The sequence below is a fragment of the Spirosoma utsteinense genome (assembly GCF_014282275.1).
GTDB classification, from domain to species: domain Bacteria; phylum Bacteroidota; class Bacteroidia; order Cytophagales; family Spirosomataceae; genus Spirosoma; species Spirosoma utsteinense.
In genome coordinates this window covers 57,672-115,342 of sequence record NZ_VFIA01000002.1, presented here as the reverse complement: position 1 = coordinate 115,342, position 57,671 = coordinate 57,672, and the positions used below count along the sequence as shown (strand labels likewise).

Below are 57,671 nucleotides of genomic sequence, written 5' to 3'. Positions count from 1 at the left end.
AGATGCCCTGAAGATCGACTGGACAAAGACCGATGCAACGGAAAGCACAGACGATCACAACCGGCTGTTTAAAGAACTGCTGGATAAGCCCGACGCAACGGTTCGCCGGAAAGATGGCGACGTAGATGCGGCTTTCAAGAGCGCGGCCAAGGTTGTCACCGCCGAATACCAGTGCCCGTTCCTGCCCCACACCCCGATGGAGCCGATGAACTTCTTCGCCCACGTCCGGCCGGATGGTGTGGAACTGGTAGGACCAACCCAAACGCCTGAACTGGCCCGCAACGAAACGGCCAAACTTCTCGGAATCCCACCCGAAAAAGTATCGGTGCAGCTGACACGCATGGGCGGAGGCTTCGGCCGTCGGCTCAAAGCTGATTACGTTATTGAAGCCGTGCAGGTATCGAAACGGGTCAACGCGCCGGTCAAACTGATCTGGACCCGCGAAGACGATATGACGGGAGGGAGCTACCGCCCGGCTGTACGCTACCGGTTTCAGGCTGCGCTGGATGCGCAGGGCAATATGATCGGTTATAAACTGCGCGGAGCCAGCATTAATGCGGGTAACTCGACCCGGGAAGATAACTTTCCCGCCGGAGCCGTGGATAATCTGCTCATCGACAGTGTCGATCACAAGTCGGCAATTACGACCGGCCCCTGGCGCGCACCGATTACGAACTTCCTGGCATTTGCCGAGCAGTCATTTCTGGACGAGGTGGCGCAGGCAGCGGGTAAAGACGCCGTGCAGTTCCGGCTTGACCTGTTGGAGAAAGCCAAAGCCAAGCCCGCCGGCGCTGTCAAATACGATGTCGACCGGATGGTTGGCGTTATTAAACTGGCGGTTGAAAAGTCGGGCTGGGGTACAAAGAAAGGAGTTGATGGCAATGCTGTTTCGCAGGGCTTCAGCGTCTATTTCTCACACCGGTCTTATGTGGCCCAGGTGGGTGAAGTCGTCGTGAAGAAAGGCAAACCCGTTGTGCAGAAGATGTACGCGGTTGCCGACTGCGGGGTCGTTATCAACCAGAGCGGGGCCAGGCAGCAGGTTACGGGCTGTATCGTCGATGGGATCGGTCATGCTATGTATGGCAATATCACGTTCAAGGATGGCGTACCTGAACAGACGAACTTCAACACGTACCGCCTGATCCGGCTAAACGAAATTCCGGACGTGGAAGTCCACTTTGTCGATAATGGTATGGACCCCACCGGCCTTGGCGAACCGGCACTGCCGCCCGCCGGAGCCGCTGTTGCCAACGCTATTTTCAAAGCGACCGGCAAACGGGTACGTAACCAGCCCTTCGCCGAGGACGAGGCATTCAAGAGCGTCTCTTAATAACAAAGCAGTAACTGGCCGGGGGCAGGTATAGAATTGACTATACCTGCCCCCGGCTTTTGTTATTTACTGGATACGGTTACCACATAGGATTTTCGAACCCGTCCGTCGCCGTCCGTCCCCACCTGTTTTTCCGAAATAATCACGTTGGCCGTACCAACCGTAACCCCTTTAACCAGAAACGTAGCTGAACCTGAGTCGGCTGTTTTGGCTTGGCTGCCGGTTGTTGGTGTTTGCGGTTTGCGCGACACATCGACAACTTCCTGATTGTCGGAGGTGGCGGTCAACTGCCAGGTGGTATCCTGCCGTGTGGCGATAGATACTTCTTTGATATCGCCGACCATCAGCCGCAGCCGTTGTTTTATGCCTACGTCTGTATTGGACCGGCCGACGCTGCAGGCATTCAGCAGTGCAAGCAGGCATACCGGGAGTAGAAGGGCATAGGGCTGGCGTATGGTCCGCGCAGGCCCGGGGTTGGCGCGATATTCAGGTTGTTCGTTCATGCAGCTAATAACTGCATAGGGTCGTCAACGGTTTTGGCGGATTACGTTGGCAATTAGATTTGTGCCTCTCCAGACTCGCATCAGTAAACTACCCATTGGTTTATTTGATGATAACCTGACTCTCAGCAAAGGAGCTACTACCAGAGAGTCTGGTTTTTCCTGTCCCCAATCGGCTAACAGATGTCCCCAATCGGTAGAAAAACGTACGTAAATTTACTTAGTTTTGCGCTAATCGATAGATTTAGTTCAAATCTGACCGGGTTCCTCCACGTACTGACCTGCGTGGAGGATCTTCTCTCACCCATGCCTATTTTATCGCCACTATCCACCCAATCTCGTATGCACACTACTAATGATCAAGTTTCTCTGATAGGGGTAACCGGCCGCGTTTTCGGACGCGTCAACGAGTTGATTGAAAAACTCCTGACCGGCCCCTACTGGCAGCTGAAAGTACTGGTTTATTGTTTAGTACTAATCGTCCTGACAACAACTCCATTCTTCAACCTCCAGTATTTTTCAGCCGCAAACTCTTCCTGGAATACCCTGCTTATTCAGGCTTCCGATTTGCTGGTGCCTTACAAAGGGGTGCCGGGTTCCCACGATGCCAACAAGGTGTTTCGATTGGCGGTGCCGGTTCTGATCAGGCTTTTCAACCTGACCGCTATGCAGGTTTTTATCAGTCAGGTTGTATGCGGCCTACTCATCCTGCGTATAATGGTGAAGGTGAGCTATAGCGCTTTGGCGGATAAAGCGAGTACTGTGTTTTTCATGACGGCTTTTGTCACTTGCTATAGTGGGTATTCCGCGTTTTACGATGTCTTCGGACGCATCGATGCGTTTGGGTATTTATTCATCCTCTTATCGGTGTACTGGCGCAGTCCGGTTCTTGTCTTTTTGTTCTGCTTCTTAACCGCCTGGTCTGATGAGCGGGGTCTGATCAACACCTTATTTACAGCGGTATACTGGCTATACGTAGGTGCCACCAATCCCAGGGTATCAATAAGCCGATTCATTATAGCTGTACCACCCATAAACAGGCAGGTAGTGGCTGTTTTGCTTAGTTGGGCAGGCTACTTTTGTATACGCTGGCTCTTGAGTCACTATTATGGGTTTCAGACCCAGACTGCAGGTGTTGGCGCAAGTCAGTTTTCGATTTCCCGCCAGTTTATTCCGCTGGCTATATTCTCAACCTACGGTCTGGTGTGGTGGCTTATCCTGGTGACGCTGGCCCTGATCATTCTTCGGCGAGACTGGTTGATGATAGCACTGATCGGGGCTGGCATCATCGCGAATCTGGGGGTGGTGATGATGATTGCCGACATCAATCGAAGCCTGGCTTATTCACTGCCTTTGCTGGTTATCAGCCTGTATCAAGTGGGAAGAGGCTTACCAAAGGCCTATGTGCGCAAATGTCTGTTTATACTCAGCCTGCTTTCAATGATCGTACCTATCTACGATTTTGACAGTAAGCTACATTACCACCCCACCTTTATTATCCGATTGGCTACCCTCGTAGCAGGTGTTTCCTGAAATTTCCCCGCCCGTAAACGCGTCTCATTCCCGTCCGTAGAAACGCAAAGCCGTCTCTACATAACATAAGGCATCCACGGCCCGTTACGTATGGGAAGCTCAGAACCCTGAACTTCCCATACGAACTGTCTAATGGATGAAAACCAAAACCTGGACCTGTCTGACGACGAAAAGAAACTGTTCGAAGACTTCATGCCGGAGGATCTGGACGAAATTCTCGATACGGGCGTAAACCGGCGTCATTTTCTAAAACTGGTAACCCTGGCCGGTGGTGGTCTTCTGGCTGCTCAGTCAGCTGCTGCCGAGCAACTGTTTACCAGGTCGTTCCCGGCACCATCGACCGCCGGGGTATCGGCAGCAACGATTGAAAACGGCGTCAACGTATCGCTTAAGGTCAACGGTACGGCCCGCAAGCTGATGGTCGACTCCCGAATGACCCTGCTGGACACGCTGCGGGAACGCCTGGAACTGACCGGTTCCAAAAAAGGATGCGATCACGGCCAGTGTGGTGCCTGTACGGTCATCGTAAATGGACATCGGGTCTTATCCTGCCTTACGTTAGCCGCCAGCTGCGAAGGGAAAACGGTACAAACGATCGAAGGGCTGGCGAAGGGAAGTACGTTGCATCCAATGCAGGAAGCGTTTCTCAAACATGATGGGTTTCAGTGCGGATTCTGTACGCCCGGCCAGATCTGTTCGGCGGTGGCGCTGCTGGACGAAGCCAGGAAAGGTGATGCCAGCTACGTAACCGAAGACGTCCGTAAGAAGACAGGGCCAGTCCAACTATCGACCGAGGAGATTCGGGAGCGGATGTCGGGAAACCTGTGCCGGTGCGGAGCCTATCCCAATATTGTGGCCGCCATTCAGGAGGTCCATAGCGGAAAACCTGTTGAGCAAACGTTCCGGTTTTCGGCCTAACCCTTTATCCCGTACTCCATGAGACCCTTCACCTATACCCGGGCCAGTGATCCGTCGTTGGCCGTTAGGGAACTGGCTGCCAACCCAACGGCAAAATTCCTCGCTGGCGGTACCAACCTCATCGACCTGATGAAGGAAGATGTTGAGCGCCCCAGTGCTGTCATCGATATTTCGGCGTTGACTCTGACGGAGATCAAACCTATTGCCGCCGGAACCAGCAAAGGCGGCATTTCGATAGGAGGGCTGGGTAAAAACACCGATGCCGCCAACCACCCGTCGATCCGCCAGCACTACCCACTGCTGACCCAGGCCATTCTGGCAGGAGCATCCGGTCAGATACGCAACATGGCCACAAACGGCGGGAACTTGCTGCAACGCACGCGCTGCCCCTATTTTTACGAGGTAGCAATGCCCTGCAACAAGCGCGAACCCGGCAGCGGCTGCGGGGCCCTGGAAGGCATTAACCGGCTGCATGCCATCTTTGGCTGGTCTGAGAAATGTGTGGCGGTTTACCCGTCCGATATGGCCATTGCCCTGGCTGCTTTAGACGCCTTTGTCAGGGTCAAACGTCCGAACGGTGAGGAGCGAAGCATTCCTTTTACCGACTTCCACCGGTTACCCGGCGACACCCCCGAACAGGATACGAACCTGGCGCATGGCGAACTGATCACGGCTATCGACCTGCCCCAAAACAAGTTCGCCGACAGGTCCTACTACCTTAAAGTGCGCGACCGGGCGTCGTATGCTTTTGCGCTGATTTCGGTGGCGGCCGCCCTGGAGGTTACCGGCAACACGATCGTGCAGGCCAGAATTGCTATGGGTGGTGTTTCCCACAAACCGTGGCGCGCGCTGACCGCCGAAAAGATGCTGGTAGGCAAAGAAGCCACGGCAGAAAATTTCAAACGGGCCGCCGATGCCGAAATGGCCGCAGCCAAACCGCTGGAGCACAACAAGTTTAAAGTAGAGCTGGGTAACCGAAGCATTGTGCTGGCGTTGCAAATGGCTATGAACGGAGGTAAAGCCTGACGGTAACGTCACTAACTGCCATGCAAGACAAAAACAAACTAATCGGTACTCCCGTCAGTCGTATCGACGGGATTGCCAAGGTGACGGGGAAAGCTGCCTACTCGACAGATTATCCCGTCAAAAACCTCGCCTACGCTGTTCTGTTCAAAAGTACCATTGCCGCCGGAAATATTCGGAGTATCGACACCGCCACGGCCGAAAAGGCCCCCGGTGTACTGGCGGTGATCACCCATGCAAATGCGCCAAAACTGAATGTGGACGGGGGTATTCGCGGAGGGGCCTTGCTGCAAAGCCCCGAAATCGAATTCTACGGCCAGCATATTGGTATGGTTGTCGCCGAAACGTTCGAACAGGCCCGCCACGCCACCCACCTGATCAGCGTAACCTACGACAAGAAGGAGCCGAAAGCCGATTTCGAAAAGCTGGCGAAAGAGGCTGTTCCGTCCAGGGATAAAGAAAAGGCCGATGCCAGCCGGGGCGATGCGAAAGCAGCCCTGCGCGAGGCTACCTATAAAGTTGAAGAGGTTTACGGAACACCCATTGAGCACCACCATCCACTGGAACCCCACGCTACCATAGCCGAATGGAACGGCGATCATGTAACGCTGTATAACAGCTCGCAGATCGTGAACGGGGCACAAAGTGCAGCGGCAAAGACCCTGAACATAAAGCCGGAACAGGTGCGTATCGTTACGCCCTACATTGGGGGTGGTTTCGGCTCCAAGGGCGGCCAGTGGGCCAACCTGGTGCTGACGGCCGTAGCGGCCAAGCAGGTGAACCGACCGGTAAAGCTGGCCCTGACGCGCCAGCAGATGGTCAATTCGGTGGGGCTGCGCCAGCGGAACTACCAGAAAGTGAGCCTTGCCGCTACCAAAGACGGTAAACTGACGGCCCTGGCCCATGAGATTACGACGCACGGGGCTATCAAGAACGAATTCATAGAGCCCTGCGGTGATTGCTCGAAGATCATGTACGACGTGCCCAACTCGCTCATTACGTACCGGACGGTGCCGATGAACGTGATCCTGCCGACCTACACGCGCGGCCCCGGCAAATCGACCGGGAGCTTCGCCCTCGAATCGGCAATGGATGAGCTGGCCCACACGCTGAAAATAGACCCGATCGAACTGCGGATCAGAAACGAGCCCGAACGCGATCCGTCGAACGGTAAACCCTGGTCGTCGCGAACAACAGTTCAGTGCTTGCGGGCGGGGGCTGCTGCTTTTGGCTGGGAAAAACGCAAAGCAGAACCACGCCAGAATCAGCAGGGAAATTACCTGGTTGGGTATGGGGTAGCCTGCGGGACGTACCCAGCCCACCAACGCCCGACGTCGGCCATCGTGAAGCTGAAACGAACGGGTAACGACATCATGGCCACCGTCGAACTGGCCGCTGCCGATCTTGGAACCGGCACGTATACCATTCTGACGCAAACGGCGGCCGATGCACTGGACCTCCCTCTGCGTAACGTTAAGGTCGTGATCGGCGACTCTGATCTTCCTCCTGCCGCTGGTGCGGTGGGTTCGGTAGGGGCATCCAGCTACGCCAATGCTGTAAATGATGCCTGCCAGAAGATTACGGACGAGTTACTGGCCAAATCCGGCAAGCAGTTCTATGCCCGCCCTACAGCCGCGCAGCTGATGCGGTCCGAAAAGATCACCGATTACCAAACCCGCATCGACGCCAAACCGTTGGAAAGCGCCGAGGAGTATTCGGCCCATAGCTTCAACGCCAACTTTGCTGAGGTTACCGTGAATCGATTTACGGGCATGGTTCGGGTCAATCGTTTTCTGGCAGTGACGGGAGCGGGTACGATCCTGAACCCTAAAACGGCCCGTTCGCAAATCATCGGCGGCAACATATGGGGTATTGGCATGGCGCTCACCGAAGAATCCGTTGTCGACCCGCGCTACGGTAATTTCGTGACCCGTTCCTTTGCTGATTACCACGTGCCAGCCAACCTCGACATCGGGGATATGGACGCTATTTTTATTCGGGAAGACGATCAGAAGGCTAACACCCTCGGCGTGAAGGGGATTGGTGAAGTGGGCATTGTGGGCGTAGCTGCTGCCGTTGCCAACGCCATTTTCAACGCAACCGGTAAACGAGTTCGTGAATTGCCGATTACGCCGGATAAGCTGCTGTAAGGAGCGATCGAAGCGCCGGGACCCGCGAGGCAAGCTTCCTGTAATTTCGCCAGACAGCTTTATACAGGGATGCCGATAAACAAGTAGCTTTACCTATAGGAGATAAGTCGTCAACATGCTGTAGTCTGATAAGCACAAAAGCAGGTTTGTGGTAGACTCAAGCCATTTTACTTCATTTAACAAGCTACCGATGCGTTTTCTGATTTCTCTGTTTCTAAGTTTTCTGACGACCGCAGCCATCGCTCAGGCACCTTTCGCCGATCAGCTCGCCAAACACCGGGAAACCTACAGGAAGGATTTACTGGCCGCATCGGGTGGGCCCCTGACCGACGAAGCCGATTTGTCGTATGTGCAGTTCTATGCGCCCGACTCGACCTACCGGGTAGTGGCTACCGCAGCGCGCATACCCAATGCCGAGCCATTCGAGATGCCCACCTACAACGGGAAAACAAGAGCACACGTCGCTTATGCGTCGCTGACATTTACGCTCAAGGGCAAAACGCAGGTGTTGACGCTGTATCGTAATCTAAACGCTATCAAGATGCCCGAATACCGCGATTATCTGTTTCTGCCGTTCAAAGATGCAACCTCCGGAACCGAGACGTACGGGGGAGGTCGTTACATGGACTTACGGGTGGGTGACATCAGAAATGGGCAGGTAACCCTTGATTTCAACAAAGCTTACAATCCCTATTGCGCTTTTAAAGAAGGGTATCCCTGCCCGATTCCACCTAAAACGAATACCCTGTCGGTCCCGGTTGAAGCCGGTGAGAAGGCCTACGGTAAAGAACACTGATCGACGGATCATTTCCTGGCCCGGATCAATCCGTAATCCAGCTGGGTTGGAATCGCATCGGTAGTAGGCTGAAGGCCTGCTTCGACGAACCAGCTTCGGTATTCGGCCCGGCTGTAGCACCGGCCTTTGGTACCCCAGAACAGCTGAGCCGAGTAGTCGGTAACTGCCAGCGGCCCATCCAGCCCATCGTTCAGGAACGCGTCATGGACCCATAATTCGCCCCCCGGTCGCAGGGCTGACGCAAAACGATGAGCCAGCAACTGGCAGGTGGGAGAGGGCCAGTCGTGGAAGAGACTGGCGGCCAGCAGTAGATCCGTTTGCGGCAGTGCGTCGGTGAGCATGTCGCCCGGCAGGAAGGTTACCTGATCGCGCAGACGGCTGGCTCCCGGTCGGCCACTCCGGATCAATTCGTCCAGCACTTCGGTGGCTACCGCCAGCACCGCCGGACGGTCCAGCAGGGTGGCGGTCGAAGCCGGGTTCTTCAGCAGCCATTCATAGGTGTAATAGCCTGTTCCCCCGGCCACATCGAGCAGGTGGCCTTCCCGTTCGGTCAGGTTTGCGGCTACGATAGGCGACAGGTGTTTAGCCCGCCCGGCCAGTCCCAGCGTAAATTTGCGGGATAGTTCCGGATCATCCATCGGTGAGGGCCCTTCGCCTTCTTTCACAAATGAAATACCGTCGGACGTGTCGAGGGGGCCATCGTTTTTCAGGCGAAGGGCCATCTCTGTAGCGCCTGGATCGTCTTTTTCCAGACCCGTGTAACCCGTTAGATTGGGCGTTTGGTCCTGGGTCAGATAACGTCCCAGCTCGGTAATATGCAGTTGTCCGGCCTCATCGGAACCCAGCAAGTCCATGGCGCACAGGGCCGGAATCAGCACGTGGGCCGGACGCTCAGCGAGATTCAGTCGGCTGCTCAGCTCGGTCAGCGAGAGCGGCCCGGCGCTCAGGGTTTCAAAAACGGGCAGGTGATGGACGGCCGCGATCAGCAGACGCGATCCGAACATGGCCCGTAAATAGCGGGTAATAGGGGCTGGGTCGGGTTGAAGGGGGTTGAGCATGGTTCTGGTAGATTGGCTGGCCGGTTTGGCTGGGCCACCCGAACGCCAAAGATACTCGCCGTTTCGACCCGATGTCAATGACGCGGCCCCTTATAACTGGATTCTCTGCCGGATTGGGGCGTTAATTAGCGATAGGAACAGTCTCCTTGGCAGAGGCTGCTTTGGTATCATGCTGCACCAGCCAGTTGTAATGGTTTATAAGAACGAGCCGCCCCGGAAGCGTCCGGTCGTTGATGTTATGGGTAAGCACATACTGGTGTAATTCCCGGTCATAGCCTGTCATCAGCGGATCGTAAATATCCAGGTAATAGCGATCCAGGGCCAGCAGGCGTCCCGCGTCATAGACGAAGTAGTCGAAGTGTTCTGCGTTCTGGGTCAGTGTTGGCTGGTCATTCGAATAAACCGGATGGCTGAAGGCCCGCTTCAGGAAACCGTGCCGCGTTCTTAACCGGCGAACGACAGGCAGCGACCCATCGATACAAATCTCGAAAAACGCCTGGCTGACGCGGCTTTTATCCAGGTGTTTGACCAGCGAAACAAAATCACGCTGTTTATGCAGCGAGAAATCGAACCAACCGAACTCCGAAACCTGATTGGCCGAGAATGCACGGATGCGGCCGTCTGGCTCACGAAGAGAAATCATCTCAGCAGCCCAGTTGTAGGATAGGTCGCCTTCCAGAACGGTCCTATCCCAAAACAAAAGATGGCCAGCCTGCCAGTTGATTTTTGGCGAGGATGCTATCGTGGGTAGAACGAGAAAAAGTACAATCAATAACGTTCCTGTAAATTTTAGTGGTGTATTCATACCCTTTATGATTAGGTTGTATTGATGAGATTTTTCTGCGTTTGGCCCGCTTACCGGGCTTCCTGCATCGATTCTCACTATCAATATAATCATTAGGTATACGGCTTGTTTCTGGCTATAAAATTGTTCTATTTTCTTGTTTTGACTATATAAAGATCAAATTGTATTGGGAGTAGGGATATAGCTGTTAGTTGTATTTTTCTTTTTTCTGGTTTAATCCGCGCATGATTTACTATTTATCGAATGGCCGAAAATAAAAGCCGTTGCCTCAGGCTTTCTTGATATAATGCAAAAAAAAAGACGCCCTGCTTTCAGGACGTCTTCGAGGAGTAGATATTTTGGCGTAGCTCAGTTTACCGTTGGCTGAATGCTATGGTCAGCGGCTCAGCTCCCGTACAGGTTGGTGTCTAAAAAAGCGTTGCGAAACTTGCCTTTCGGGTCGTACTCATGAACCAGCTGTTTAAAGGCGGCTAGTTTTTCATAGCGGGATTGGAGTTGCGCGGGAGCCATCGTAAACAGTTTGCCCCAGTGCGGTCGGGCTTTGAAGGGAGCCAATTCTCTCTCGATCAGCGGCAGCACCTTTTTGACCGATGCCCAGTCCTGCTTCCAGGTGAAGTGAATGGCCAGACTGGGTTGTTTATAGCACGGACTCAGCCACAGGTTGTCGGCATCGATGGTACGTAATTCCGAAATCATCAGGTGTGGACTGATGGAATCCCGCAGCCGCTCAACTGCCAGAATGGCGTCAATGGCGTTCCGGCGCGGAACGAAGTATTCCGATTGCAGTTCTGTACCACTGCTGGGCGTAAAACCCATCCGGAAGTGGGGCATGCGTTCATACCAGGGTCCCGGCACGCCCATTTGTTCGGTGCAGTTGACAGCCGAAAGTTCGGCGATGGGGTGCAGGTTCTTTTTGGCCAGGGTAGCGCCAAAATAGGTGGCGGCCCCGCGTTCAGGCCCGGCGTTTTTGTCGATGCGTTGTTTTATCCACACTTCGTTGACGCGGCTTTTCTGCCAGTCGGTGAACAGGCTGACACTGTAGCCGCCCGATACAATGGCTTCGAAATGCTCTTTGAGCTGAGCGATGGGCAGGTTCTCATACACATACTGCCGCATCTGAAACGTTGGTTCCATATCGAGGGTCACTTTGGTAACCACACCCAGCGCGCCCAGGTGGACAACGGCTGCCCGGAAGAGGTCGCCATCGTTCGCGCGAGATACTGTTCGGACGTCGCCCGCTGCCGTAACAATTTCCATGGCCGACACCGCCGTGGAGAGGTTGCCGTTTTTTACGCCCGAGCCGTGTGTGGCCGTAGCGCAGGCCCCGGCAATGGAGATATGCGGCAGGGAAGCCAGGTTATGGAGCGCAAATCCTTTCTTATCGAGATAGGGGGCCAGCTGGCCGTATTTCATCGTGGCATCGACGGTTACGGTTCGGGCTTTTTCATTCAGGGAAACCACCTTGTCCATCGCATTCAGAGACAGTAGATTATCGGTACTGTCGGCGATGGTATTGAAGCAGTGGCGCGTGCCCAGTACTTTCAGTTTGGGGTATTTTTTGACGGCTTCCCGGACCTGTTCAACGGAACTGGCGGGATGTAATCGGTCGGTACTGTAAGAGAGATTGCCCGCCCAGTTTTTTAATTTCTTATCAGGTACCCAACTCGCCAGGGGGGCTATAGCGGGCATAGCGAGCAGGGTAGTCGATAATTTGATGAACGTTCTCTTTTCCATGGTTACCGGGTTTTGTGCGAAGCTAAGCGGAATAGTTGACAACTTTATGGCGGCTCCGGCAAAAGTGGAAGCAGCGTTGAAAAAGGCCGTAACCAACCTGTCGGGTGAGTAGCCAACGGCCCGGAAATGGTTTTATGGACACCTGTATATGGCGGACCTTACCGAATGACAACTTCCGAAATCAGTACGCTTTTTGAGCAATTGACCACCACGCGGGTGGGCGTTATCGGCGACTTCGCCCTCGATCTCTATTTTACCCTGCAAACCACCACGGGTGAACGCTCACTGGAAACGAATCTGGACGTATTCTGGGGGAGTCGTCCGGCGGCATCGCTCGGCGGGGCGGGTAATGTCGTTCAAAATCTGATGGCGCTGGGCATAGCCAACTGCCGGGTAATAGGGTGCGTAGGAAACGACCTGTTCGGGCGGGAGATGCAGTTTTTGCTCAATAATCTGGGTGTTGATACAGCGCAGCTGCATACGGTCGCCAATGGCTGGGATACCTGTGTGTATACCAAGCCTCTCCGGGCCGGACAGGAAGTGAACCGGATAGATTTTGGTGTTGCCAACCAGTTGCCGGATGCTCTCTTTACAACCCTCATCGCTGGGTTGCAGGAAGCCCTTGCCGACCTTGATGTGTTGATCATCAACCAGCAGTTTGCAAATCCGTTGCTTACCCCCGAACGGGTAGCGGTGCTGAACGCGTTGCTGGTTCGCTTCCCCCACGTTCGGTGCGTAGCCGACATGCGGGATGTGGGCACGTTGATTCGGGGGGCTACGCTGAAAGTGAACACCGCCGAACTGGCTAAATTTCTGGCTATCGATCTACCCCATTCCCCCGACTTGGACTGGTGTATTCGAAATGGTACGACATTGCGGGAGCAAACGGGTGGCCCTCTGCTGATCACGCGGGGCCAGGCGGGTATGCTGTATCTGGATGAGCACGAAACGCAGTCGGTAGCGGGGCTGCCCCTGTGGGGTGAACTCGACACGGTGGGGGCTGGCGATACTGTCGTAGCGGCCTGGGCTGCTTGTCGGGGAGCCGGCGCTACGCCCGCTCAGGCTGTGCAGATCGCCAATATGGCCGCTGCCGTCACCGTTCAGAAAGTAAATCAGACGGGTACGGCCAGCCTGGCTGAACTTCTCCTGTTGTATGAGACCTTAAACCCAATGGAACACCGATGACGCTGATTGTTATGATTCAAAACGATCCTTGTAACTCATACTAATCAGCGTCAACGGTGCTCTATTCCTCTTAATCATGACTGACCAAGTAGTAAAACAGTGCCGTGACGAACTGCACACCCACCTGACCACCGAACTGCTGCCGTTCTGGATAACGCGCACGGCCGACCACGAAAACGGTGGATTTGTGACGCATTTCGATGAATACGGAAACGATTCGGGCGAGGACGAGAAATCGCTCATTGCCCAGACGCGCTCCATTTATACTTATTCATCAGCCCACCGTGCGGGCTATGGCGATGGTAAACTGGCTGACCTCGCCCGGCATGGTGTCGATTACCTGCTGACCCGGATGTGGGATGCCGAATTTGGTGGTTTCTACTGGATGACCAATCGGAAAGGCGACGTGCTGAACGATCAGAAAATCGTTTATGGCCAAAGCTTCGCTATCTATTGCCTGAGTGAGTACACCCTGGCAACAGGCGATCCGCGTGGCGTGGAATATGCTGAGAAGGTATTCGATCTGTTGCAGAAGTACGCGTCGGATACGGCTTATGGAGGTTATTTCGAGGTATTTAAACACGACTGGACGCTGACCGGGCCGGGTGCTGCGGGCGGAAACCGGAAAACGCTCGACGCCCATATGCATTTGATGGAAGCCTTCACGAGTTTGTATGAATGCACCCGGCAGGCCATCCACCGCCGGAAGCTGCTGGAAGTGATCAGCTTGCTGGTCGCGAAAGTTATGCACCCGGCCTATGGCACAGGCATCCCCCAGTTCTGGGCCGACTGGCGGGTGGCACCCCAGATCAAATTTGACGTCATCTGGGGCTGGGATCGCTTTACGGAAGATGGCGTGAAGCGAAAGGCCGACGATAACACCAGCTATGGCCATAACGCTGAATTTGCCTGGCTGCTGCTCCATGCCCTCGCTGTACTGGAAATACCCCATGAGACCTATATTAACCAACTACAGAAGTCATTTTCTCACACAGCCAACTATGGCGTAGACTGGGAATATGGGGGCGTTTTTGTAGAAGGGTCGCACAGTGGCGACGTGTATGACCGGGAAAAGGAATTCTGGCAGCAGGCCGAGGTGCTTATCGGTTTTCTGGATGCCTACCGGATTTTTGGCGATGCTAAGTACTGGAAGGCCTACGAAAATGTACACCGTTTTGTAATGGATAAAATGGTCAACCACGAGGTTGGCGAGTGGTGGCCGCTCATGACCCGCCAGGGTATTCCGATCTGGACGCACATGAGCCATTCCTGGAAGATCAATTACCATACCGTCCGCTCGATGGTGCAGTCGATCCGGCGATTGGATGCACTATTGACGCCTTCTTCGCCGGCCGATTGATCGTTCGCTGATGAAGAAGGCGTAATCGGCTACTTTTGTGTAAAAATGCCTATGAATCCCTGGAGTCTGGTGCCTTACGCCGATTACGAACGCCACATGAGCCACGAGAGCGTTGGGCAGCTGGCGTCGTTGAGCGAAATAACGAAAGAGAAAGTCGAGCAGCGTTATCCCCAGACGGTGGCGGTCTATGGCGCCTGTACGGGTAACGGGTTCGCTCATTTCGTTGAGGCCCGGACGGTCTATGCGGTAGACCTCAACCCAACTTATCTGGCGGTCCTGTATGAGCGTTACGAACCCATTCTGAATGAACTGATCCTGTTACAGGCCGATGTTACTACAGACGCCGTCGCCATCCCGCCCGACTCCGTCGATCTGGTCATTTGCCATCTGTTTCTGGAATATGTCGACCTGGAGCGGACCTTTGCCAGTATCCGGCAAACCCTCCGGCCGGGTGGCTTGTTAAACATCGTACTCCAGCGCAGCAATGACACCGGCTGGGTCAGCAATACGGGTGTGACCACCCTCCAGCCCGTAGCCGCTATTGCGAACGAAGTGTCGGAAGAAACACTGCTCCGTCATGCTGCGCCGGACCTGCGCTTCGAAGGACGGCAAACGTATCGGATGCCCAACGGTAAAAGCCTGATTTCGTACGATTTTGTGAAAATGGGCATCAATCAACCGGATGAAGAAAGTCTTGATTTTGAGTGGCCTGAGTGGTAGTGGTAAGTCCACCTTTGCGCGGCAGTTCTGCATCGACAACGCCAATTGGCTCCGCGTGAACCGCGATGATTTGCGCCGGAGTTTGCTGCCGGTTTCGCTGTCGGAGTATTGGCAAACCTGGTCCGAGCGGGAGAAGAACCGCATCGAAACCCTGGTCAGTGAGTTGCAGAAGACCGCCATTCTGGAAGGTCTGGCCCGTAACTGGAACGTACTCATCGACAACACTAACCTGAAACAAAGCTACTTCACCGAGTTTCGCCAGATGCTGTCCGACAAATTCGACGAGGTTGAAATCAGTTACCAGCTGCTGGATGTTCCCGTAGCCGAATGCATTCAGCGCGACAAATACCGCAATGATTTGGTAGGGGAGGAGGTCATCCGGCAACAGGCCGAACAACTCGCCGTCCTCAAAAAGAACGTTACTTTTCGCCCGGAAGTCCTGACCCGGCCTGACGTGTTCCAACGCCATCAGGATGCGTCGCTGCCCCGCTGTATTCTGGTCGATATCGACGGTACTGTCGCCGACAAGGGAGACCGTTCCCCGTTTGCCTGGCATCGGGTAAGCGAAGACACGCCCAGGTGGCCCATTATCCGGCTGGTGCAGGCGATGCGGACGTCGGGGTATGCTATCGTGTTTTTCTCCGGTCGGGATGCCGTGTGCCGGCCTGAGACTACGGCCTGGCTGAGCGAATATTTCGGGTGGGCCGCTACGGATTTTGCGTTGTTCATGCGTCCCAAAAACGACAACCGCAAAGACTCCATCGTCAAAGCCGAGTTGTTCGATCAGCACATTGCCGGGCGCTATTACGTTGAGGTTGTGGTCGACGATCGCCAGCAGGTGGTCGATATGTGGCGCCGAACCATCGGCCTAACCTGTATTCAGGTAGATTACGGCGATTTTTAACCAAATCTATTTTAGTCTGATTTGTGTTCTTCGTACAGAATGAAGTTATTACAAATAGCCATATACTATAAAGCGAAGTGGGTGGAGACGTTTCCTGTTTTTTGAAGGGTCGTTGGCACCTGTACTTTCTATAACCAATACACAACCTGAATGAAACTTCTGAAAGTTGCCGCCGGGGTACTGAATCAAATTCCACTTGCCTGGGAACATAACAAGCAAAATATCATCAACGCCATTGAAGAGGCCCAGCGGCAGGATGTAAATCTGTTGTGCCTGCCCGAACTCTGTATTTCGGGTTACGGCTGCGAAGATGCGTTTTACGCGCAAAGCACCATCGACCAGTCCATTGCCTCGCTGCTGGAGATTGTTGAGCATACCAACGATATCGCCGTGGCGGTGGGTTTGGCGCTGCGCCACAACAACCGGATTTATGATGTGGCCTGCCTGATAGCCAATAAGCGGATTCTGGGTTTCGCCGTAAAGCAGTACATGGCCAATAACGGGCTGCACTACGAAGCCCGCTGGTTCCAGCCCTGGCAGATAGGTCTGCGCGACGAAACCCGCATCGGCGAGTTCTCGTATCCGTTCGGTGACATCGTGTTCGATCTGTCGGGCATTCGGATCGGATTCGAAATATGCGAGGATGCCTGGATTGCCAACCGCCCTGGCCGCGCACTCTACGAACGGGGTGTCGATATTATCCTGAACCCGTCGGCCAGTCATTTCGGTTTCTTCAAATCACAGATTCGCGAACGCTTCGTTGTCGATGCCAGCCGGGCGTTTGGCGTCAGTTATGTCTATACCAACATGCTGGGGAACGAAGCCGGTCGGGTTATTTTCGATGGCGATGCCATGGTCGCTTCCAACGGCGAACTGCTGGTATCCGGCGCGCGGCTTAGCTACCACGACTTTGTGATTGTTCCGGCGGTAGTCGACGTCGAGGCTACGCGGCTAAGCCAGGTGCAAAACCGGGGAAATCTGGCGTTGACCCTGCCCAACCTGCGCGTCGTGGAGCGGTTCGACTGGCCCGATATTGCGCCCGTTATCCAGAAAGCAGAGCTGGAAGCGTGGGAGCGGGGCGGTTACCTGAAAGAAGAGGAATTTGCTCGGGCGGTAGCGCTCGGCCTGTTCGATTACCTGCGCAAAAGCCGCTCACAGGGCTATGTCCTATCGCTGAGTGGCGGGGCCGATTCATCGGCTATTGCCGCCACGGTCTATCTGATGATCCGGATGGCTGTCGAAAATCTGGGTATCGAAGGGGTGAAGAAAAAGCTTAGCTATATCAAAGCGCTTCAAACCTGCGACACCCCCGAAGCGATGATGGGTAAACTGTTGACGGTGATGTACCAGGGCACCGAAAACTCATCCGACGATACCTTCAACTCCGCCAAAGAACTGGCCGACGACATCGGGGCTACCTTCCTGAATATCAACATCAACGGGCTTGTCGAAACCTATACCGGCCTGATCGAAGCCCAGCTGGGCCGCAAGCTGTCGTGGGATACCGATGATCTGGCACTGCAAAATATTCAGGCACGGGTGCGCGCTCCGAGTATTTGGATGCTGGCAAACATCAACAACGCCCTGTTGCTGAGCACATCGAACCGCTCCGAAGCGGCCGTTGGGTATGCCACCATGGATGGCGACACGGCGGGCAGCATTTCGCCGATTACCGGTATCGATAAGCACTTTCTGCGGGGCTGGTTGCGCTGGCTCGAAACGGTTGGCCTGAACGTGAAGAACGCGCCGGAGCCCACCGACCGTACGAGCCTGGCAACCGGCCCGATTGCTCCTGATGAGCTGATCAAAGTAAAAGGGCTGTACGCGGTCAATAACCTACAGCCGACTGCCGAACTGCGCCCACTGGACAAGAAGCAGACCGACGAAGATGACCTGATGCCGTATGACGTACTGAACACGATCGAACTGGCCGCCATTCGGGACAAACAGCCGCCCATTGAGGTCCTGAAGCTGGCCGAAGTGCATTATGCCGGTGTCCATGATCGGGAGAAGTTATTGATCTGGGTCGAGCGGTTCTTCAAGCTCTGGAGCCGCAACCAATGGAAGCGCGAACGCTACGCACCCAGCTTCCACCTCGACGACCACAACCTCGATCCGCGCTCCTGGATGCGTTTCCCGATCCTGTCGGGCGGCTATGAGAAGGAACTGGACGAGATGAAGTCGTGGGCCAACGAGCAGAAGCCAAACGGCCGGAAAGGGAAAATTGGGTTTTAGATAAGCCCGTGTAACTTTGTGAAAAGCAGCGAATTATGACTACACCTGAAAAATTTCCTTATATCAAATCCTTGCATGTGAATAACTGTTACGCATACAGGAATTTCAATATAGCGCTGCACGATTATAAGCCGTTCAGTCATCTAATCTTGACAGGGAAAAATGGGTCAGGAAAAAGCACTATTTTGAGAGCTATCAATAGACAGTTCTTCTCAGGTAAAGAGAATCAGACTAAACTATCTTTGCTTGCTATAGCTTCTACAAAGGATGGCGTTAAAGTAACTGCACCAGTATCTCATGCTAAAAGTGTACAACAGGTTGTTGTCTCTTTTTCAATTCCACATGAGATTAATGCCGAAGGGACTGCTAGTAGATCCATGACTCCTAAAGAAGTTTTGGATTTGTATAACGATAAAATCTATTCTTATTTCCCCGCCAAACGTGCTAGTATAGTTGATGGTGTCGATGCTCCGTCGAAAGAAGTAGAGTTTTCTAGTAAACTTAATGATGCTGATTCAACAGAGTATTTTATTCGCAAGTTTAAACAGTATCTGGTAAATCAGAAAATTGAACAAGCATTTAGTCAGATTGAAAATAAGAGTGCTCAAATTGAACAAATTAATTATTTCTTCAAAAGCTTAGAGACTACTTTTCGAAAAATATTAGGTGATGATTTGTTGGAAATTGAGTTTGCAAGGAGTAGCTACGAATTTTATTTGAATTTATCAGGTAGTCGGAGAGTAACCTTTGATGTTCTTCCTGAAGGTTTATCCGCTCTGCTTAGCATAATGATGGATTTATTCATGCGAACTGATATAATTCGCAAAAAGGTGAAGGACTACAGTTATAATCCGTGCGGGATAGTACTAATTGATGAGCCAGAAACACACCTTCATCTACAATTGCAGGAGCAAGTTCTGCCTCTACTTACAGAATTATTCCCAAATGTGCAGTTCATTGCCGCTACCCATTCACCTGCTGTAATTGCCAGCATTAAGAGTGCTACCATTTTTGACCTGACAACAAAAGAAAGTCGAATCAGTGAAGAAACGGCGGGCCGTAGTTATTCGGATTTGATGATCTCACATTTTGGACTGAACAATGAGTACTCCGAGACGGCGGATCAGATTATCAATCAGGTAAATGCTGTTTTGAATAGGCTGGGTGAAAAGGGAGATGAGGTGAAGAAGGCGTTGCAGCAGATTTATGACGAAAACAGTGATTATCTTTCTCCAACTCTTAAAATTGAATTAGAGTTGTTAATTGCCCAACAGGAAGCCCAACACACCGCCCACCAATGATTAATGTAGTTCGGGATCAACCCGCTCCACTTTCACTAGCTAGTTTAAAATCATATCGAAGGCCAGACGTAATTGAAGCGTTACATCAGGTTTTCAACGGTAAATGCTATTTAACCGAAAAAGTGTTCGATAGCCCCAAGGAAATGGAGGTTGATCATTTCCTTACGAAGACTGAACGGCCTGACTTAGTATTTGACTGGCAGAATCTGTATGTGATCGATCAGAAAGCCAATAAACAAAGGCCGAAGAAAACACCAGTAGGTGGTTATCTTGATCCTTGTCACGCAGAAGATAATGTTGAGCAGGAGATAATTTATATTATTGAATTTGGAGGCAACTCTCTGTTTAAAGCCAGAGATTCTACGAATCAGAAAGCGGTTAACACGGCTGCGTTACTGAATCATCTTCATAAAGACCTGAAACCAGCGGTCAAGGACAAACACCATGAGGTCGTCAATGCCGTGGCAGAATGGCACCATTCCAGGAAGGTGGGAGATGAACGGGAGGAATTTGAAAAAGAACTCTTGCTCAAGAAATTATTGTCAAGAGACAGCCATTTTACGATGTTGATGCGGGCGATTAAGGCTGTACGATCATTACCTGGTGATTTCTTTGACTGATCACTAAGCGGCTTTGAGAAGGAGCTGGACGAGATGAAGGCGTGGGCCAACCAGCAGAAGCCAAACGGCCGCAAGGGGAAGATTGGGTTTTAGGAATATATTTGCAGAAAATGAACAAGGCGATGATTGACGTAAAGTGGCAGGACTACATTATAGCCGATCCGGCAATCATGGTTGGAAAGCCAACCCTAAAGGGAACCCGAATTACGGTTGAGCTCATTGTCGGAAAACTGGCTTATGGTGAGACGGTAGAGGATATTCTCGAAGACTATCCTCACCTGACCCGAGAGCAGATTTATGCTTGTCTACGGTTTGCTGCTCATACCGTACAAAGCAGACGCAGTCGAAAATTAGCCGCATGATTCGGCTACTGGCTGATGAAAACGTGGAAGGTAGAGTAATTCACCTGTTACGTTCAGAGGGGTATAGCGTAACCGCCATACAGGAAACGCAAAGCGGAGTGTCTGACGAAACCGTACTGAAAACATCGGTTTCGTCAGACACTGTTTTGTTAACGGGCGACAGTGACTTTGGGAAACTGCACTTTCAGAAAGGGCACATTCATAGTGGCATCTTGTTTTATCGATTGCCCCGGACAACAACGGAAGAAAAAGCTCACATTATTCTAAAAACTCTGCAGGAGCACGGTGATAAACTGATCAACTCATTCACGGTAATCACCGCAAAAAAAGTGCGTACCCGAACGCTATAATTGTGCGTAAGTCTCTCCCCGCCAACACCGTTCCCGGTCTTCTTTTTGCCGCGCTCTGGGCATCGGCTTCGGTCGCTACCAAATTCGGCGTGCAGTCGGTCCATCCGCTGATCCTGGCTAACGTCCGGTTTTTCATTGCCGGAACGGCTATGCTGGCCTTTGCGTATGGGTTACAACCCACTAAAAGCGCCTGGCCGACCCGCGCTGAGTTCAAACAGCTGGCTATTTTCGCGCTCCTGAACACGACTATCTACCTCGGGGCTTTCGTGCTGGCGCTCAAGCAGGTTTCGGCGGGAATCGGTAGTTTATCGACCGCTACCAACCCGCTGTTCATTGCCCTACTGTCGGCGTTATGGTTGCGCCGAATACCGGGGCGCAATGAAATTGGCGGGTTGCTGCTGGGTATCGTGGGCGTGGGCGTGGCGACGTATCCCCTGCTGCAAAACAGTTTTGCTACGATCGAAGGTCTGTTGATTCTACTGGCCGGGATGGTATCGGTGTCGGCGGCAACGGTGTATTATGCGGGCATCGACTGGCGCTTGTCGAACCTGGTCATCAACGGCTGGCAGGTGCTGCTGGGGGGTATTCAACTTCTTCCGTTTACGTTGTTGTTCGCCGACTTCGGGGCGTCACACTACGACGGACGATTCTGGGCGTCGGTGTTCTGGCTGATTTTGCCCGTGTCGGTGGCCGCGCTGCAACTGTGGTTCTACCTCATCCGGCAGAACCCCGTCGGGGCATCGCTGTGGCTGTTTCTATGCCCTATTTTCGGCTTCGTGTACTCCTATTTCCTCATGGGCGAACCCATCACCCTGTATACGCTGGCAGGTACCGCACTGGTTATTGGCGGGCTTTGGCTGGGCCGCAGGAAGTAGGCAGCCAAAGCCCGCTACACCTGAAATCTATACCTGCGAATAGGCCGTAGGCTCCAGGAAAACCCGGATTATGTGCGAAACCGTATTGGCATATTCGGGGGCCTGCGATACGCGTTTCCAGTCAGGATGGCTGCCAAATTGTTTCCAGTTCGCGTCACGCTCTTCCATGTTCTTGAAGGTAAGCATATAAGTCAGGCAGGGCATATGTTCGCCAGCTATAACTTCGCCAAAGAAGACCGGGTTGAGTTTGGTCTTGTAAAAAATGGGGAGCTCATCGACGTTGAACATCTTGACCTTCCGCCGGACGGCGTCTTCCGAATACCCTTCGTAGGTGCGAAGTTCGAAGATCCGGCTTTCTTTGGCGGGGACTGCCAGCGCAGGCAGCGCATCGAAGGCATTCAGGATAGAGGTCGTATAGCGGGCGTAGGGCGCTTTGTCAACGGCCACAGCGTCATAGGCAGTCCGCGCCTGCGTATACGTCGAGTCGGCGGCCAGTTTGGTAGCTGAAGTCGAGTAAGCGTCCCAGGATGCGTGGGGAATCAGTACATACAGCTTGCCGGGCTCCGGTTTCGCCAACTCGCTGAAAACGCCAATGTTTTTCGCGCCCAGTTTGTTGAGGGCGGGCATCAGCCCTTCTTTCAGGTACGTTTCCAGACTGGCTGGCGACGCGCCGGTACGAAATTCATATATTCTTAACTCAAATACCTGCTTCTGAGCGGGAGCGGCTTGTGCCACTACCTGGCCGCTTGTGACGGCAGCGGAGGCAGCCAGCGAGGCCGCCACAAATTGTCTTCGTTTCATTCGGGTAGAAAAAGATTTATTGTTTTGTTTGAGATTGTTGCTGCTGTTAGCGAGTAGACTACCGAGCTTTGGGCCCCGGGATGTCCAATAAGGATGTGTTGCTGATAAAGGAAAGCTGTTTGCTGTCGGGCGACCACGATGGTGTATTGATCGTGCCCTGCCCACCGTAAATGTAAGCAATAACTTTAGGCGTTTCCTTCGCTGGATTGCCATCTGCGATTGGCAACAGCCGCAGATAGACCTGTTTGTAGAACGGGTGATCGTCGGGTTTTACATCGGTGCTGAACGACAGGATCGTCATCCATTTGCCATCCGGCGAGATGTGGGGAAACCAGTTGTTATACCCGTCGTTCGTGATCTGCTCTTCCTCACTGCCGTCAGCTTTCATGCGCCAGATCTGCATGGTGCCCGTCCGGGTCGAGTTGAAATAAATGTATTTGCCGTCGGGGGCGTATTCAGGGCCGTCGTCCAGGGGTTTGCCCTCGGTGAGTTTGATCTCCTGCCCTCCGTTGGCGTTGATTTTGTAGATGTCGAAGTCGCCGTTGCGCTGGGCGGTGTAGACCAGTTCCCGACTGTCGGGCGACCAGCCATGCAGGTAGGAGGGACCCGTGGTGACAGCCGTAACGCGTTTGGGCTTGCCACCCGTCGTGGGCATGGTATAGACGACCGATTGGTTGTTGTCGTCCTTGCTGTGGTGACTGATCCCCAACTGCTTGCCATCGAATGACAGCACGTGGTCATTATTGTTGTTGGTAGCAAAATCGCTGTTGATCAGCGTGGGGGTTTTCGTCTTCAGGTCGAAGCGGTACAGCCCGCCTTTGCTGTTGTAAATGAGCGCCTTGTTGTTGGGTAACCAGTTTGGTGCCTGCAGGCTTTCGGGCGATTGGTAAATAACGGTACGATGCCCGCTGGCCACGTCCATCAACTCCAGGCAACTACCGATATACTCGCGGTAAGGGACGAAGTTATCGCGGGCCGGTACGATAACGCGGACATTGGTGAACAGCGCTTTCTCCGAAACGTCGGGGTTGTGCGAACAAACGAATAACCCTACATACACCTCATCGCCCAGATTCAGATCGGTTACCTCTTCGCTCACAAACGGCTGTCCGTTGCGGGCTACCGACATCGTGTACGTGTTGCCATGGCGGGCTAACTGAATCACGTCGGCCGCTGTTAGCGTCGATTTTTTCTCTTCTGTCGTGCCACCCGCTGTCCGTCGGAATTGCAGCGACGTAAGGCCATCGCCATGTACCGCAGCATTGATGTGGGCCGCGCTGGAGTCGAGGCCCGACCGTACGATCCAGCCTAGTTTACGGTGCGGGTCAACGCCTTTGCCCAGGAGATGGGCCGTTGTTTGCAGGATAAAATCGCCTTTCATGCGCTTCCAGACCATATGGAACTGGTCACTGTTGAACCACATATTGACGCCCGATCCTTCTACGGTGTATTCTTGCCGGGCTGCGTTATAGGTAGCGGAGCCGGGGCGTTTGACCTTGCCAATGTCTGACTGGTTCTCAAACTGCCCGACGACGGTCGATTTTTGCGCTCTGGCTATCGCCGACCACTGGCACAGGAGTATCGTTAGTATAAGTACTGCAAAGCGTTTCGATCGCATGGAGAAAAGGAATAAGGTATTTTTAGGGGAAAGGAATTGCCTGAAATGTTCCTACTACTCTGATAGCCTTTTAGCCACCTCATTTCTTTTAAACGTCAGAGACTCAGCAGCCGTTTTTTGTACATCTTCGGCAGATCGGCCTCGAACCAGGTGTACGGGTGCTGGTAGAACCGGAGGAAATCGGGGATACTGACCTGACCGGGGTAGGGGGCATAATAATGGGTCGGGCTTCGACTGTCATTGCGCCAGACCAGCACGTAGGTAAGCCGCATCTTCTCCGCCAGGAGTGATTTCAACAGGGTCTCGGTCCACCAGCTCCTGTTGGGGATAGACTCCAGGCCGGTTTCGGTGAAGGCCGCCAGCTTACCGGCTTTCCGGGCATAGTCTGATACGATCTTTAATTTCTGAACGCCTGCCTGTAAGTTGTAGCGTTCGTTCCGCCCGAAGTCAGCGTAGTTGTCTACCCCTACCATATCGACCCATTCGTCGCCCGGATACCGTTCCAGGTACTGCTCCGTCGTGGTAAAAAGGCAGTCGGGCGAGAAGGTATAGATGAAGTTGTGGACCTGTAGCGAATCCCGCAGATAACCAACCGTAAACCGCCAGAGCGACTTGAACTCAGCGGGCGTACAATGCGATTTGCCCCACCAGAACCAGTTGCCGTCAAACTCGTGATACGGCCGAAAAATCACCGGCACCAGTTTCCCGTCGCGCCCCCGTACGGACTGTGCCAGGTCGCCAAGTGTGCGAAGAATAGCCTTGTACTGTTCATGGTGCGATCCACCCGGAATAAGGTGTTGTACGGCGGGCGACGAAACGGAATCGACCCAATTGAACCCGTTACCGGAAACGGGATTGGAAAAGTGCCAGGCGGCTGTGGTAACGCCACCCCGGTCGTAGGTGTCGACGATGGAAGCACGCAGGCGTTCCCGATAGGCGTCGATGCTTTGCTGGGACCGGCCCGTTAAACCACTAAAATCGACCCCGATAACGGCCGGGTGCGACCCGGATACGGATTTAACATCGGAGCGGCCGGGCTCATCCGACCAGCCGTGGCCATACTCTGTTGCATGCTGATGACCGAACAAAATATGTTTTTTGGTCAGCCGGTGCAGGTTACGATGTAAGGCAACGGTTTCTTTCGTGGCTTTCCGGTCGATAAGCCGAGGCTTTCCGGCGGCTTCTGTGACCAGCGGCAACAGACCTAAAAGCAGCAGGAATGCATAGAGCCGGACAAGTCGTTTTGTAACAGGGTGCATGCGTTTTGGAACAGATTGAGCGTTGGTTTGCCGGTTTATCAGCCTTGGCTGACGGGGACAAACCAGGACAGGTTGAGTAAAATTGGGTAAAAAAAGACAGCCTGCTCCATACGTCTGTCATCGAAGACAAAGGTATAAAGCAGGCTGTTCGACTACGTTTAATACAACCCGAGGTCGTCTACGTAAATAACCGTCGGTACATTACCGCTGAACTCCTGAATGGTAATGTCGGCCAGGCTGCCGGTAGCGCCCAGTGATGTGAACGGAACGGCATAATCGGTCCAGGTTCCGGCATGCAGCACAATCTGCCGCCCGGCGTCGTAGTTACCGTTCAGTACCAGCTTGACGATCTTTCCTTCGGTGCCGCTGCCGCCATAAATAGAGAACTTGAGGCCGGTAGCGCCAGCCAGCGCAATGGCGGGGCCACCGTTGCTAAGCTGGAACCCACCATAACCGCCCGTGTACTCGTATTTGAGCGACTGAGTACCCCGTTTGGCTGCCCCTTTCGATGGTACTTCCGATGCGCCATTCCAGCCACCCGGCGACCAGCCTGTAGCCAGCGCATCGGTGAAGATTGGAAGCCGGAAACCAAATGGAATGCCATAGGCCACTGTACCGCCCGGTGTCGTCACCGAAATAGCCGCCGTCGAAACAGATGCGGGCACTGTCACCTTCAACTGGGTGGCTGTCTTTTCGGTGATCGTGGCCACTGCTGTCCCAAAACGTACCGCGCTGACATTATCGAAGGTGGTTCCGGTGATGGTAATGACATCACCGGCAACCCCCGCCAGTTGGTCGACTCGGGTAATGACCGGTGCCGGTTGCTGAATGGCGAAGTCGTACTCGACGGTACCACCCTGAGTAACCACCTTTAGCTTGTTGCTGCCAGCAAAGGGGGTCGTTTGTGGGATGGTAAGTACGATAGACGTGTTGGTAACTAGTGCCGGGTTGAAATAGGCGTTGACATCGTTAAAATAAACAGCCGTTACCGTCTGTAAATTCTGGCCGATGATCGCATACAGGGTGCCGGGTTTGCCGAGCGCCGTCGTCGAATCGAACGCAACGGGCGTGGTGCGGGTGGCCGTGTAGGTAGAGTCGAGGTTGTAGGGCGTTTGAAAGGTAGAGATCGAATCTCTACTGATCGTACGAACGCGGCTGATAACCGGCGCGGGTACGACCTCGTCCTTGTCCTGACAGGCGCTGAAACTACCGACGACGGCCAGCAGGCCGCACAGGCTGACGAATTGTTTTATGATGGCTTTCATCTGAACGTTGGTTATTTAAACGTGTATGGAACGGGTGCCTGCGTCAGCAACGGGTTGATCGCCGTTTCGGTTGACGGATACGGGAACCGGAACCGGTCGTTGGTAGGGGTATACCGCTCCGAATAGATCTCAGTTTTGTCGTTGCTGTAGGTGCCGCGCTCCTGCTGGCTGATGATAGCGATGGCTCGGGGGTGCGTGGTGGCGTTGAAGCCATCGATTCGGCCCAGGTCGAACCAGTAGTCGCCTTCGATGGCCAGTTCCAGCCGCCGTTCGCGCAGGATATCGGCCTGTGTGATGGATGCTTTGGGCGACAGACCCGCGCGGGCCCGCACCTGGTTGTAGGCCGTTATGGCGGCTGGTACGCTGGTGCTGGCGGCCCCGGCCAATACGGCTTCAGCCTCGATAAGCAGCACTTCTGCATAGCGCATCAGGTAGGTGTTATTGCCCGCCGACTGCGCGGCTCCCAAACCACCGTTATCAGCCCGGCTTCCTACTACATACTTCTTGATCCCTGCTTTCGTGTTCTGCGCGTTCACATCGGCCGGAACCGTGTAACCGCCACCGGCTGAGTTCAGCTCCGGGTAGACGTCGCCCGCCAGCATGATGGTTGCTTTCCGCCGAACATCGCCCGGCTCTTTGGCAAAGTCGGCCTGCAGGTCGATCGTGGGCCCGACTACGCCATACCCATCGCCGGTACCGGTGATCTGCGAGCTGATAGCAAACGATGCCTGCATGGAATTGCCCCGGCCATATTGTCCGCCACCCACCCATTGCAGGGCGATGATCGACTCTTCATTGTTGTTGTTGGCCGTTCTGAACAGGTCGGTAAATGTCCGCCCGGCCACCTGCGTACCGTACAGTTTGAACTCACCGCTGTTGATGACTTTCTCCGCGTAGGTGCGTGCCTGGGCATAGTCCTGTCTGTACAGGTGCACCTTGGCCAGCATGGCCGAGGCCGAGCCGCTGGACACGTGACCGTTCTCGACCGATGTGCCCGTCCGGATCTTCTTCGTGCAGTTGGCTTCCGCAAATTCCAGGTCCTGAATAATGAACGTGTACACGTCTTCGACCGGGTTCGTGTTGATCTTGGGCGAATAGACGAAGTCCAGCGTATTCTCGATAATAGGGACGTTGCCCCACAGCCGGACCAGGTAGAAATAAGCCATGGCGCGCATTAGCCGGGCCTCGCCAAGGGCGTTGTTCACCACCGTCGGATCGACCGATGCCGGCACCTTGGCGGGCATGTTGTTGATAATGGCGTTGGCCTGCGCCACCACCGAGAACAGCGATTTCCAGCCGTTGGTCAGCTCGTTGTTGTCGGCTGTTACGGAGAAGTTGCTGAAGTTGACAACGTCGCCCGAGTAGGTCCGTGCGTTACCGCCCGACAGCTCCGTAATGGCCCAGAAGGCTTTGTTGTTGAAGTTAAACCAGGGGACATTATAAAGCGCATTGGTACTGGCTTTCACCTGTTCGGCCGTCTGGTAGTAGCTATCCAGCGTGAGCGCATCCTCAGGCGCCCGGTCGAAGAAGGAGTCCTTGCAGCCGGAGACGGTGACGCCAACGGCCGTGAGCAGGACAAGGAGGTATTTATTGGGTGTCGATTTCATGTGTGAGCAACGAAATTAAAATTCAGCATTGATACCGAAGGTGTAGGTGCGTGGCAGCGGATAGCGGCCGTTCTCTACGTTCATTTGCAGCGAGTTCTGGTTGAACGCGCCCACCTCGGGATCGTAGCCCGAGTAGCTGGTGAACGTGTACAGGTTCTGCACGCTGGCATACACTTTCAGGCGGTTCAGTTTAACCCGGCGAACGACCGCGGTTGGTACGTTATAGCCGATGTTCAGGTTCTGAATCCGGGCGTAGGAACCGTCTTCGACAAACCGGTCTGAGATGAACAGATTGGGATTGTCGATACCGCTCTTAGGAGCAGGCACGTCTGTATTGGTGTTGGCCGGCGTCCAGTAGTTACCCGCCGACGTGAACTGGTTGTTGTACAGGTTCGACAGGCCACCAACGGTCCGGCGCGTCAGGTTCAGGATTTTGGCCCCGTACGATCCCTGCAGGAACAGGCTTACATCGAATGATTTGTAGGAGAATGTGTTGGTCAGGCCGAACGTGAACTTGGGGTTCGGGTTGCCGATGATGGTGCGGTCCTGTTCGTTGACAACGCCATCGCCGTTCACGTCTTCATACTGCACGTCGCCCAGCCAGGTACCCGCGCTGGAATTCTGCACGGGCCGGTTGAACTGAACGGGAGCCGTCGAGAGCTGCTCGGCATTCTGGAAGAGCCCTTTCACTTTATAGCCGTAGAACTGCCCGATAGGCTGGCCCACTACCGTCCGGGTTACCGGCACGTTCAGGAAGCCGCTGTACACGCTGTTGATGATCTCGGTGAAGTTCTCCGACAGCTCTTTCACGCTGTTTTTGTACTGCGAGAAAATAAGGGTCGTATTCCAGCGGAAATCGCCTTTTGTGATGTTCTTCGAGGTCAGCGTCAGGTCGATACCCCGGTTTTGCATCTGGCCCAGGTTAACGTACGGCGAGGCAATACCGCCCAGGTAGTTGAAGTCGCCAATCAGGTAAGCAGGCAACGGCAACTGGTAGAGGAAGTTTTTCGACAGTTTGTTATAGACGTCGATGGTAGCGTTGAACCGGCTGCCGAGGAAGGCCAGATCGACTCCCACGTTTACCTGCGTATTGCTTTCCCACTTCAGGTCCGGGTTGGCAATCCGGTCAGTCAGGAAGCCCGTTCCCAGACCGGTTGACGTTGGTGACAGCGACGAACCGTAGAGGTAGTTGGCAATCTGCTGGTTGCCCACCGAACCGTAACCCACCCGGATGCGTACATCGTCGGCTACTTTTTTGACGCCGGCCATGAACGGTTCTTCGATGATCCGCCACGAGGCCGCGAAGGAAGGAAAATAACCCACCTGCCGTCCTTGTGCGAACTTCGATGAGCGGTCGCCCCGGATCGTAGCCGTCAGGCTGTAGCGGTCTTTGAAGGCATAAATAGCGCGGGCGTAGACCGATTCCAGCGACTGACTTCCCTTGAACTCGTTGTTGGTTGCCGTAGCGGCTTCACCGAGATTGAGCGACTTGATATCGTTGCTGTAGAAACCGGCGCGGTAGCCTTCGATGCCATTCCAGCGGGATTGCTGCACCTCATGACCCAGCAGACCAGTTATGTTATGATCGCCCCCGAAGGTGTGGGTGTAGGTAAAGTAGTTCTTCAGGATGTTGAACGTGTTCTTCTGCCACCGCTGGTTCAGCGTAGCCGTGGTGTTCACGAAGCGGCCGAACGAATAGGTCGGTACGAAATAGGTATTGTCGGAGTAGCCAAAATCACCGCCCAGCTCGGTACGGAACGACAGCGAGTTCGAGAACTTGATGTCGGCGTAGAGGTTGCCGTTCAGACCCGTCCGGTTTAGCCGGTTAGTAATGCTCAGTGCCTGCGCAACGGGGTTGATCACACCCGCCGTGGCGTTCGGATCGTTCGGCGGTCCGGCAAACGATCCATCGGGGTTGCGTACCGCTACATCCGGCGACTGGAGCATGGCCAGGTAGATGATGCCGTTGACGTTGTCGTTCAGGGTTACGTTGTCGACCGAGCTGCTGCCGGTCAGGCTGACGCCCATCTTGAACCAGGGTTTCACCTGGCCGTCTACGTTGGTTCGGAACGTATACCGGTTGAAGCCCGAGCCAATGACGATACCGTCCTGTTTCAGGTAACCGCCCGATACGTAATAGTTGATGCCTTCCTTGCCGCCCGATATAGACACCTGGTGGTTCTGCATCACCGCCGACTTGAATACTTCGCGCTGCCAGTCAGTACCTTCGGGCAACAGGCTGGGGTCCGAAAACTCCGCCCGGCGCTGGGTGCCATACACATCGGCAAGGTCGTTCTGTAGTTTGGCATACTGCTGCAGCTTCATCAGACTCAGGTATTTGGACGGCGACTGAATACCAACATACCCGTCGTAAGCGATGCGCGCACTTCCGTTCTTGCCCCGCTTGGTCGTGATGATGATAACGCCGTTGGCCGCCCGGTTACCGTAGATAGCCGTTGCCGATGCATCTTTCAGTACGTCGATCGATTCGATGTCGTTCGGGTTGATCAGCGACAAGGGACTGACACCGCTCTGGCCGCTGCCATTAAAGTTCTGCAACGGCGACCGGCCGCTCGTGCTCTGGTTGTTGGCGTCGCCGGAAATGGGTACGCCGTCGATCACGTACAGCGGTTCGCTGCTACCCGTAAGTGAGGTTACCCCCCGAATCCGCACCGATGTCGAACTACCCGGCTGGCCGGAATTCTGGGTTACTGTCAGACCGGCCGCCCGGCCCTGGAGCAGCTGGTCGACGCTAGGCTGGGGAATGTTGGCGATGTCTTCTGACCGGACGCTTGAAATAGCGCCATTGACATCCTGCCGACGCTGGGTACCATAGCCGATAACGACGACGTCATTCAGGACGTTATCAGCGGCTTTGAGCTTGATATCGAACGACTGGCGGCTCCCGATCGCCACTTCCTGGGTGGTCATGCCGATGTAGGAGACAACCAGCGTCTGCGCACCCGCCGGAACGTTCAGGGTAAACTTACCGTCGGCATCCGTTGTGGTACCAACCTGGGTTCCCTTAACGGAGACCGTTGCGCCCGGCAGCGCACCACCCCGTTCGTCGGAAACGATCCCCCGAATCAGGGCTTTAACATCAGATAGCCGGTTCTCTGCGGCCAGTCTGTCGAGATAGAGGGCCGAAACAACTTCATTTCGGTTGGTCGGGACCCGGTCCGGGCTTTTGTCTGTGGCCGAAGCGACAGACAAATTGCTCACAATAAAGAACCCCGAGAGCATATGTTTAAGCATACGTGTAGAAAAGTAAAGTATTCGATTTGGTCAATAGAAAAGTCAACAGTGAGTCCCGATGGCCAACAGCCGGTAGTGTCTTTCCCTCCAGGCGGGTAGCCACTTGATGGCAGGTTTACGGGTATGTTTGGTCGGTAATGGATCGTTTTTTTTAGCGATTTCGGCTTTTTAGACACCAGCGTCTCTGCCAGGCGCTCTACGCGGTCTGGTTCAATGTAATTCGGCAATGCTTAGGCAGGTTGATTGTCAGGCGGTTGATACAGCCAGCGGTTCATGGGCGGGCGCGGGATCGGCATACACAGGGGGTGTGTCGCCTTTTGTTAACCGCTGCATGGGGAGGGAGATAAGAACAGAGGTTCCTTTTTCGGGTCTGCTCTGCCAGATAACCTGTCCGCCCAGATACGCAATACGCGTTTTAACATTGATGATACCGTTGCCACTATGAAACGTGTTCTCAAAGTCGCCCCCCAGGCCATCGTCCTCCACGCTGATCAGTGCTCGTTCTTCGTCGGTCATGACCTGAACGGTAATGAAGCGGGCATGGGCGTGTTTCAGTGCGTTGTTAAGTAATTCCTGAATGACCCGGTAGATCATGACCGATGCCTCGTCGCCCAGCACGGGCAATTGCCCGTAATGCTCCAGAAACAGGCGGGTTTCATTGACCAGATTCAGTTTCTGAACCAGGTCTTCCAGTGCCGGAATCAACCCGAACATAGAGAGCGCGTAGGGGCGGAGGTCGTTGGAAATAAGCCGGGTTTCAACGCAGGCATCATCCAGAAACTGGTTCAGCGGATCTTTAACCGATAAGGGCAGCAGTTCCTGGTGTGCCTCGACGAATAGTTTGATGCGCGACAATTGAATGCCCAGGCCATCGTGCAGATCACGGGCAATCCGGCTTCGTTCGCCTTCCTGCCCTTCAATCATGGCACGGAGTGATTTCAATTCCAGTTCCTTGATCTGTTGTTGAGCAATGACCGTTTGCTGGTGGGTGATGAGCTTCTGCTGACCCCGCAGCAAAAACAGGGCGATAACGCCAAATACGCTGATGATCAGTACCGCAATCAATACCATGTTCAGGGTATGCTGGTGGCGGTTTTGCTCTTCAATTAGTTTCTTTTTAACCGCCAGTGTGCTGATCCGGTTGTTCAGCTCGTGGAGCCGGATGCTCTTTGTCTGTTCCGAATTGTAAAACTGGTTCGTGAAATCCATGGCTTTCAGCGCGAACACGTAAGCCTGCTGGTAGTTACCCAGGCGGGAATAGCTGTCGGCGGTGTGCTTCGACAATTCCTGCATCATGGTGATGTTCTTCTGGGATTCAGCGATCTCATAGCTCTTTTTATATGACGCGATCGCTTCCTGCGAGCGGTCCCGAAACTGATCGACGATCCCGAGGTAGAAGTGGTTCAGGGCAATGAGCCATTTGGTATCGAGTTTCGTTGCCATCGTCAGGCTCCGGTTGGCAAAATACTGGGCTGAATCAGGTCGTTTCGATCGTAAATACGTCGTGGCCAGTAAGTTGAGCGCATACGCCTGAAAATAGGTTTCGTGGTACTGGCTACACATTTGCTCGGTTTTCCGTAGCTCGGTGATCAGGTTTTTGGCCATAGGCTCCCGCCGTTGCCGCATGTTGGCAATAGCGAGACGACACTCGATCACTTTGGCCATATTCTGGATTCGGGCAAAATACGTAAGGGCTTTGTTCAGGTGCTGCTCGGCGTTGGATTGCAGGAACGGGTCCTGCGAATAGTAATCGCCGATGATCAGGTGCGTGTTGTAATACGCTGTCGAATCGCCCGCCCTCTGCGCATAGTTCAGGCTGTTGAAATAACACCCGATCGAGTGTTTATTATAGCCGTATAATGTCTGGTACATACCCCCTAACCGAACGTATACATCGGCCGCAGCACCGTATTGTTTTGCCTGCAGGAGCGGTTTGATTCGATTTCGCAGACTGTCGATACTCGCCGATTGCCCATACGCCTGCCCGGGCTGAAGCCAGCCGCCAGCCAGTAGCAGGAGGCAGCCAAGCCAGGCGTATTTTCGCAGCAGTAAGCCAGTAGTAAACATGGTAGTCACCCTAATTGATACACTGTAATTCCATTGCCGTTTTGATAAGAAGGGCGGTATTGGACACCCCAAACTTCATGAGCAGACTGCTGCGGTGAAACTCGACGGCTTTGCTGCTGACAAACAACTGGTTTGCCATTTGCTGTGTCGTCAACCCTTCGGCAATCAGCCCGAGCACTTCCGTTTCGCGGGGTGTCAGCGTAGGTCTGACGCCCATCCCGATCGATGTTTTCCGGCTTTTCGGACCCTCGGTCAGCAGTAACTGCAAGATCGTATCGTTGAAGTACTGTTTCCCCTGGTATACCGTTTGAATAGCCTGTAGCAACTCAACTTTTGTCGTGTTTTTAAGCAGGTAACCGTTGGCTCCTTTCTTAACCATTCGTTTGACCAGACTGGCATCGTCGTGCATGGTCAACGCAACGATCTTCGTATCGGGGTGTTGCTGATGGATCTGTTCACATAGTTCGAGTCCATCTTCTACTCTTGGGAACGAGATGTCCAGCAACACCACATCGACATGGTTCAGGGCCAGCTTTTGTTTGACAGAATCGACGTTGTAACACCGTTCAACTACTGCTATATCATCAGCTCCTGAAATAAGTGATGCAATACCCTCAACGAACACGTTGTGGTCGTCGGCAATCAGGACCCGTATCATACGTCAACCAATTGGTTTTCTAACTCCTCTGTCTCTCTCTTACACCAATACATACCTGTAAAATAGAATTTTACTTAGCAAAATTAGGATTAGAATACAACTGAATTAGTAGTGTAAACCCTACCCGTTAAAAATTTAGGATAAACCCTAGCTAGTCTGCTTTTTGGATATGGAACGCATTCCGGGGAGGAATTGTGCGTGCCTGTTAACAACTATATACTTATTGGCTACCCTGTACAATGCAGGTGAGCTTTATGGTATTCATTTGATTAAAAAAGCATCCAGTGCTTTGGTCGGCTTACCGTCGGCCCCCCAGGCACTAAGCCCGTATTTGCTCCAGCTTCGGGCACCCTGAGGCTCCCAATAGATTACGCCTAGGCCTTTTCTGTCAGGAACGGCCTTTACCTGTTTCTGAACGGCGACCAGCATATCGTAGGTGTTCTGAACTTTTGTGTCTTCTCCGCCCACTTCAACAACCATAACCTCTTTGCCATATCGGGCGGCCATATCCTTCATATTCTGGCCTAAGTCAGCGATCGACAGTGTATAATCGGGGTTTCCTTCAAGCCAGTAGGGATAGTACGAGAGGCCGATCACATCGTACCTGGCCTGGTGAACCCGGGCGCTATCGAACCAGGCTCTGAATCGTGCTTTGTTGTTGCCCTAGTCTACGTGCAAAATCACCTTCGAGTTTGGGCTTACGGACTTGATGGCTTCATAGCCTTTGTTGATCAGTTGAGCCAGGCCGGACCAGTTCGACGTACTGCCTTCAGGATAAATCATGCCGCTCGCCGTTTCGTTGCCAATCTGTACCCATTCGGGGGTGATGCCGGCCGTTTTGAGTGCCGTCATGACGTCGGCGGTATAGTCATGGACGTCGGTCAGTAACTGCGGGAAGGTATGCCCTTCCCAGGCGGCTGGCTTTTTCTGCTTTCCCGGATCGGCCCAGGTATCGCTGTAATGAAAATCGATCATGACCCGCATCCCCCATTTCCTGGCGCGAATGGCCATGGCCACCGTTTCCTCTTTGCTGCAATGGCCGCTGGCTTTATCGCTGGATGGGTTCACCCAGGTCCGCAGCCGGATGGTGTTGATACCATGATCTTTAAGGATCTGAAAGCAGTCCTGCTTCACGCCCTTGTCACTGTAAAAGGTGTAACCCGTGGCTTCCATTTGGGGTAGCCAGCTAATGTCGGCCCCTTTGGCAAAGTCCTGAGCGGGTGAAAGGATAGGGAGGAGAGTTACCGTCAGCAGAAAGAGATAGCGAAAAAACAGATTGTTCATAACGTTGATGAGGTGTATTAATCAGAAAATATGGTTTGTATTCAAACGCAAAGCCCCATAGGGGCTCAACAGCGCAGCGTCGGTAGCAACGGTAAATCGTGTCCATCCCCGCCCGTGCCGTAGGTACGAAACAGCGTAGAGTCGGTAGCAACGATGAATCGTGTGCATATTTCCGCCCGTGCCCCGTAGGGGCGTAACAGCGCAGCGTCGGTAGCAACGAACGCAACGATTTCATCCGGTTGCCGTGCCGTAGGTACGGAACAATCTGTGCCGGACCTACGACATGGTAGAATGATCGTCAAAAACATGCTACCGTTGCTACCGACGCTGCGCTGTGCCGTACCTACGGCACGGGTGGGAATATATGCCTTTTCTACCGACGCTCTACCGACGCTGCGCTGTTATGCCCCTACGGGGCGGGCGGGAATATGCACCCGGCCTACCGACTGCGCTGTTGGGTACCTACGGCACGGGTGGAAATGGGCACGAATCACTGCTTTGAATTCATTAATTCTTCGATGGCGTCGGCTTCGACGGGGATATTGGCCATCAGGTCGGTGTTGCCGGATTCGGTGATGACAACATTGTTTTCCAGCCGTATGCCGAGATTTTCCTCGCGGATGTAAATGCCGGGCTCGACTGTAAACACCATACCCGGTTCCATTTTTCGGTATTTGTTCCCCACATCGTGAACGTCGAGACCCAGAAAGTGAGACGTTCCGTGCATGAAGTATTTCTTGTACAAGGGTGCATCGGGGTTTTGGTTGGCTACGGCCGTGCGATCCAGCAGGCCCAGGCCGATCAGCTCCGACTCCATTACCTTACCCACTTCGCGGTGGTACTCGTCCCAGAGGTTACCGGGACGCAGCATTTGTTTGGCCTCGTTCATAACACGCAGGACGGCTTCGTAAACGGCCCGCTGCCGATCGGTGAATCGCCCGCTCACCGGTACCGACCGGGTCATGTCGGCGTTGTAATTGGCGTACTCGGCCCCGATGTCGAGCAGAATCACATCACCGGCCTGGCATTGGGCGCTGTTGTCGATGTAATGCAAGACGCAGGCATTGGCTCCCGATGCGATAATGGGGGTATAGGCGGCTCCCCGCGACCGGTTCCGGATGAACTCGTGCATCATCTCGGCTTCGATCTCGTACTCCCAAACACCCGGCTTAATGAACCCGAGCAACCGCCGGAACATGGTGTCGGTAATGTCGATGGCCGTTTGCAGCAGTGCCATTTCCTGCGGGTGCTTAATGGCCCGCAGGTGATGCATAAGAGGAGCCAGCCGTTCCAGGTGGTGCAACGGATACTGCTGCCGGAAGGTATCGATGTAGCGGGCGTCGCGGGTTTGAACGGCCACGTCGGCGCGGGTGTGCTCGTTGGTGTTGAGGTATACGTACTCCGCTTCGTAAACCATCTGCCCGAGTATCTGCTCAAACTGACTGGTCCAGTAGACCTGCTTCTGCGCAATACCGGTCACCTCTTCCACTTCGGCTTTGGTGAGCTTGTGCCCTTCCCAGATCTCGATCAGTTCGCTGGTTTCGCGCAGAAATAGCACCTCGCGGAATTTTGGGTCGGGGTGATCAGGAAATAGCAGGAGCCGCGTTTCCTCCTGATCGACGCCGGTAAGGTAGAACAGATCGTTGTTTTGCCGGAAAACCATGGTGCCATCAGCATTGGTAGGCATGATGTCGTTGGCGTTGACAACAACCAGCGATTTAGGTTTCAGCAGGGCGGTGAGCCGCTGCCGGTTCTGAACGAAGAGTTGGTTGTCTATGGGGAAATAGCGCATAGCGGGGTTGTTACAGGGCGTTCGTGATTAAGTTTGCAAAGAAAACCAAAAGGCGCAGGAGTTTTTGGGTCTTCCTGCGTTTAACTTCTTAGACGGCTTTACTGAAGCCCGTTTGCAATCGTTTTCTTAACCTCTATGATCGTTCGACTTATTGTTCTGCTCTGCCTGACGTTTGTGTCGGGATACGCTCGACCAGGCGTTGGCCTGCCGACCTCTATCAACGGGGACCCAGCTGCCCGGACCACAAGCCAGCCAGGTGTGGCCCGGCCCAAGTACTGGATTTTACTCGATTCGAAGGATCAATCGACAGCGCCGGCCCTGTCCGCTGCCGCGCTGGCCCGTCGGTATGAGCAGGCCCTGTCCGTCGATGATACAGACCGGCCGGTTTCGGGGGCTTACCTGAAGCAGTTGCAGCAGATAGGCGTGGAGCCCGTTTGTCAGTCACGCTGGCTGAATGCCGTATCGGCCCGGTTGACGACAGAGCAGTATGCTCAGGTATCGACGTTGCCGTTCGTAAAATCGATCGTCACCATCGACCCGGCTATCATTATCACATCGCTTACGCACCCCGCCAAGTCGGATGAAGTCAACCCGATGCTGGCACCGGTCATGACCCAGATACAGGCACCGGACTTTGCGAAGGCGGGCCTGACAGGACGGTTTGTAACCATCGGCGTTATCGATGCCGGGTTTTTCGGTGCCGACTCGGTGAGCGCGCTCAAGCACATTTTTGCCCGGGAGGGTGTCAATCAGGTACGGGATTATGTGAACGACAAGAAGACCCACGGGCAACTCTTCCGAACGCTCGAGACCATGTCTGATTTCCATGGTACCGAAGTGCTGGCGGCCATTGCGGGAAACGATCCCGGCGAGAATGTGCAGTACGGACTGGCTACCGATGCCAAGTTCTACCTGGCCCGTACCGACCAGGGCAACCGCGAGTACCGGGGCGAAGAAGATAACTGGGTAGCAGCCATGGAGTGGATGGATAGCCTGGGTGTTCGGCTTATCAATACCTCGCTGGGGTATGCCAAGGGCATGAGCAATCCCAAAGACAACTACGCGCCGAGCCAGATGGATGGCCACACCAGCCTGATTAGCCGGGCTGCGCAGATTGCCGCAGACAAAAAGGGGATTCTGGTCATTGTATCGGCTGGCAATGAAGGCGAAGATCGCTCGTGGCGCATCATCAGCACCCCCGCCGATGCGCAGGGTGTGCTGGCTATTGGCGCGACTAATTCCAAACTCTGGAACCGTATCGGCTATAGCAGCATCGGCCCCGAGAGTCTGCCTTATCTGAAACCCAATGTTTCGTGTTTTTCGCTGTACGGTACGTCGCTGTCAGCACCGGTGATTACGGGTTTTGCCGCCTGTGTGATGCAGGCTAACCCGAAGCTAACCAACAAGGAGGTTATGGAACTCATCGAAAAATCATCGCACCTCTATCCCTACGGAAATAATTACGTCGGCTATGGCGTACCCCAGGCGTCACGGGCAATTGCGTTGCTCAAAAACCAGCCCATGCCCGCTACGTCCCGGTTGGTAAAAGCACCCGGCAAGACGGTCACTGTCCCGGTTACCACACCGGAAACGACGGCTTCGATCTTTCACAAGAAAGACGCAACCCACGTCATCCAGCAGGAAGCCGCCAAGGTCACCAATGGCCAGCTGACACTGCGCCGGGCGACGGGCGAAAAACAGACGACCATCGACCTGAAGCAGGAAGTTATCGAGGTCATTTGGGAGTAGGGAACATCCCTCGCCGGACCGCCCCGGCGTTCCGGTGAGGGCATTATAACCAACACGTATCGTTCCATGAAAGCCCTGTATTGCATTTTACTGCTCACGTTATCGAATGTCTTCATGACCCTGGCCTGGTACGGCCATCTCCAGCTAAAGCAATTTCCCATGCTGGCGAAACTCTCCATTTTTGGTATCATTATGCTGAGCTGGGGACTGGCATTTTTCGAGTACATCTTTCAGGTGCCAGCCAACCGGCTCGGGTCCGAGGAGACAGGTGGCCCGTTTTCACTATTCCAGCTAAAAACGATTCAGGAGGCCGTTTCGCTGACGGTTTTCACCCTTATCACCGTCTTTATCTTTAAAACCGACAAACTCGCATGGAATCACCTGGTTGGGTTTGTGTTTCTGGTGATTGCGGTATTTTTCATCTTTAAAAAGTGGTAACGCAAAACACCACTACCGGTTGATCGGCTAGTGGTGCAGACTGATATCGAAACAGCAGAAAGGTAGATCGGGCTTTGTCGCTTGCTTACCTACAACGCCCTACAAATACTTACTCTCTTTGAGGTAGTTGCCTACATAATCGGCAATACCTTCTTCCAGCGTATGGAAGGGACGTTCGTAGCCGATAGAGCGAAGCTTGGCCATGTTAGCCTGGGTGAAATACTGGTATTTGTCGCGGATGTCGGCGGGGGTATCGACGAAGCTGATGGTGGGATCGAGACCCAGGGCGTGGAACGTATTCGTGGCCAGATCGTGGAAGGTACGGGCTTTGCCGCTACCGAGGTTATAGATACCCGAATGGCGACGGTGGTGCATCAGGAACGAACAAACTTCAACTACATCTTTCACGTAAACGAAGTCACGCATCTGCTCGCCATCGGCAAAATCAGGATTGTGTGAGCGGAACAGCTTCATTTCGCCCGCATTACAGATCTGTTTGTGGGCATGGAAAATCACCGATGCCATCCGGCCTTTGTGGTATTCATTAGGCCCATATACGTTGAAGAACTTCAGACCCGCCCAGAAGAACGGCTTGCGTTCCTGCTCCAGTGCCCAGATATCGAATTCATTTTTGGAGTCGCCGTAAGGGTTGAGTGGTTTCAGCTGCGGAATGATCGACTCGTTATCGTCGTAGCCAAACTCACCCAGTCCATAGGTCGCAGCCGAGGAAGCATAGACAAGCGGAATCTGGTATTCGATACAGCGATTCCAGATCTGTTTGGAATATTCGACGTTCAGATGCTCAAAAATATGCCGGTCAAACTCAGTGGTATCTGTCCGGGCACCAATATGAAAAATGAATTCAACCTCCTGATTATTCTGATCGAGCCAGTCGAAAAAGACTTCACGGTCTACCCGTTCCTGGATACGCTTACCGGCTAGATTCGCTTCTTTCTCTGGATGCGAGAAATCATCGACAGCAATGATAAAATTGAAGTTTTCCTGATTCAGTTTCCCAATCAGGCAACTCCCTATGAAACCAGCGGCTCCCGTGACAATGATCATAAACTGGTGGTCGTAAACGTGTTTCCTGAATAATTTGGATGCTATGCGAGCTATACCTGGCGAAATTGGCTGTAAAGTTAAAGGATTTAAAGCTACAAATTGACTAGGGTTTTTCGGGATTAAATTGTGTTATTCTTAGAATAGATAGGGCCGTTAGTTGTAGGTTCAACCACAACTTTTTATACCGTCTTAACAGTTTGTACCTTTGTCTTTTCATGTTGACACCGGCGTTTCTGGCAACCGCCATTCTAAACCAGAGAAATGGTATATATCAATAGAATCGAGCATTTCAATGCGGCTCACAGGCTCTATAATCCGGCTTGGACCGATGAGCGCAACAAGGAAGTTTTTGGTCCCTGTGCCAACGCAAACTGGCATGGACATAATTTTGAGTTGATCGTCACGGTCAAGGGAGAGCCTAATCCCGACACCGGCTTCGTCATTGACCTGAAACTGCTGGGCGACATCGTCAAGCGTGAAGTCATTGAGAAGGTCGATCATAAAAACCTGAATCTCGACGTAGATTTCATGCAGGGTAAAATGGCGAGCTGCGAGATTTTTATCATGGAAATCTGGAAAATCATCGAACGCGCCCTGGCCCCTGTTACCGAAGCCCACCTGCATCAGCTTCGTCTCTACGAGACACCGAAAAATTTTGTCGATTATTTCGGCGAATGACCGGACTATGACCTACTACCTCATTGCCGGTGAGCGTTCCGGAGACCTGCACGGCGCCAACCTAATCCGAGCTATCCATCAGCATGATCCCGACGCTCATTGTCGGGCCTATGGTGGCGAGCAGATGGAAGCGGCCGGATCTGTACTGGTTCGCCATTATCGCCAGATGGCATTTATGGGGTTTCTGGAGGTAGCTAAAAATCTGGGTACTATTCGCCGGATCATGCGCGAGTGCCAGGCCGATTTGCTCGCCCATCGTCCCGACGTATTGATCCTGATCGACTATGCGGGGTTCAACCTGCGCATGGCTCGTTTTGCCAAGAAGCACGGTATCCGGGTCTTTTATTACATCTCTCCTAAAGTATGGGCCTGGAATCCCGGTCGGGCGCGCAATATCAAGGCGAGTGTAGACCGATTGTTTACTATTCTACCGTTCGAAACGGCTTTTTTCGCCAACTACGGTTATGAGGTCGAGTATGTTGGGAATCCACTTCTGGATGCTCTTGCCGACTTTCATCCCGATCCTGATTTTCGGCAGAAACTTGGTCTGGATCAGTCACCCGTTATTGCGCTGCTACCGGGTAGCCGTCGTCAGGAAATCACGGCTATGCTTCCTGTTATGCTGGCCGCAACACGTTCGTTTCCAGCCTGTCAGTTTGTGGTTGGTACGGTAAGTAATCTGCCGGAAACACTATATGATGACCTTATGGCGGCCTATCCCGCTGTACGACGTGTCGGCGATTCGGCCTATGACCTGCTTCATGTGGCTACGGCAGCTCTTGTCACATCAGGAACGGCTACGCTGGAAACGGGCTTGTTCAAGGTGCCACAGGTCGTGTGTTACAAAACGGCCCGGTGGTGGTATGAAATCGGCAAGCGTATTCTGACGGTGCCGTTTCTGTCGCTGGTGAACCTGATCGCCGACCGATCGGTAGTACCTGAACTTATTTACGACTGCACACCGGATCGGGTTTCGGCTGAACTGCAGGCAATTTTACCAGGAGGCCCCAATCGGAATGCGCAACTGGCGGGTTACGATGAAGTCCGCCAGAAAATGGGTGAACCAGGTGCGTCGGGAAGGGCCGGCCGGGCGATGGTAACGGCGCTGCAGGCAATGCTGAAAACGCCTTAAGCAGCCGGTGTGGCTCAACCTATACTTAAATTTTAGTCGGGTCAGGGGCCACAAATATATTCAGCCAGGTGCGTCGCGCCAGCCGGAAGAAGTAAGGTGTCAACAGGATCAATGTAGGAACCAGTCCGATCAGGTAATACGTCAGATCGACTTTCAGCCAGTTTACCACAACGAAAAACGTGAGCAGGATATAAACCGTGTAAAGGGCGTAGCTGACGAACATGGAGGCCCAATAAAAACCGGGTTCGGGCATATAATTCAGATTACAATGCGGGCAACGATCATGCATCTTGTCGAATCCCCGGCTAAACGCACCTTTTGTAATGAAGAAGTCGCCTTGCAGGCAGCGTGGGCATTTGTTAAACAGAATGCTGGTTACTTTATTTCCAGTCGACATAACGTTTGAGGAGTTAGACGTGCCTTCATCACCGGTTCGGTGAAGATAACAGGCAGTATGAATCCAACAAAATTGTCGGCTCTGGGTTTATGAAACTTCCCTTTCTCACCTGGTCAAACTTCACTCCCGACGGATGATGCCGGTAGCTTCCCACTCCTTGAGCCAATCTTTTTTTCCTTGGACCTGCGAGGAAAATGCGTAAGAGTAGCTGTAAGTGTGATTGCTAATCCCGACGCTCCGTCTCCAGCTTCTGTTTGCGGAAGCGTAAACTTTTCAGCATTAACTCATTAGCCGTGGATGGGCTTTCCTGCTGTTGCTCAGTAACCTTTTCAATAGCCTGCTCAATCTCATAAACCTGACTGGTTGAGCGGTTATCTACTCTCTTTTTGATATCATCCAGGAGCATATCGTTCAAAAGGTTATGGTTAGTTCAACAATTCCTTTGTTAAAACCAGACCGGTCTGTACCTAACCATGTCTGCCAGTAAGTTAACAATTCTTTTGCCTTGTCAGATTCGCCCATGAGCAGAAAATAAGCATCGACACCATAGGTCTGTTGAGCTTTATTCGCAAAGAAAGGTTCGAAAAGCGGCTTGTTGATGCGTAGAGCTACATCATCAGTTAATAAATTTATTCCCTCGCTGGTCGAATCGGTAGGTCATAGTCGTTCTATTAAGCGCTCAGTCCCGACGGATGATGCCGGTAGCTTCCCACTCCTTGAGCCAGTCTTTTTTTACCCCCTGGACCTGCGAGAAGAATGCGTAAAATGGCTTCATGTCCTGCTCGTAATCGCCGGTAACATAAAGTGGTTCGCTAAGGAGAACGAGTTTGCGAGGCCAGTCGAAGCCGGTCAGGATGAGGGGAACGCCGGATTTAAGCGCAATGTAGTAAAATCCAGTTTTTAGCTTCCTGACGTTGGCTCGGGTGCCTTCGGGAGCGATACAGATGTGAAGTTGCTCACTCTGATTGAAAACGTCGACAGTGGCGTCGACCAGGTTGTGCGATTTATCGCGGTAAACAGGTTTACCACCCAGCGCTCTGAACAACCAACCGGAATACCAGGTAAAGAGAGAGCTTTTCGCCAGAAACTGAATCCAGATATGGATAGTTGGGCGGATACCCAAACCAATGGGGAAGTCCCAATTGGTGGAATGGGGAGCAACGACCCAAATACTTTTCGGCACGGTCGGCACCGGGCCGACAATTCGCCAGCCCCACAATTTAAACAGCCAGCGGGTGAGGGCACCGAGCATAGATACAGCAAACAGTTGCAGTGAGCAGCTTCATAAGACGTTAACCACGCAGACTAACTGGCAGCTGCTCACTGATGACTGTCTATTGGATTAATATTTCCGGTCTTTACGTTCCAGCCATTTACCGGTGACGAATGCGGATACCAGCAGAACGGCGTAGAACAGGAGCGTTAATGGGGTTGATAAATCCATGATATAAGCGGTTGAAATCGGGTGCAAAAATACGAGAGACGTCGGATAATAGACGCTGAACAGCAGACTTTTGTTTTGACAGCTTCCTTGCAGGCGTAAGAAAGACGTTATAGAACGCCCTTTGTGCTTGGCATGTTGTCTAACTGGTTGATATCGCGCCGAACAGCCATTTTGATGGCTTTGGCAAACGCTTTGAAAATAGCCTCGATTTTGTGGTGTTCATTGTCACCTTCCACTTTCACATTCAAATTACACAGCGCTGTGTCGGCGAATGATTTGAAAAAATGAAAGAACATTTCCGTAGGCATATCGCCAATCTTCTCTCGTTTGAAGTCGGCATCCCACACTAACCAGGGGCGCCCCGAAAAGTCGATGGCTACCTGAGCCAGCGCTTCGTCCATTGGCAGCAAAAAGCCGTAACGGCTGATACCCCGTTTGTCGCCAAGCGCCTGGCGGTAGGCTTCTCCGAGGGCCAGCGCCGTATCCTCAATAGTGTGGTGCTCATCGATATGAAGATCACCCTGGACATGAATGCGTAGGTCGGCTCCGGAATGCTTGGCCACCTGGTCGAGCATATGATCGAAAAAGCCAAGCCCTGTATGCATAGCAGCCTGGCCGGTACCGTCGAGGTTCAGGTCGACACGAATCTGCGTTTCTTTTGTATTACGGTCAACCGTGGCTGTTCGGGCGGGTAAGCGCAGGAACTCATAAATTTTGTCCCAGTCACCGGTCGTGAATACGATGGCGTCGCGCATGGCATCGGTCAGGCCAGACACATCGGCTGTCTGAACTGTTTCCAGGCCGTTGGGAGGCAGGAACAATATGGCTTTTGCGCCCAGGTTAACGGCTAGCTGAACGTCGGTCAGTCGGTCGCCAATGACATAACTGTTAGCCAGATCGAAGTCATTGGAGAGGTACTGGGTCAGCATGCCGATACCGGGTTTGCGGGTAGGAGCGTTGTCGCGGGGGAAATGGCGATCAATATGAACACCGGCAAACCGGATGTTCTCACCGGCCAGTGTGGTCATCATTTTGTTGTGGGCTGGCCAGAAGGTATCTTCAGGAAATGAATCGGTACCGAGGCCGTCCTGATTGGTAACCATAATCAAGCCATAGTTCGTTTCTTCGGCAATTCGGCGCATAGCCGAGATTGCTTTCGGAATGAAATCGAGTTTGGCTAACGAATCAACCTGCTGATCGGGCTGCGGCTCGGCAATGAGCGTCCCGTCGCGGTCGATAAACAAAAGTTTTTGCATAATAGGGCCTTAGTAAGCCGACAAAGATACGGCCCTGACGCGTTGCAAACGAAAATGTACTACTTTTGCACTGTAGTTCTTTATACCTGTTTATACCTTCTATTCTATCCATAGCAATCGTTCTTAGCGTTATTAGTTGCTTCCTACTGTTTTTAACTATAGACCCGAGACAGGCCTCCCTGAATCAGATTTTTTGAGCAGCCTAATTTCTATTGAACTAACCCAATAGCGGTAAAGAACCGTTTTACTGAATTACCTGGTAGTCATACAGTTTAAATCGTATAGTTAAAACATGCCAACATCATCTTCCAGATTGACCCGTATTGGGGTTTTTTATGACGGTAACTATTTCTTACACGTAAGCAACTACTACAATTATTCCCACGAACGACGCAGTCGGATCAGCATTTCGGGACTTCATGCATTTATACGGCGGCAGGTAGCCGAGGAGGAGGGGGTCAACGAACGTCTTTGCCAGATTGTGGATGCCCATTATTTCCGGGGTCGCTTAAACGCCCACGAAGCAAATCAACGGGGTAATCAACTGTTCTACGATCGGTTGTTCGATGATATTCTTATGTCGGAAGGCGTAGTGACCCACTACCTTCCCGTGAAAACATACCAGGGTTACCGACAGGAAAAAGGCATTGATGTATGGCTGGCTCTGGAAGCGTTCGAACTGGCTCAGTATAAGAAATTCGACGTTGTCGTACTTATTACGTCCGATGGTGACTATGTGCCATTGATCCGCAAATTAAATACTATTGGCTCGCGAATCATGGTCCTGAGCTGGGATTTTGAATTCCAGAACGAACAGGGTGAAAAGCAGGTAACCCGTACCTCACAGGATCTCCTGGAAGAGGTATCGTATCCGGTAGCGATGCATGAATTGATCGATAACCGGACGCGCAAAAGTGATCTGGTTATTCAGAACCTGTTCGTAAAACAGGCACAGGCACGTCCCACCTTCACGGCGGCTACCCCCACCACGGGTGGGGCCTACGGGAATGGGAACAGCTTTGGTAATCTTACAAATGGCAGCGCCTACAGTGGTTATCAGGAGTCAGACGAACCTAACTATAACGTAGCCGATGGCGTCATTGTCGACGATGACCCCGAAGGACGCAAAATCAGTACCATTCGCAGCCTGAAAACGGGCTATGGATTCGTCAATTACCCGCCCAACAACCTGTTTTTCCATTACACCAGCCTGATCGATACAGACTTCAATGAGCTACAGGTCGACGACGAAATCGAATTTACCATCGGGCAAAATGCGGAGGGTAAAGACATCGCTGTCGATGTTCAGTTAGTTCGTCCGTAGTATGAACGAAGCTCGCGTGGCCGTTGCCGACGGGTTAGCATTTCGGTGGCAGACACTGGCCTGGGCTACGACCCGGCAAGCCCATGACGATGGGTTTGTGCTGTTTCTGACCAATAATGGAATCGATTACCCCAGTGACCCGTTTCCCAACCGGCTGTTTGTCGGTGCGAAGCGGGTCATTTCGTTGTCAGAGCCGGATGCGTTTCAGAGTCTGTATAAGGCTCATCTGGAAAACCCCTCATACCTGGCAGGCTATTTTGGCTATGATCTGAAAAACCAACTCGAAAACCTGACGAGCCGCCACCCTAATCGGCTGGGCTTCCCGGACGCCTGTTTTGTGGAACCGGAATGGGTAATCGATTTTGACGGTCATGAAATCATCGTGCGGGGCGAGGGCGATGTAGACGCGCTGATGGAGGAAGTCAAAGCCTTCTGTGCTTTCCCTCTCCCGCAGCGTCAGACAGCGGGGAAGGGAAAGCTCCCAATTCAATGCCGCGTTACTCCTGCTGAATACATGGACAACGTCCGGACAATTCAGCAACACATCCTGGCTGGTGATGTCTACGAATTGAACTACTGCATTGAATTTCTGGTAGAAGCGGCTGATCTTGATCCGCTGGAGACGTACCGGGCCCTCAACGATCGGTCGCCGATGCCATTTTCGAGTTTTATGAAAGTGAACAACCGCTACGTGGTTGGTGCATCGCCGGAGCGTTTTCTTCGCAAGCAAGGGCAACAGATTCTGTCCCAGCCGATCAAAGGGACCATCCGGCGCGGTCATACCCCGATCGAAGATGAGCAGCTGCGGCTACAACTGCTTCATTCTGAAAAAGAACGGGCCGAAAACCTGATGATCGTTGATCTGGTCCGTAACGATCTGGCCCGCTCAGCCGAAACGGGTTCGGTACAGGTAAATGAGCTGTTTGGCATCTACGGGTTTGAGCATGTATTTCAGATGATCTCGACGGTATCGGCCACGCTGCGTAACGAGATCTCCTGGGCCGAGGGGCTCCGAAACGCGTTTCCGATGGGCAGTATGACGGGTGCCCCCAAAATACGGGCAATGGAATTAATCGACCAGCTGGAGGTAAGCCGCCGGGGTATTTATTCCGGTGCCCTCGGTTTTATCACACCCAAGGGCGATTTTGATTTCAGCGTGGTTATTCGCTCCCTGCTGTATGATGCTCCAGGCCGGTATGCCTCTTTTTCGGTTGGCAGCGCTATCACCTATGAGGCCGACCCGGCACAGGAATGGGAAGAGTGCCTGCTGAAGGCACGGGCTATTCGGGAGGTGCTGGAGGGATAGCCTGCGAATGCCATTACTCGAAACAATGGCATTCGCAGGCTATCTTTAAACTCAGTAAGGTATGTCCAGTAACTGGTTCGGGTCAGGGCAGATGGCCAGAAACCGTTCGCGGTCTGCCAGTGAACAGACACCGGGAAAGTCACCCCGACGCCCCAGCATATCGGTTATCAGTTGAAAATGCAGGTGTGGAGGCCAGTCACCGTTCTCGGGATATGGGCCAATTTCGGCCAGTTTTTCGCCCGCCTGAAATGACTTGCCTTCGTATAAGCCTATAAGCGACTGGCGGCTCAGATGACCGTAGAGACTATAAAGCGGCCCATTGGCTGTGGTATGTTCCAGAATGATGGTTGGACCATAGTCGCCGAAGTTCGCGTTGTCCTGAAAGCTATGGACCCTACCGGCCAACGGAGCGAAGACAGGCGTTCCCGCATCTGTCCACAAGTCGATACCAAGGTGAATTTCACGGGGTTCTGCCTCTTCACCTTTGAAATGTGTGCTTCGCCGGTAGATAATGCGGTGTTCATTATAACCGCCAACGCCCATGGTGGTACCGGCCGACCGGAGTTGACCGAATACATAGTCGGTGAACGCTGCGGTGTCGGTCAGATTTACGGTCGACAGATCCGGATTAGTGGCCGAAAAGTCAAGCACCAGATACGGGTCATGCTGGAAGTCGAAGGGCAGGATCATCATTGGTTCTAGCGAAAACGGGGCAAACGGTTTTGGCAAAGGTCGTACAGATTAATTGAAAAAGGCACCTGTGGGGTACGGATTGGCTCAGTTGCCGGTTTCAACAACCCGAGGTATATTTACGACTATTTTATTCGTCAATAAACTACATAATTTGGTCACGTGACCAATTCTTAATCCAACTGCATGGAATCAGCTGTTCGTCCACCCGTTCATCAGGCTACGCTCTTAGGCCACCCGGTAGGGCTTTTCGTTCTGTTTTTTACCGAGATGTGGGAGCGGTTCAGCTACTACGGGATGCGGGCCATTCTGTTGTTATTCCTGCTCGACAATGTTCGGGGTGGTATGGGCCTGAACGAAGCTGAGGGGGCGGCTATTTATGGTATCTATACCGCATCGGTATATCTGCTCTCGTTGCCTGGCGGCTGGATAGCCGATAATCTGCTGGGTCAGCGAAAGTCCATCTGGTATGGTGGCATCATCATTATGCTGGGACATATAATCCTGGCTTTCCCAGCCGGCCCCGGGCTGTTCTATGCAGGACTATGTACGGTAGCCATGGGTACGGGTTTGCTGAAACCCAACATCAGCAGCGTCGTTGGCGAACTATACCCCGAAGGCGGTGCCCGTAAAGACACAGCTTTCTCGATCTTCTACATGGGTATCAACACCGGCTCATTGCTGGGTATCTCTATTGTAGGCTATCTGGGTCAGAAAGTCGGCTGGCATTATGGGTTTGGAGCGGCTGCCGTAGCCATGGCGCTTGGCCTGGTTACCTACCGGTTATTCGCTCAACGGTATCTGGGCGATTACGGTAAGTTCGTGGCTCAGCCCGAGCAGGCTGATGGCGAAAAATCATCTACTGGTAACCGGTCGCTGCTGGTTTTTCTTACCGTAATCGCCGTTTTGCTGGCTGGTTTGCAATTCACGGGCGTCCTGGACCTGACTACGGCCCAGGGGCTGGCCCGGGCCATGGGCACCGTTATATCGCTCATTGCCGTCAGTTATTTTACGTATATACTGATTGCCGGTGGACTGGATGCTACCGAGAAAAAACGGGTCGTTGTCCTGTTTGTTTTCTTTCTGGCCGCAGCTTTGTATTGGGCGGGTAATGAGCAGCAGGGGTCATCGCTGCAAATTTTTGCTGACCGCTATACCGACCTGAATGTGTTTGGCTGGCAGATGCCGTCGAGCTGGTTTCAAAATTTGAACCCGGCCTTTATTCTGATCTTTTCGCCGGTGCTGGCCGGTTTCTGGGTTTTTCTGGCTAATAAGCATATCAACTTTTCAGTACCAGCCAAATTCGCGGTGTCCCTGCTGTTGCTGGGGATTGCGTACATCATCATGGTATTTGCCGCCAATGTGGCCCTGACCGGTGAACGGACCACGCCCTTGTTCTTAGGCTCTACGTATCTGTTCTTTACCCTCGCTGAACTGTTTCTGAGTCCGGTTGGCCTGAGTGCGTTCTCCAAGCTTTCGCCCAAACGGTATACCAGTCAGTTGATGGGTCTCTGGTTTGTGGGCTCGTCGCTGGGCAACCTGATTGCCGGGCTGTTTGCCGGTGGGTTCGATGAAGAGAACGTTCAGCAAATGCCGGGCATGTTTCAGAGCGTGGCCATTTTCGCGCTGGCAGCCGGTCTGGTGCTGCTGATCTTCTCTAAGCCGCTGAAGAAATGGATGGGTGGAATTGACTGAAAGATGAATGATCCCAGACGAAAGTACATCCACCGTCAACCACCGGCTTTTTTTGCGCCATACCCTTTGCCGGTGAGCCATGCCAGTACTTTGTCGCGGTGGTCGCCCTGAATAAGAATTTCTTCGTCTTTGACCGAGCCGCCTGCCCCACAGGCGGCTTTCAGTTGTTTGCCCAGATCAGACAAATCACCATCAGTACCGATGAATCCACGAACGGTTGTGACAACTTTGTTGCCGCCCAGTTTCACCAGCCAAATCTTCAGGTCCTGTTTGGCAGGGGGCAGGGTTTCGGGTTGTGGCTGCTCGTTGGATTGATACTTAAAGTTAGGGTCGGTGGAGTACACGACCCCGCTGATACGGCCTTTTTTGCTCATGTTTCTGGCTGGTTCCTGGCGTAAAAGTAATGCCTTTTGCCGAATCATCCGGTGTGCTACACCAGGTGTAGGTGTTCCATGTGCCCATATGAAGCCAGCGAGTACGTTCATGAATCATTCCGGTAAGGCCAACGATAGAAGTGCCTATAACTCGAGCAACTGCCGTATGGTCTCGCCATAGGTACTACCCGTGGTGAGCCGGGTACCCTTCTTGTCAGTCATAGACAGGATGAATTTGCCGTCGAAATGGCGGTGGACTTCGGCAATTTTGTGCCGGTTAACCGTTACCGACCGGCTCACGCGTACAAACGTATCAGGTAATTTCTCTGCGAGCGTTGTTAGTGTATAGGTTGTCAGAAATTTTTGTCCATCCATCGTTGCCAGGAACACATACTTGTCTTCGGCCTCGAAAAAGGCAATGTCAGACAAGGGGACCAGCCTGATCTTGTCCCCCGTTTTTACCGACAAGGAATAGATCTCCTTTCTGGGCTGCATCTGCGCCAGCAACCGGATCATGTTGTCGGTGGCCGACGGATTCATTCCCGGTTGGTCGGTGGTACTGTGTTCAACCAATGCCCTGATTTTACGGGCCGTCCGGGCCAGCCGCTCGGCTTCAATAGGTTTGAGGAGGTAGTCGACTGAATTTTCTTCAAAAGCCCGGATGGCATATTGATCGAATGCGGTGGCAAAAACCACGATCGGCATGGCATTCAGGCGAGCCAGCATCTCAAAGCCATTGAGTAGTGGCATTTCGATATCCAGGAAAATAACGTCCGGTCGTTGGGCTTCAATAAGCGTCAGCCCCTCGGCTCCGTTGAGCGCTTCGCCAACAACCTCGAATGTATCACGGTGTTTACCTAACAAACGGCGCAGGCGGCTGATAGCCAGGGGTTCGTCGTCGATGAGGATAGTTTTGAGCGGGAGGTGCATGGTCAGTGAGTGAGGAATGAAGAAAGAAGACAACCCATTTCGTTAGTGATCACTTGTCATTCGGGTGTCATTGACACTATTTTTCAACTTGCTCATCTGAATGGAAACCAAGACTTGCTTGATCGGCCAGTTTTGAAGTTCAACGCGGGCGTCGTCGGTATAAAGCAGTTTGAGCTTATCCTGAATACTTCGCAGCCCATAGCCGCCACCCATATCATCAGGAAAAGCCGGGCCGTTATCATGAACGCATAAATGAAGTTCTCCATTTTTTTCGTAAATCCGAACGTCGATCCGGCCAGAGTCGGCCCGTTTGGCAATGCCATGTTTAATGGCGTTTTCGACAATTGGCTGGAGCAGGAATTGAGGTAACCGTAGCTCGTTGAGGGCGGGGTTAGCTACGTCGACGCTGAAGGTGAGCCGGTTGCCAAAGCGTACCTGTTCTACCTGCAAATAAGTACTAACCATCTCCAGCTCGTCGGACAGTGTCCCGAATAGCTCCCCGTCCCGCCCGGTCGAGTAGCGAAATAACTTGGACAGCAACAAGGTCATTTCTTCTGCCTGATCGGGGTTTTCGTGCACCAGACTGGCAATACTGTTCAAGGCATTATACAAAAAATGCGGATTGATCTTGGCCTGTAGTGCATCCAGTTCAGCGCGCGTTTTCAGTTTCTCCAGGTTCAGTAATTGAAATTCCTGCTCAGAAAGCTTACGCGTCAGTTGACGGCCTTCCTGTAGAACGTATAGAAAGATGTTGGTAATGAGCAGGTTGCCAAGTATATAAAAATACCAGGGGGCGCTCTCGGTGGTGAATTCCGGCCGTTTTAATAAGGCGTCAACACTCTCTTTCCCCAGCCAGTAGTAGAGTAGGGTGTTGAGACTGAAAAAGCCAAGAACCACGACCACACTCACAAACAGATGTCGTTTCCAGATGGTCTGAAAACGAGTAGTCAGCCAGGTGACCAATGACCAGGTCAGTAGGAATACAACGGCACCATCAACGATATTCTGGATAATGATAAACTGGTAAAGGCCAGCCATAAGCGGGTCTTTGGTGATCCAGATCAGGTTGGTAAAATAAACCACGGCGTTACAGCCGTAAATCAACAATGCTCCCAGTATCATCCCAATAAGCGTTCCCCACCCCGGTTTTTGCAGAATTGTGGTAAGGGTAATTGGTTCGGGGCGGATCGGTTCGGGCCGGTAATGGCTTCGCCCCGAAAAATTAAACTTCGCGCCTTCGACATTGGCTCCCGTCAGGTTAGTGCCCTCCAGACCGCTAAAGCTAAGGTTGGCTTCGTAGAGGTCAGCGTCGGTGAAATCAGCTTCGTTCAGGTCAGAAAAGCTTAAGTCGGCCTGTCGTAATACCGAACCCCTGAAGTTGGCGCGGGCCAGGTTCGAAAACCGTAGGTCGGCTCCCGTCAGGTCGAGACCGCTAAAGTCGAAATTTGACATATCTGACGCCCGCATTTTAAGGCGTCGACCGTTTTTGCCAATGGTGCCGATCAATTGTTCGCGGGTCATGTGTGTGAGCTACTAAGTGGGTCGTAGGGCGTTTGATTTGCACCCATCAGGTTAAGATAGCGACTGATTTAAAAAAGCTAGTTACTTGATGTTCTGCTCGTTTGTGTCGAATCGCTTCGTAAGCCGGCTACGTATTGAAAGTAACAGTCCAAAGGCGAATAAAACAGATTTTCGTTTGGTCATAAGGTTTGATACATTGTAACCATTTTGTGCTGGCAAACCACTAAATTCATCGATCCTCAGCGTTGAATGGTATTATAGCCGCGACTTACGCTTTGGTTCGAGTAGTCAAACATACTGTGATCGATCAATGTCCACCCGTTAATTCCGACGAATGCCGGATAAAGGCCAATGAAATAGGATTGGAAAGCGATAAAATGGTAGCTACGCCTACTAAATAGCGCTAACATTTAGAAATAAATCGAGTTACTGACGTAATAAAACCTGCTTACCGTTGACTGCTACCCTGACTACGTTTCAACTATCAACTGGTCGTCTTCGCCCGTGGCGTGAAGGCGATGAAGACGCCTTGTCTCATCATGCCAGTAACCGGCATATTTGGAACAATGTCCGCGATTTTTTCCCCTATCCCTACACCCCCCGAGATGCTCATTCCTGGGTGCGTTCGAACAAGTCGTATCAACAACCCAACAACCTGGCTATCGAGATCGAGGGGCAGGCAGTGGGCAATATCGGATTTACGGTTAAGGATGATATCTATCGATACAATGCCGAAATTGGCTATTGGCTCAGCGAAGATTACTGGGGGCGGGGTATCATGACCGAAGCCATACAGGTGATGACGGATTATATTTTCAAAAATTTCCAGGTAAACCGCCTTTTCGCCTGCGTACTCGAAGGAAACATTGGCTCTATGCGGGTGCTCGAAACGGCTGGTTATCAGCGGGAAGCTATTCTTCGTAAAGCAGCTATTAAGAACAATCAGTACCTGGATGAATACATTTTTGCCATCTTACGGGCCGAACACCGTGGGCAGTAGCAGACCACTGATCTGGCTTCTTTCTCCAGCTTATCCATCCTATCCGGAAAAGTGTTCGCAATTGGCTGTTCACTTCTAACTGTTTTTGTGGTTATTTTGTCGAAACGTTTCCGCTTCGGCGGAGTCCTTTCATGCCGAAGATAGTTATTGCGATTGACGGGTATTCGAGTTGTGGGAAAAGCACCACTGCCAAAGCCGTAGCTGCCCGAATGGGGTATGGCTACATCGACACTGGGGCTATGTACCGCGCTGTCAGCCTGTTTTTCATTGAAAAACACGTTGCCCTCTCCAACAAAAACGAAGTTATTACCGCGCTTGAGCAACTCCATATCACCTTCAATCATAACAACCGAACGGGCCGGAACGAAACCTGTCTGAACGGGCTGAACGTAGAAGAGGAGATTCGTAAAATGTATATCTCCAATATTGTTAGTGAGGTGAGCGCTATTCCCGAAGTGCGGTGGGCGATGGTAGCCCAGCAGCAAAAAATGGGTCGTCGGCGGGGGGTGGTCATGGATGGCCGGGATATTGGTACCAAAGTTTTCCCGGATGCTGAGGTGAAGGTCTTTATGACAGCCGATACCACGATCCGGGCCCGACGCCGACAGCAGGAACTCCTGTCGAAGGGAGAGATGATCAATCTGGACGATATCATTCAGAACCTGGAAAAACGCGACAAAATTGACACCACGCGTTCGGAGAGCCCGCTGGTGCAGGCCCCCGACGCAGCACTCCTCGATACGTCGCACATGACCATTGAGGAGCAGGTAGACTGGGTTATTGAACAGGCCGACCGGCGGCTCTCAGCCCTGCACCGGACGAAAAGTAGCCGCCGGTCGGAGAAGTCGTAAGGTACTATCTGGCTGACACGTTCAACGCTTCCACATCGGCCACCTTCTGACTGATTTACTGACTGACACCTTACTTGTATGACGGCCGATTTTTTAATTGTTGGACAAGGCGTAGCGGGTTCCGTACTCGCCTGGACACTCGATCAGCGCGGCTGCTCCGTCATTCTTGCCGATGATCCTACACAACCCTCTGCCTCGGCTGTAGCGGCTGGAATCGTTAATCCGCTGACGGGCCGTAAACTCGTCCGGACCTGGAAAGCCGATGACCTGTTTCCCTTCCTGCATCAATTTTACACGGGTATTGAACAAGAATTGGGTGTTCAGTTTTTTCACTCCAAATCCATCTATCGTCCGTTCCGGTCTATCGCTGAACAAGCTGACTATCTGGCTCTGATGGCTGATCCGGATGTACGGCAATTTGTTTCTCAGCCGGTTGATAATGAGTTATATAGTTCATGTATCAATAACCCGTTTGGTGGACTGGAAGTGACCCAGGCCGGGTGGCTGGATTTAACTGAGTTTGTTCGAATTATTAAAGGGTATTTTATTCGAAAAAATCAATATTACGAAGGGCGGGTAAGTGATAATGATTTGGTTATCAGTGACAAAAAGGTTGCCTGGCAGGGTATTCAGTTTGGTAAAGTTATCTTCTGCGAAGGTACGCAGGGCCAGGAGAATACGTTGTTCAGCTACTTGCCGTATAATCCTGTTAAGGGGCAGATTCTGACGGCTGTTGCCGAAAGGTATTCCATAAAAAATATAGTCAATCAGGGTTTGTTTATATTGCCTATTCGGGACGGGCTCATTCGGATAGGAGCCACCTATTCCTGGCATGATCTCGACTGGCAAACAACAGACGACGGTCGGGAGTTTTTAGAATCGAAGGTCAATTCTATCCTAACCGTACCTTACCAAATCGTAGCTCAGCAAGCGGGTATCAGACCGTCAACAAAAGATCGTCGACCCTTTATTGGCGTACATCCGGCGCAGCCAGCGGTCGGAATTTTTGGCGGAATGGGTACGAAAGGCGTATCGTTGGCACCCTATCTGGCCGAGCAGTTTGCCCGCCACTTGCTCGATGGTGAAGAATTGGAGCCTGAAGCGAATATTAGCCGGTGCGTTTCGTTATATACTCGTTGAATAAAAGCTGGTCGATAGCGGAGGTTAACTACTGACTGAAAACTCATTACTCTTCTAGCTGTGTCTACTATTCAATTGCCAACGTCTATTTAATGTATGCGAAATAAATACTTACTGCTATTGGTAGTATGGCTGGGTGGCCTAAGCATAGCCACGGCACAGAACTACCCATCTCTCGAACGGTTCGGCAAGAACCGCATCCAGTACCGAAGTTTCGACTGGAAAACCATTCGTACGGCCAATTTCGAGATTTACTATTACCAGGGGGGGAGTCAGATCGCCAATCTGACGGCGCAGTACGCTGAGTCGGAGTTCGATCGGGTCACCGAGTTACTTGGCTATACGCCCTACAACCGGGTCAAAATATTTCTCTTTAATTCACCTCAGGAGCTAGCGCAAAGTAATATTGGCCTTAATGCCCAGGGTGGGTTGAGCAGCCGGGAACTGGACTTGTCCAAATCGCGGGTCGAGCTGGCCTTTACCGGAGACCAGATCAGCTTCCGCCGACAGATCGTACGGGATATTTCCATGCTGTTTGTCTATGATATGCTTTACGGTGGTAGCTTGAAAGATGCCTTACAAAGCTCACTGCTGCTTACCCTGCCTGATTGGTTTATGCCCGGCATCGCATCGTACATTGCCGAAGGGAACAGCCTTGAACTTGATGATTACATGCGCGACCTGTCGCTGACCCGTCCTGTTAAGAAGCCTGGGTTACTGGCTGGTGCCGAAGCAGAGCGTGTGGGTCATTCGATCTGGAATTATATCGTTCAGAAATATGGTCGTGACAACGTTTCCAATATTCTGAACCTGACGCGTATCATTCGCAATGAGCAGAGCAGTATTGCCAGCACCCTCGGCATTCCTTACAATCGATTCTTGCGTGATTGGCGCGACTATTACACCGGTATGGCCAATGCGGTAACGCAATCGTATCAGGCTGGTGCCGATGATTTTCAACTTAAAATAGGGTCGGCTAACGATAAGTCGGCGCTGGTGAGCCTGAAACTTAGCCCCGACAAACAGTTTTTTGCGTACTCAGTGCTACGCGACGGAAAGTTTACGGTGGAGGTTGTCAATACCACTACGCGTAAAAAAATATCGGTGCTCACAGGAGGGTACCGGCTCGATGGGCAGGCCTCCCGAACTAGTACACCACTGTTAGCCTGGCAGCGTGATAATAACCTGCTTATTCTGACCGATGAATTGGGGAAAACGAATTTGTACCGGTTCGGTAATTTCGAAAAGCGGCCAAAACAGGAGTTTAAGCGGCCGGTAAACAGCCTGTCGCAGGTGGTTTGGATGGATGCATCGGA

At 52.7% G+C, this 57,671-nt stretch carries 50 protein-coding genes and 1 pseudogene (2 of these 51 cut by a window edge); 28 read left to right on the top strand and 23 right to left on the bottom strand.

All coding sequences use genetic code 11. From position 1 onward, the window contains the following. Window positions 1-1,330 carry the 3' portion of a xanthine dehydrogenase family protein molybdopterin-binding subunit gene (locus FH603_RS01750; RefSeq protein WP_186735442.1) on the top strand. It extends 833 nt beyond the left edge of the window, so the window shows 1,330 of its 2,163 coding nt (coding positions 834-2,163); its start codon lies beyond the left edge, outside the window; it ends in the stop codon at window positions 1,328-1,330. A 62-nt stretch (window positions 1,331-1,392) separates the two neighbouring features. Here FH603_RS01750 and FH603_RS01745 read toward each other — a convergent pair whose 3' ends face one another. Beyond that, a complete protein-coding gene (locus tag FH603_RS01745; RefSeq protein ID WP_235985432.1) occupies window positions 1,393-1,833 on the bottom strand; it encodes a hypothetical protein in 441 nt (146 codons plus the stop codon). Between the two features lie 339 nt (window positions 1,834-2,172). On the opposite strand from FH603_RS01745, the gene FH603_RS01740 reads away from it, so the two are divergent. The 5 genes from FH603_RS01740 (at window position 2,173) to FH603_RS01720 (ending at window position 8,250) form a co-directional block, all read left to right on the top strand. Next, the gene (locus tag FH603_RS01740) at window positions 2,173-3,363 is read left to right on the top strand and encodes a hypothetical protein (RefSeq protein ID WP_186735440.1); all 1,191 of its coding nucleotides are present in this window, start codon (window positions 2,173-2,175) and stop codon (window positions 3,361-3,363) included. A 132-nt stretch (window positions 3,364-3,495) separates the two neighbouring features. Further along, window positions 3,496-4,281, top strand: coding sequence for a 2Fe-2S iron-sulfur cluster-binding protein (locus FH603_RS01735; protein ID WP_186735438.1), 786 nt, complete (start codon window positions 3,496-3,498; stop codon window positions 4,279-4,281). Between the two features lie 18 nt (window positions 4,282-4,299). Beyond that, the gene (locus tag FH603_RS01730; RefSeq protein ID WP_186735436.1) at window positions 4,300-5,307 is read left to right on the top strand and encodes an FAD binding domain-containing protein; all 1,008 of its coding nucleotides are present in this window, start codon (window positions 4,300-4,302) and stop codon (window positions 5,305-5,307) included. Window positions 5,308-5,327: 20 nt separating this feature from the next. Next, complete coding sequence (locus FH603_RS01725) at window positions 5,328-7,454, top strand: xanthine dehydrogenase family protein molybdopterin-binding subunit (protein WP_186735435.1); 2,127 nt, start codon at window positions 5,328-5,330, stop codon at window positions 7,452-7,454. 190 nt (window positions 7,455-7,644) lie between these two features. After that, complete coding sequence (locus FH603_RS01720) at window positions 7,645-8,250, top strand: DUF1684 domain-containing protein (protein WP_186735433.1); 606 nt, start codon at window positions 7,645-7,647, stop codon at window positions 8,248-8,250. A gap of 8 nt (window positions 8,251-8,258) precedes the next feature. Here FH603_RS01720 and FH603_RS01715 read toward each other — a convergent pair whose 3' ends face one another. From FH603_RS01715 to FH603_RS01705, 3 genes are all read right to left on the bottom strand, one after another. Next, on the bottom strand, window positions 8,259-9,308 hold the full coding sequence (locus FH603_RS01715) for a methyltransferase (protein WP_186735431.1): 1,050 nt from the start codon (window positions 9,306-9,308) through the stop codon (window positions 8,259-8,261). A 121-nt stretch (window positions 9,309-9,429) separates the two neighbouring features. Next, complete coding sequence (locus FH603_RS01710) at window positions 9,430-10,113, bottom strand: hypothetical protein (RefSeq protein ID WP_186735429.1); 684 nt, start codon at window positions 10,111-10,113, stop codon at window positions 9,430-9,432. Between the two features lie 384 nt (window positions 10,114-10,497). Next, window positions 10,498-11,847, bottom strand: a complete 1,350-nt coding sequence (locus FH603_RS01705) for a D-arabinono-1,4-lactone oxidase (RefSeq protein WP_186735428.1) — start codon at window positions 11,845-11,847, stop codon at window positions 10,498-10,500. A gap of 165 nt (window positions 11,848-12,012) precedes the next feature. Between FH603_RS01705 and FH603_RS01700 the strand changes: the two genes are divergently transcribed. The 10 genes from FH603_RS01700 to FH603_RS01655 all read left to right on the top strand — a co-directional run bounded on the left by FH603_RS01700 (window position 12,013) and on the right by FH603_RS01655 (window position 21,759). Continuing rightward, window positions 12,013-13,032, top strand: a complete 1,020-nt coding sequence (locus tag FH603_RS01700) for a bifunctional heptose 7-phosphate kinase/heptose 1-phosphate adenyltransferase (protein ID WP_186735426.1) — start codon at window positions 12,013-12,015, stop codon at window positions 13,030-13,032. 76 nt (window positions 13,033-13,108) lie between these two features. After that, window positions 13,109-14,392 (top strand): AGE family epimerase/isomerase, encoded by a 1,284-nt coding sequence (locus FH603_RS01695; RefSeq protein WP_186735424.1) that lies wholly within the window; start codon window positions 13,109-13,111, stop codon window positions 14,390-14,392. A 51-nt stretch (window positions 14,393-14,443) separates the two neighbouring features. Beyond that, window positions 14,444-15,112: a class I SAM-dependent methyltransferase gene (locus FH603_RS01690; protein ID WP_186735422.1), complete on the top strand. Its 669-nt coding sequence runs from the start codon at window positions 14,444-14,446 to the stop codon at window positions 15,110-15,112. Further along, on the top strand, window positions 15,075-16,016 hold the full coding sequence (locus FH603_RS01685; RefSeq protein WP_186735420.1) for a phosphatase domain-containing protein: 942 nt from the start codon (window positions 15,075-15,077) through the stop codon (window positions 16,014-16,016). The genes FH603_RS01690 and FH603_RS01685 overlap by 38 nt, the downstream gene beginning before the upstream one ends. A gap of 150 nt (window positions 16,017-16,166) precedes the next feature. Further along, window positions 16,167-18,251 carry an NAD(+) synthase gene (gene nadE, locus FH603_RS01680; RefSeq protein ID WP_186735418.1) on the top strand — a complete coding sequence of 695 codons (2,085 nt, stop codon included), beginning with the start codon at window positions 16,167-16,169 and terminating at the stop codon, window positions 18,249-18,251. Window positions 18,252-18,286: 35 nt separating this feature from the next. Next, complete coding sequence (locus FH603_RS01675) at window positions 18,287-19,552, top strand: AAA family ATPase (protein ID WP_186735416.1); 1,266 nt, start codon at window positions 18,287-18,289, stop codon at window positions 19,550-19,552. Then, window positions 19,549-20,172, top strand: coding sequence for a hypothetical protein (locus FH603_RS01670; RefSeq protein ID WP_186735414.1), 624 nt, complete (start codon window positions 19,549-19,551; stop codon window positions 20,170-20,172). Before FH603_RS01675 ends, FH603_RS01670 begins: the two co-directional genes overlap by 4 nt. A 41-nt stretch (window positions 20,173-20,213) precedes the next feature. Next, the gene (locus FH603_RS01665; protein ID WP_342355207.1) at window positions 20,214-20,534 is read left to right on the top strand and encodes a DUF433 domain-containing protein; all 321 of its coding nucleotides are present in this window, start codon (window positions 20,214-20,216) and stop codon (window positions 20,532-20,534) included. Continuing rightward, entirely contained in the window at window positions 20,531-20,884 is a 354-nt protein-coding gene (locus FH603_RS01660; RefSeq protein WP_186735412.1) for a DUF5615 family PIN-like protein, read from the top strand. The genes FH603_RS01665 and FH603_RS01660 overlap by 4 nt, the downstream gene beginning before the upstream one ends. 2 nt (window positions 20,885-20,886) lie before the next feature. Further along, on the top strand, window positions 20,887-21,759 hold the full coding sequence (locus tag FH603_RS01655; protein ID WP_186735410.1) for a DMT family transporter: 873 nt from the start codon (window positions 20,887-20,889) through the stop codon (window positions 21,757-21,759). A gap of 27 nt (window positions 21,760-21,786) precedes the next feature. Here FH603_RS01655 and FH603_RS01650 read toward each other — a convergent pair whose 3' ends face one another. The 9 genes and pseudogenes from FH603_RS01650 to FH603_RS01610 form a co-directional block, all read right to left on the bottom strand. Next, entirely contained in the window at window positions 21,787-22,560 is a 774-nt protein-coding gene (locus FH603_RS01650) for an NIPSNAP family protein (protein WP_186735408.1), read from the bottom strand. A gap of 58 nt (window positions 22,561-22,618) precedes the next feature. Continuing rightward, complete coding sequence (locus FH603_RS01645; RefSeq protein ID WP_186735406.1) at window positions 22,619-24,178, bottom strand: TolB family protein; 1,560 nt, start codon at window positions 24,176-24,178, stop codon at window positions 22,619-22,621. Window positions 24,179-24,273: 95 nt separating this feature from the next. Continuing rightward, entirely contained in the window at window positions 24,274-25,437 is a 1,164-nt protein-coding gene (locus FH603_RS01640; RefSeq protein WP_186735404.1) for a glycoside hydrolase family 26 protein, read from the bottom strand. 158 nt (window positions 25,438-25,595) lie between these two features. Further along, complete coding sequence (locus tag FH603_RS01635) at window positions 25,596-26,702, bottom strand: IPT/TIG domain-containing protein (RefSeq protein ID WP_186735402.1); 1,107 nt, start codon at window positions 26,700-26,702, stop codon at window positions 25,596-25,598. Between the two features lie 11 nt (window positions 26,703-26,713). Next, a complete protein-coding gene (locus tag FH603_RS01630; RefSeq protein ID WP_186735400.1) occupies window positions 26,714-28,309 on the bottom strand; it encodes a RagB/SusD family nutrient uptake outer membrane protein in 1,596 nt (531 codons plus the stop codon). Between the two features lie 15 nt (window positions 28,310-28,324). Continuing rightward, window positions 28,325-31,564: a SusC/RagA family TonB-linked outer membrane protein gene (locus FH603_RS01625; protein WP_186735398.1), complete on the bottom strand. Its 3,240-nt coding sequence runs from the start codon at window positions 31,562-31,564 to the stop codon at window positions 28,325-28,327. A 246-nt stretch (window positions 31,565-31,810) separates the two neighbouring features. Further along, window positions 31,811-33,631: an ATP-binding protein gene (locus FH603_RS01620; RefSeq protein ID WP_186735396.1), complete on the bottom strand. Its 1,821-nt coding sequence runs from the start codon at window positions 33,629-33,631 to the stop codon at window positions 31,811-31,813. Between the two features lie 10 nt (window positions 33,632-33,641). Next, window positions 33,642-34,289, bottom strand: coding sequence for a response regulator (locus FH603_RS01615; RefSeq protein ID WP_186735394.1), 648 nt, complete (start codon window positions 34,287-34,289; stop codon window positions 33,642-33,644). A 261-nt stretch (window positions 34,290-34,550) separates the two neighbouring features. Continuing rightward, window positions 34,551-35,573, bottom strand: a pseudogene (locus tag FH603_RS01610) (glycoside hydrolase family 53 protein). 364 nt (window positions 35,574-35,937) lie between these two features. Here FH603_RS01610 and FH603_RS01605 point away from each other — a divergent pair. Further along, entirely contained in the window at window positions 35,938-36,075 is a 138-nt protein-coding gene (locus FH603_RS01605; protein WP_186735392.1) for a hypothetical protein, read from the top strand. Here FH603_RS01605 and FH603_RS01600 read toward each other — a convergent pair. Then, window positions 36,064-37,365 carry an aminopeptidase P N-terminal domain-containing protein gene (locus tag FH603_RS01600; protein WP_186735390.1) on the bottom strand — a complete coding sequence of 434 codons (1,302 nt, stop codon included), beginning with the start codon at window positions 37,363-37,365 and terminating at the stop codon, window positions 36,064-36,066. The two genes, FH603_RS01605 and FH603_RS01600, sit on opposite strands and share 12 nt — an antisense overlap. A 135-nt stretch (window positions 37,366-37,500) precedes the next feature. Here FH603_RS01600 and FH603_RS01595 point away from each other — a divergent pair, with 135 nt between their 5' ends. Both FH603_RS01595 and FH603_RS01590 read left to right on the top strand, forming a co-directional pair. Continuing rightward, the gene (locus FH603_RS01595) at window positions 37,501-39,114 is read left to right on the top strand and encodes a S8 family serine peptidase (RefSeq protein ID WP_186735387.1); all 1,614 of its coding nucleotides are present in this window, start codon (window positions 37,501-37,503) and stop codon (window positions 39,112-39,114) included. Window positions 39,115-39,180: 66 nt separating this feature from the next. Further along, window positions 39,181-39,552 carry a DMT family protein gene (locus FH603_RS01590; RefSeq protein ID WP_186735385.1) on the top strand — a complete coding sequence of 124 codons (372 nt, stop codon included), beginning with the start codon at window positions 39,181-39,183 and terminating at the stop codon, window positions 39,550-39,552. Window positions 39,553-39,651: 99 nt separating this feature from the next. Here the strand turns inward: FH603_RS01590 and rfaD are convergent, their stop codons facing one another. Then, a complete protein-coding gene (gene rfaD, locus FH603_RS01585) occupies window positions 39,652-40,617 on the bottom strand; it encodes an ADP-glyceromanno-heptose 6-epimerase (protein WP_186735383.1) in 966 nt (321 codons plus the stop codon). Between the two features lie 261 nt (window positions 40,618-40,878). Here rfaD and FH603_RS01580 point away from each other — a divergent pair, with 261 nt between their 5' ends. Together FH603_RS01580 and lpxB are read left to right on the top strand one after the other, a co-directional pair. After that, entirely contained in the window at window positions 40,879-41,295 is a 417-nt protein-coding gene (locus tag FH603_RS01580) for a 6-pyruvoyl trahydropterin synthase family protein (protein ID WP_186735381.1), read from the top strand. A gap of 7 nt (window positions 41,296-41,302) precedes the next feature. Next, a complete protein-coding gene (gene lpxB / locus FH603_RS01575) occupies window positions 41,303-42,427 on the top strand; it encodes a lipid-A-disaccharide synthase (protein WP_186735379.1) in 1,125 nt (374 codons plus the stop codon). A gap of 25 nt (window positions 42,428-42,452) precedes the next feature. Here the strand turns inward: lpxB and FH603_RS01570 are convergent, their stop codons facing one another. The 4 genes from FH603_RS01570 to hisB form a co-directional block, all read right to left on the bottom strand. Next, entirely contained in the window at window positions 42,453-42,824 is a 372-nt protein-coding gene (locus tag FH603_RS01570) for a DUF983 domain-containing protein (protein WP_186735377.1), read from the bottom strand. Window positions 42,825-43,047: 223 nt separating this feature from the next. Continuing rightward, a complete protein-coding gene (locus FH603_RS01565; protein WP_186735374.1) occupies window positions 43,048-43,239 on the bottom strand; it encodes a hypothetical protein in 192 nt (63 codons plus the stop codon). Window positions 43,240-43,503: 264 nt separating this feature from the next. Further along, window positions 43,504-44,076: a 1-acyl-sn-glycerol-3-phosphate acyltransferase gene (locus FH603_RS01560; protein ID WP_186735373.1), complete on the bottom strand. Its 573-nt coding sequence runs from the start codon at window positions 44,074-44,076 to the stop codon at window positions 43,504-43,506. Between the two features lie 299 nt (window positions 44,077-44,375). After that, window positions 44,376-45,524 carry a bifunctional histidinol-phosphatase/imidazoleglycerol-phosphate dehydratase HisB gene (gene hisB / locus FH603_RS01555; RefSeq protein ID WP_186735371.1) on the bottom strand — a complete coding sequence of 383 codons (1,149 nt, stop codon included), beginning with the start codon at window positions 45,522-45,524 and terminating at the stop codon, window positions 44,376-44,378. A gap of 292 nt (window positions 45,525-45,816) precedes the next feature. Here hisB and FH603_RS01550 point away from each other — a divergent pair, with 292 nt between their 5' ends. Together FH603_RS01550 and FH603_RS01545 are read left to right on the top strand one after the other, a co-directional pair. Next, entirely contained in the window at window positions 45,817-46,848 is a 1,032-nt protein-coding gene (locus FH603_RS01550; RefSeq protein ID WP_186735369.1) for an NYN domain-containing protein, read from the top strand. Window position 46,849: 1 nt separating this feature from the next. Further along, entirely contained in the window at window positions 46,850-48,154 is a 1,305-nt protein-coding gene (locus tag FH603_RS01545; RefSeq protein WP_186735367.1) for an anthranilate synthase component I family protein, read from the top strand. Window positions 48,155-48,205: 51 nt separating this feature from the next. Here the strand turns inward: FH603_RS01545 and FH603_RS01540 are convergent, their stop codons facing one another. After that, on the bottom strand, window positions 48,206-48,844 hold the full coding sequence (locus tag FH603_RS01540) for a peptidoglycan DD-metalloendopeptidase family protein (RefSeq protein WP_186735720.1): 639 nt from the start codon (window positions 48,842-48,844) through the stop codon (window positions 48,206-48,208). A gap of 186 nt (window positions 48,845-49,030) precedes the next feature. Between FH603_RS01540 and FH603_RS01535 the strand changes: the two genes are divergently transcribed. After that, window positions 49,031-50,539: a peptide MFS transporter gene (locus FH603_RS01535; RefSeq protein ID WP_186735365.1), complete on the top strand. Its 1,509-nt coding sequence runs from the start codon at window positions 49,031-49,033 to the stop codon at window positions 50,537-50,539. 35 nt (window positions 50,540-50,574) lie between these two features. Here the strand turns inward: FH603_RS01535 and FH603_RS01530 are convergent, their stop codons facing one another. The 3 genes from FH603_RS01530 to FH603_RS01520 all read right to left on the bottom strand — a co-directional run bounded on the left by FH603_RS01530 (window position 50,575) and on the right by FH603_RS01520 (window position 53,364). Beyond that, on the bottom strand, window positions 50,575-50,913 hold the full coding sequence (locus FH603_RS01530; protein ID WP_186735718.1) for a translation initiation factor: 339 nt from the start codon (window positions 50,911-50,913) through the stop codon (window positions 50,575-50,577). 144 nt (window positions 50,914-51,057) lie between these two features. After that, window positions 51,058-51,843, bottom strand: coding sequence for a LytR/AlgR family response regulator transcription factor (locus FH603_RS01525; protein WP_186735363.1), 786 nt, complete (start codon window positions 51,841-51,843; stop codon window positions 51,058-51,060). Window positions 51,844-51,885: 42 nt separating this feature from the next. Then, complete coding sequence (locus FH603_RS01520) at window positions 51,886-53,364, bottom strand: histidine kinase (RefSeq protein WP_186735361.1); 1,479 nt, start codon at window positions 53,362-53,364, stop codon at window positions 51,886-51,888. A 454-nt stretch (window positions 53,365-53,818) separates the two neighbouring features. Here FH603_RS01520 and FH603_RS01515 point away from each other — a divergent pair, with 454 nt between their 5' ends. The 4 genes from FH603_RS01515 to FH603_RS01500 all read left to right on the top strand — a co-directional run. After that, the gene (locus tag FH603_RS01515) at window positions 53,819-54,364 is read left to right on the top strand and encodes a GNAT family N-acetyltransferase (protein WP_235985453.1); all 546 of its coding nucleotides are present in this window, start codon (window positions 53,819-53,821) and stop codon (window positions 54,362-54,364) included. A gap of 131 nt (window positions 54,365-54,495) precedes the next feature. Continuing rightward, window positions 54,496-55,215, top strand: a complete 720-nt coding sequence (gene cmk, locus FH603_RS01510) for a (d)CMP kinase (RefSeq protein ID WP_186735359.1) — start codon at window positions 54,496-54,498, stop codon at window positions 55,213-55,215. A gap of 78 nt (window positions 55,216-55,293) precedes the next feature. Beyond that, on the top strand, window positions 55,294-56,355 hold the full coding sequence (locus tag FH603_RS01505; RefSeq protein WP_186735357.1) for an NAD(P)/FAD-dependent oxidoreductase: 1,062 nt from the start codon (window positions 55,294-55,296) through the stop codon (window positions 56,353-56,355). Between the two features lie 96 nt (window positions 56,356-56,451). Continuing rightward, window positions 56,452-57,671 carry the 5' end (the start) of a hypothetical protein gene (locus FH603_RS01500; protein WP_186735355.1) on the top strand. 2,062 nt of this gene lie beyond the right edge of the window, so only the first 1,220 of its 3,282 coding nucleotides appear in the window; its start codon is at window positions 56,452-56,454; its stop codon lies off the right edge, out of view.

What these genes read in the sequence shown, in the direction of transcription:
- FH603_RS01745 (WP_235985432.1), bottom strand. Translation starts at nt 1,833, where the DNA reads ATGAACGAACAACCTGAATATCGCGCCAACCCCGGGCCTGCGCGGACC.
- FH603_RS01740 (WP_186735440.1), top strand. Translation starts at nt 2,173, where the DNA reads ATGCACACTACTAATGATCAAGTTTCTCTGATAGGGGTAACCGGCCGC.
- FH603_RS01735 (WP_186735438.1), top strand. Translation starts at nt 3,496, where the DNA reads ATGGATGAAAACCAAAACCTGGACCTGTCTGACGACGAAAAGAAACTG.
- FH603_RS01730 (WP_186735436.1), top strand. Translation starts at nt 4,300, where the DNA reads ATGAGACCCTTCACCTATACCCGGGCCAGTGATCCGTCGTTGGCCGTT.
- FH603_RS01725 (WP_186735435.1), top strand. Translation starts at nt 5,328, where the DNA reads ATGCAAGACAAAAACAAACTAATCGGTACTCCCGTCAGTCGTATCGAC.
- FH603_RS01720 (WP_186735433.1), top strand. Translation starts at nt 7,645, where the DNA reads ATGCGTTTTCTGATTTCTCTGTTTCTAAGTTTTCTGACGACCGCAGCC.
- FH603_RS01715 (WP_186735431.1), bottom strand. Translation starts at nt 9,308, where the DNA reads ATGCTCAACCCCCTTCAACCCGACCCAGCCCCTATTACCCGCTATTTA.
- FH603_RS01710 (WP_186735429.1), bottom strand. Translation starts at nt 10,113, where the DNA reads ATGAATACACCACTAAAATTTACAGGAACGTTATTGATTGTACTTTTT.
- FH603_RS01705 (WP_186735428.1), bottom strand. Translation starts at nt 11,847, where the DNA reads ATGGAAAAGAGAACGTTCATCAAATTATCGACTACCCTGCTCGCTATG.
- FH603_RS01700 (WP_186735426.1), top strand. Translation starts at nt 12,013, where the DNA reads ATGACAACTTCCGAAATCAGTACGCTTTTTGAGCAATTGACCACCACG.
- FH603_RS01695 (WP_186735424.1), top strand. Translation starts at nt 13,109, where the DNA reads ATGACTGACCAAGTAGTAAAACAGTGCCGTGACGAACTGCACACCCAC.
- FH603_RS01690 (WP_186735422.1), top strand. Translation starts at nt 14,444, where the DNA reads ATGAATCCCTGGAGTCTGGTGCCTTACGCCGATTACGAACGCCACATG.
- FH603_RS01685 (WP_186735420.1), top strand. Translation starts at nt 15,075, where the DNA reads ATGAAGAAAGTCTTGATTTTGAGTGGCCTGAGTGGTAGTGGTAAGTCC.
- nadE (WP_186735418.1), top strand. Translation starts at nt 16,167, where the DNA reads ATGAAACTTCTGAAAGTTGCCGCCGGGGTACTGAATCAAATTCCACTT.
- FH603_RS01675 (WP_186735416.1), top strand. Translation starts at nt 18,287, where the DNA reads ATGACTACACCTGAAAAATTTCCTTATATCAAATCCTTGCATGTGAAT.
- FH603_RS01670 (WP_186735414.1), top strand. Translation starts at nt 19,549, where the DNA reads ATGATTAATGTAGTTCGGGATCAACCCGCTCCACTTTCACTAGCTAGT.
- FH603_RS01660 (WP_186735412.1), top strand. Translation starts at nt 20,531, where the DNA reads ATGATTCGGCTACTGGCTGATGAAAACGTGGAAGGTAGAGTAATTCAC.
- FH603_RS01650 (WP_186735408.1), bottom strand. Translation starts at nt 22,560, where the DNA reads ATGAAACGAAGACAATTTGTGGCGGCCTCGCTGGCTGCCTCCGCTGCC.
- FH603_RS01645 (WP_186735406.1), bottom strand. Translation starts at nt 24,178, where the DNA reads ATGCGATCGAAACGCTTTGCAGTACTTATACTAACGATACTCCTGTGC.
- FH603_RS01640 (WP_186735404.1), bottom strand. Translation starts at nt 25,437, where the DNA reads ATGCACCCTGTTACAAAACGACTTGTCCGGCTCTATGCATTCCTGCTG.
- FH603_RS01635 (WP_186735402.1), bottom strand. Translation starts at nt 26,702, where the DNA reads ATGAAAGCCATCATAAAACAATTCGTCAGCCTGTGCGGCCTGCTGGCC.
- FH603_RS01630 (WP_186735400.1), bottom strand. Translation starts at nt 28,309, where the DNA reads ATGAAATCGACACCCAATAAATACCTCCTTGTCCTGCTCACGGCCGTT.
- FH603_RS01625 (WP_186735398.1), bottom strand. Translation starts at nt 31,564, where the DNA reads ATGCTTAAACATATGCTCTCGGGGTTCTTTATTGTGAGCAATTTGTCT.
- FH603_RS01620 (WP_186735396.1), bottom strand. Translation starts at nt 33,631, where the DNA reads ATGTTTACTACTGGCTTACTGCTGCGAAAATACGCCTGGCTTGGCTGC.
- FH603_RS01615 (WP_186735394.1), bottom strand. Translation starts at nt 34,289, where the DNA reads ATGATACGGGTCCTGATTGCCGACGACCACAACGTGTTCGTTGAGGGT.
- FH603_RS01605 (WP_186735392.1), top strand. Translation starts at nt 35,938, where the DNA reads ATGCCTTTTCTACCGACGCTCTACCGACGCTGCGCTGTTATGCCCCTA.
- FH603_RS01600 (WP_186735390.1), bottom strand. Translation starts at nt 37,365, where the DNA reads ATGCGCTATTTCCCCATAGACAACCAACTCTTCGTTCAGAACCGGCAG.
- FH603_RS01595 (WP_186735387.1), top strand. Translation starts at nt 37,501, where the DNA reads ATGATCGTTCGACTTATTGTTCTGCTCTGCCTGACGTTTGTGTCGGGA.
- FH603_RS01590 (WP_186735385.1), top strand. Translation starts at nt 39,181, where the DNA reads ATGAAAGCCCTGTATTGCATTTTACTGCTCACGTTATCGAATGTCTTC.
- rfaD (WP_186735383.1), bottom strand. Translation starts at nt 40,617, where the DNA reads ATGATCATTGTCACGGGAGCCGCTGGTTTCATAGGGAGTTGCCTGATT.
- FH603_RS01580 (WP_186735381.1), top strand. Translation starts at nt 40,879, where the DNA reads ATGGTATATATCAATAGAATCGAGCATTTCAATGCGGCTCACAGGCTC.
- lpxB (WP_186735379.1), top strand. Translation starts at nt 41,303, where the DNA reads ATGACCTACTACCTCATTGCCGGTGAGCGTTCCGGAGACCTGCACGGC.
- FH603_RS01570 (WP_186735377.1), bottom strand. Translation starts at nt 42,824, where the DNA reads ATGTCGACTGGAAATAAAGTAACCAGCATTCTGTTTAACAAATGCCCA.
- FH603_RS01560 (WP_186735373.1), bottom strand. Translation starts at nt 44,076, where the DNA reads ATGCTCGGTGCCCTCACCCGCTGGCTGTTTAAATTGTGGGGCTGGCGA.
- hisB (WP_186735371.1), bottom strand. Translation starts at nt 45,524, where the DNA reads ATGCAAAAACTTTTGTTTATCGACCGCGACGGGACGCTCATTGCCGAG.
- FH603_RS01550 (WP_186735369.1), top strand. Translation starts at nt 45,817, where the DNA reads ATGCCAACATCATCTTCCAGATTGACCCGTATTGGGGTTTTTTATGAC.
- FH603_RS01545 (WP_186735367.1), top strand. Translation starts at nt 46,850, where the DNA reads ATGAACGAAGCTCGCGTGGCCGTTGCCGACGGGTTAGCATTTCGGTGG.
- FH603_RS01540 (WP_186735720.1), bottom strand. Translation starts at nt 48,844, where the DNA reads ATGATCCTGCCCTTCGACTTCCAGCATGACCCGTATCTGGTGCTTGAC.
- FH603_RS01535 (WP_186735365.1), top strand. Translation starts at nt 49,031, where the DNA reads ATGGAATCAGCTGTTCGTCCACCCGTTCATCAGGCTACGCTCTTAGGC.
- FH603_RS01530 (WP_186735718.1), bottom strand. Translation starts at nt 50,913, where the DNA reads ATGAGCAAAAAAGGCCGTATCAGCGGGGTCGTGTACTCCACCGACCCT.
- FH603_RS01525 (WP_186735363.1), bottom strand. Translation starts at nt 51,843, where the DNA reads ATGCACCTCCCGCTCAAAACTATCCTCATCGACGACGAACCCCTGGCT.
- FH603_RS01520 (WP_186735361.1), bottom strand. Translation starts at nt 53,364, where the DNA reads ATGACCCGCGAACAATTGATCGGCACCATTGGCAAAAACGGTCGACGC.
- cmk (WP_186735359.1), top strand. Translation starts at nt 54,496, where the DNA reads ATGCCGAAGATAGTTATTGCGATTGACGGGTATTCGAGTTGTGGGAAA.
- FH603_RS01505 (WP_186735357.1), top strand. Translation starts at nt 55,294, where the DNA reads ATGACGGCCGATTTTTTAATTGTTGGACAAGGCGTAGCGGGTTCCGTA.